The sequence below is a fragment of the Planctomycetota bacterium genome (assembly GCA_035384565.1).
In the GTDB taxonomy this organism is placed as follows: domain Bacteria; phylum Planctomycetota; class PUPC01; order DSUN01; family DSUN01; genus DAOOIT01.
This window is the reverse complement of record DAOOIT010000046.1, coordinates 1-47,602: the sequence shown is the minus strand read 5'-3', so window position 1 is coordinate 47,602 and position 47,602 is coordinate 1. Positions and strand designations below refer to the sequence as shown.

The following is a 47,602-nucleotide window of genomic DNA, read 5'->3' as shown; positions in this document are numbered from 1 at the left end:
TCGAAGCCCGGACATCCTGACGAGCCTTCAAGGGCCGTCCAATAAAGGAGAGGAGCATGGGGGTGACAGGACCCGTAGGGTTCGCCTTCGTCGGCTGCGGGAACATTGCCGGGCCGTATGCCGACTCGATGCAGAAGCACCCCGACAGGCTGGCAATCGTCGGGGCTTATGACCTCAACACCGAGGCCGCCAGAGCCTTCGCTTCAAAGTACGCGTGCAAACTCTACGCCAGCCTCGACGAACTGATCGCTGATCCTCAGGTCGAGGCGGGCCTCAACCTGACAGTGCACCTTGCCCACCCTGAGGTTACGCAGCGCCTCCTACGGGGCGGCAAGCACGTGCACAGCGAGAAGCCCCTCGCCGCCACCCGCGAGGACGGGCAGGCCTGCGTGCAACTCGCCGCACAGCAAGGACTTCTGCTGAGCTGCTCTCCGTTTGTCATCCTCGGCGAGGCCCAGCAGACCCTCAAGAAGGTTGTGCAGGAGGGCCTCGTCGGCGATGTGAAGGAGGTCTACGCCGAGATGAACTGGAGCCGTATCGAGGCTTGGCACCCCGCACCCGCGGCCTTCTATGGTCGCGGAGCGGGGCCGCTCTTCGACGTTGGTTGCTACCCTCTCAGTGTGCTCATACAAGTCTTCGGCTCGGCGACCGCCGTCCGGGCTATGGGGGGCATTCGGCTCCGCGAACGCACGATCGCCTCAGGGCCGGACGCCGGCAAGTCGTTTACGGTAACCAATCCGGATCACACATGTACTCTTATTGAGTTCGACTCTGGCATTCACTGCCGTCTCACTGCCAGCTTCTTCGCTGTCAAGAGCGCGCAGGCGGGCATCGAAGTCCACGGCACGGACGGCTCACTGCGGCTCGACTCGGTCGTCGGCTTCAATTCTCGGCTAGACCTGTGCAAGCCGGGCGAGCGCGAGTGGAGATCGCTGCCCCTTCTTGGCAATCCCTATCCCGGTGTCGAATGGGCGCGGGGGCCGCTCGATCTTGCGGCGGGCATCCGTAAGGGGAAGCCCCTCACCTGTCCCGGCGACGCAGCCTACCACGTCCTCGACATTACCCTGGCTGCCCTTGAGGCCTCGGGGTCGGGCACTACCGTGCCTGTGCGCTCACGGTTTCGGCCAACACCATGAGACTTCGTAACTAGTGATTTGCATCTGCCTTACGTTTCTTCAGGTCACATAGGTGCGCCGTCAAGCGAATGTCACAGAGGGGCGCGCGGCAAGGATGCCAGGGGCAGCTACTGGTGCGTCCAGTATCCGCCGTCACCCTTGCGCGGCCTCGGGGCCTTCGACCCCGTGATCCCGCGAGGGTTTGCGCCTCGGTCGCTGGTCAGCGCGCGTTCCGAACCTGACAGGTCCCTCGGTGGGACATGTTTTTCGCAGTCAGTGCCTTAGATACTGGGTAGGGAGAATGGCAGCAGCCACGCGACAGAGGATACTGGGTCTCACCATCGGCTCGCTTGCCTTCGCGGTGGCCGAGTGGGTGTGGCTCGCGCCCGTGCTCAAGCCCGGTTTGCGCTCAGCCACGGTCTATGTTTTCCTCCTCTCTGCCAACGTCTTCTACCTCTATAACCTACTATTTCATATCAGCTTACGCTCGCGATGGATGCAGGGCGGATACATCGCATGGTATGCGGTCCTGTTTTCGCTATTCGCCGCTGTGGCCCCCGCTTCCCCGTGGACCTTTGGTGGCACACACCGCCTCTTGCTCTTCGGTCTCTTCTTGATGATCACAAGCAGCCTGTTCCACATGCCCAAGGCATTCGGCTTCATGGTCGTGCTGCTCGTGGCCTACCTGGTGTTCCCGTTCTTCGCCGAGGCGACCCTGGTGTTGCTCACGATCTTCTATCTCGTTATCCTGGCGGAACTTAGACTGGCAAAGGAGACACACAGCTATCTCGTGGTGGCGTGCTTCGCCCTGGGCTTCATGCTTGTGCTTGCGGTGCTGTTTCCCCTCGTGAATCTGGGCGTGAGCCGCTCGCCACAGGACCTTCGCACTGCGCTCCTCGGCTCCGACGCTGCTGCGGCCGAGACCCGCCGGGCGATGTGGACGAGTGTGCAAACAGCCACCATCACGACACTTGTGGTGCTGGCGCTGGGCGTGCCGCTCGCCTACTTCCTGGTGCGGAGCGACTTCCCAGGCCGCCGGGTGCTCGACGCGCTGGTGGACCTGCCGATCATTCTCCCGCCCCCCGTAGCGGGCATCGCCCTCATCGCATTGCTGGGGCCACGTCAGCCGCTGGGCGACTGGCTTCGTTCGAACTTCGGCATCGTGCTAGCCAACGATTGGAAGGGCATCGTCGCCGCCCAGACCTTCGTGAGCAGCCCCTTCCTCATTCGCTCCGCGATGGCGGCGTTCCAGGGGGTTGATCTGAGGCTAGAGCACGTTTCACGCACCCTTGGGGCCCGCCCGATGGCAACCTTCTTCCGCGTGACGCTGCCGCTGGCCGCGCGCGGCATCTTCATGGGCTGCATCCTCACCTGGGGGCGGGCCATTGGCGAGTTCGCCTCGGTGAGCGTGGTGGCCGAGCACCCCGAGACGATGCCCGTGCGCATCTACAAGCAGTTCATCGAGGCCGGCGAGAGGGGCCAGCACGCTTCGCTCGCCATCCTCATGATTGTCCTGTGCGTCACTGTGTTCGCGGGCCTGCACCTTCTGGCCTCGCGCACCCTGTGGCGGAACATCCGCACCATCTGGGGCCACGGTTGTGGTTCGAGTCGTCGGACTGACTAAGCGTTTGGGCGCCTTCCAGTTGCAGGGGATCAGCTTCGAGCTGGCCACCGGCGACTACGGTGTTCTGCTTGGCCCCACCGGTTGCGGCAAGACGGTGCTGCTGGAGACCATCGTGGGCATCAACCGCCCCGAGGCTGGCGAGGTGTGGCTCGACGGGCAGAACGTGACACTCCTGCCGCCCGAGCGGAGGGGCATCGGCTTCGTCTACCAGCGCTCAATGCTCTTTCCGCATCTCTCGGTGCGGGCGAACATCGCCTATGGGTTGCGCTACCACGGCGTCGAGCGCTCCGAGCGGGCGAAGCGGGTCGAGCGCGTGGCCGACCTGTTGGCGATCTCAGCACTGCTGGACCGGGACACTGCCGCACTCTCGGGCGGGGAGATGCAGAAGGTGGCGGTCGCCCGGGCGCTGGCCATCGAGCCACGCGTGCTGCTGCTCGACGAGCCGCTCGCTGCCCTGGACCCCCTGGCTAAGGAGGCCCTTCGCGCCGAGATCGCCGCGCTCCATCACCAGCTCGGCACCACGATCCTGCACGTGACCCACGATCAGGAGGAGGCCCGCATCCTCGGCCACACTCTGGGCATCCTGCGCAGCGGCCGCCTGCTTCAATTCGGCCCGAAGGACGACGTTTTCGAGCGCCCCAACAGCCCCTTTGTTGCGCGCTTCGTGGGCACCGAGAATGTCTTCGAAGGCACGGCGGTCCGCGAGGGCAGCGGCGTCCGCATCGCGCTCGCCTGCGGCTCTTTGCTGGCGCGCGGTGCGGTGGCCGGCCGCGTGGGCCTCTGCGTGCGGCCCGAACGGGTGCTGATCGGCCCGGCCAATGCGCCGGCGGCCCTGCAAAACCGGCTGGAAGGCACGGTGGCGGAGATCTCAGACCGTGGCCCGGTCGTCCGCTATGAGGTCGCCACGCGCGGTAACCGCTTCGTAGTGCTCCAGACCAAGCGCGATTATGCGGCGTCTGGACTCAGCATCGGCCAGGCGGTGGCCTTGGGCTTCGAACCCGAGGCTGTCCACGTCTTCCCCTGGCGCGACGAGGAAAGATGAGCCTCCCGCAGGGTCGAAGCCTGCGGTGGGTTGAAGAGGTTGGCGATGGAACTGCCCTTCGGCTGGGAAAGCAATCGGCTGGTCATCCGCAAGGTCATCGAGAGGGCCTTGCTGCCGTTGGGGAACACGGCCCTGGACCTCACGCCGTTCCTGATGATGGCCGGGTTGTCCGTCGTCGGTGCGCTGCTGATGCGCTGGAAGTTCCCTCACCGCCAGTGGGCGCGGCGCCTCGTCCAGACGCTCTCCGCCATCGCCCTGATCCTGGGCGTCCACCCCTGCGCCTGCATGACCCGCGACATCGTCCTGGGCGCCAACGTGTTGGGCCGCGACGACCTTGGAGCGTTCAAGTACCTGGTCGTCTTCGCCACGGTGGCCGCCTTCACCATGCTCTTCGGGCGCATCTTCTGCGGCTGGCTGTGCCCGCTCGGCTTTGCGCAGGAGCTGCTGGCCAAGGCCACATCGTGGCTGAGGCGCTACGCCGACCGCGCCGCCTTCATCTACATCAAGTATGCCATGGGCGTGGCCTTCCTGGGCGTGCTCTTCTACAGCTCGTACCGCACGAAGCCGGCCACGTTCTCGTTCATCGAGCACGCCATGGTCTTCTACACCATCGGCCTCTCGCTCATCGCGCTCACGGTGCTCACTGATCGGTCGAAGGACTGGTTTTTCAAGGAGCGGGTGCGCTACGCAATCCTCGTCTCGATCTTCGCCGTGTTCATCTACGGCGTGTACGCCAACGGGCCCTTCTGCGTGTTCTTCACGGCCTACGTCGAATGGGCCTCGCTCATCTCGTGCTTCGGCGTGCTGCTGCTCTCGATGGTGCTGATGAACGCCTGGTGCCGCTACATGTGCCCCGAGGGCGCCATGCTGGGCCTCCTGGCCAAGAATGCGGCCTGGCAGATCAACCGCGACGACGACCTCTGCCAACGCGACGGCTGCTGCGAACCCGTGTGCCCCGTGGACTGCATCGTGATGGGCATCCGGGATCGGAAGACGTGCCTCTATTGCATGAAGTGCGTGGATGCCTGCCCCTATGGAGCGCTCCAGATCGTCAACGAGCTGGCGCCGGGCAAGAGGCAGGTCACCCCCTTCGAGCCCCGGCCAACGGAGTACTTCTGAGCGGCCGCGGTGCGCGGAGGGGCCTATCGGTCCTGTATGCCCCATCCGTGCTATAGGACCGATGGGGCAGATGGGACGAATAGGACAGAGAGGACCCGATGAAGCCTGCGATTCCGCTCCTCGCCCTCTGCGCATCGGCAGCCGTCGCCGCCGAGGTGGTGGACTGGCCGATGTACGGCTTCGGCCCGCAGCGTCAGAGCCTCAGCCCCACCCGCTTCGCCTCGGCCACGCTCGAGCACGTCTGGAGCACGGCCGAGCCGCGCACGCTCTACGCCTACGTCGAGGGCATCCCCTACTGGTCGAGCCCGTGCCTCGCCACCGTGGAGGGCCAGCCGCGCGTCTTCATCGGCTGCTACGACAACACGGTCTACGCCTTCGACGGCCACACGGGGAAGCAGGACTGGGCCTTCATCACCGGCTCGGCGGTGAGCGCGGCCCCCGTCTATGCCATCGTCGGCGGGCGGCCGATGCTCTTCGTGGCGTCCAGCGACCGCTCGATCTTCGCCCTCGACCCCCGCCCCGGCCTCCCGAGCGACGCCAGCCGCAAGCTCTGGCAGTTCGAGACCTTCGCCTGGCGCGGCACCGTGAACCCCGCGCGCATGGCCGACCCTCTGCTCGCCGAGGTGGATGGCAGGCCCGTGCTCTTCTGCGGCGTGTGGAACAACAACCGCAGCGCCGTCGAGAACGTCCAGCGCGGCGAGGTGATCGCCCTCGAGCCGGCCACGGGCACCCCCCTGTGGCGTCGCGAGATCGGCACGGGGGCCGTCAATGCCCCGTGCCTGGGCACTGTGCGGGGCGAGCCGGCCCTTTTCGTGCCGTACGAGCCGGGCAGCGTCTTCGCCCTCTCGGCCCGCACGGGGAAGGACCTGTGGCCCAAGCCCTACGCCAGCGGCGATGAGATCCACAGCGGCGTCTCGGTGGCCACGGTGAACGGCCGCCAGCTCCTCTTCCTCGGTGGCCGCACGGCCTGGGCCTATTGTGTGGACGCCGAGACCGGCCAGCAGGTGTGGGCCAGCCCCATCAACACGTGGGTGGACAGCACGCCCGCCTTCGCGGTGATAGACGGGCGGCCGACGGTGTTCGTGGGCAGCTACACCTACTTCCTCTTCGCCCTCGACGCCGCCACCGGCACGGAGCTCTGGCGTTATCGCACCCGCAACATCGTGCAGGGCTCGCCCGCCCTCGCTACGATGGGCGACGAACTCGTCGTGTGCGTGAACTCACTCGACGACCACGTCTACGTCGTCACGGCGCGCGAGGGCCGCTTCCTCTTCCGCTACGATCTGGGCCGCTTCCCCTGGAGCCACTATCGCAAGGGCAAGACGATCTGGGGCTCGTGCGTCGTGGGCACCCTGGCCGGCAGGCCCATGCTCATCGCCCCGTCGTACAGCGGAGTCGTCCACGGCTTCGCCGTGGGCACCCGCGACGACAACGCCGGCCCCCCGGCCGACACGTTCTGGGACGCGCTGGGCGAGGCATACACCGTCCCCGTCGTGCTCGTCGTAGCCGCCGTGCTCGCCGTCACGCTGGCGCGGCTGGCCAGGATACGGCGTCCGCACTGACACCGCCGGGCGGCCCCCGGCGCACGAGCTACGACGCCCTCACAGCATCGAGACGGGGTCCACATCCAGGGTCACCTGGAGCTTGCCGGCGACGCCAGCATGCGGGCGCAGGGCGCGCGTGGCGAGTCGTACGCCGCGCCGCTCGGGCGCCTTGACGAGAAGCTGCCAGCGGCTCTTGCCCTGGAGGCTGGCCAGGGGGCACTCGACGGGGCCGAGCACCTCGAACGCTGCCGCCGCCTCGGGCAGCGCGTGCAGGCGCTCGGCCAACTCGCGGCAGCGGCCGGCAGCCGCGTCGCGGCTGGGGCCGGCCACGACCACTCGCAGCAGATGGCCGAAGGGCGGATAGCCGAGTTCGCGGCGGAGGTCCAGCTCCGTCTCGGCGAAGAGCCTGTAGTCGTGGCGCGCGGCGCACACGATGCTCAGGTGATGGGGGTTGGTGGTCTGGACGACCACGCGGCCGCCGAGCAGGCCGCGGCCCGCGCGGCCCGCCACCTGCTCGACGAGCTGAAACGTGCGCTCGGCCGCCCGGAAGTCAGGCAGGTACAGCGCCGTGTCGGCCGAGATCACCCCCACGAGCGTCACCTGCGGGAAGTCCAGTCCCTTCGCGATCATCTGCGTGCCGATGAGGATGCGGGCCTCGCCCGAGCGGAAGCGGTCGAGGAGGCGCTGGTGCGTGGCCCGGCCGCGCGTCGTATCGGTGTCCATTCGCGCGAGCGGGTAGTTGGGGAACTTGCGCGCGATCTCGTCCTCCACCCGCTCGGTGCCCACGCCGAAGTGGCGCATCTGGCCCACCTTGCAGGCGGGGCAGATGCCGGCAGGCGGCTGGTGCTCGCCGCAGTAGTGGCACAGGGCGATGCCGCGCCGGCGATGGTAGACCATGGGCACCTGGCACTGGGGGCAGCGGAGCGCGTGCTGGCAGCGCGGGCAGAAGACCAGGGTGGAGAAGCCGCGCCGGTTGAGGAACAGCATCACCTGGGCGCCGCTCTCGAGCGTCTGGCGCGTCAGGGCCTCCAGGCGGCGCGAGAGGAAGCACCAGCGTTTCGCCTCCTGGAGTTCCTCGGTCATGTCCACCACTTCCACGGGGGGCATGCGCAGGCCGAGCACGCGGTGGGCGAGGACCACGTAGGCGTACTTGCCGCGCCGCGCGTTGTGGAAGCTCTCGAGCGAGGGGGTGGCCGAGCCGAGCACCACGAGCGCGCCGGCCCGCTGCGCGCGCACGATGGCCACGTCGCGCGCGTGGTAGCGCGGCGCGGGCTCCTCCTGCTTGTAGGTGTTCTCGTGCTCCTCGTCCACCACCACGATGCCGAGGTCCTGCACGGGGGCGAAGACGGCGGCGCGTGGGCCGATGACCACCTGGGCCTCGCCGCGCTGGATGGCCCGCCACTGCTCGGTGCGCTGGCCGGGCGTGAGGTGGCTGTGGAGCACGGCGATGCGCGGGAACCGCGCCTTGAAGCGGCGGATGGTCTGCGGCGTGAGCGAGATTTCGGGCACGAGGACGAGCGCCCGCTTGCCCTCGGCCAGCGCGTCGGCGATGGCGCGCAGGTAGACCTCGGTCTTGCCGCTGCCGGTGACGCCGTGGAGGAGCACCACGCCGAAGCCGGCGCGCCGGCGCTCGCCGATGAGGGCGAGGGCGTGCTGCTGCTCGTCGGTGAGCTCGATCTCCTTGGGCGCCTCGGGCAGCACGTCGTCCACGGGATGCTCGGTGACCGTCTTCGAGCGGTAGCGGATCTGGCCCGCCTTGCGGGCGGCGTGGACGACGCTGAGCGAGCAGCCGGCCAGCTCGGCAAGCTGGCTGGGGGTGAGTTCCTCGTTGGGGCAGGAGGCCAGGGTGTCGAGCAGCGCGGCCCGCTTGCGTAGCCGCGGCGGCAGCCCAGCGATGGCGGCGCGCAGCGCGGCCCCCTCGAGGGCCGGCTCGACGATCTGGATCGTGCGCGAGGTGGTCTGGCGGCGCACGCCGCCGGGCAGCGCCGCCTCCAGCGCCTCGCCCCAGGCGCAGCCGTAGTAGTCGGCCACCCAGCGGGTCAGCTCCAGCATTGCCGCATCTACCAGCGGCTCGGCGTCCACGAGATCCACGATCGGCTTCACCCGCGCCGCCTCGATGCTGGGCGCGTCGAGCAGCCGCACGCAGTAGCCGACGAGGTGTCGGTTGCGGAAGGGCACGCGGACGCGCAGGCCGGGCCGCAGGCGGCTGCGCAGCTCGGGCGGCACGGCGTAGTCGAACGCGTCGCCGACCGGGAGGTTCAGCGCCACTTGTGCGAAGGCGGGAGGGCTCATGGGGCGGAGCTTCGCGTGACGAGGAAGGCGAGCTGCTCGAGCTCGACGGCGAGGTCTACCGAGCGGACGGCGACGCCGCTGGGCACCGTGACGTGCGTGGGGGCGAAGTTGAGGACTCCTTTGACGCCGGCGGCGACGAGCTGGTCGGCCACGTTCTGCGCGGCCTCGACCGGAACGGCGATGATCCCCAGCTCGATGCCCAGCTCGGCCACGGTGCGGCGCAGGGAGCTCATGGGCAGCACCTTGAGGCGCGCCCAGGTGCAGCCCTCCTTGCGCGGGTCGCTGTCGAAGAGCGCGACGATCTGGAAGCCGCGCTCGCGGAAGGTGCGGTAGGTGCACAGGGCCCGTCCGATGTTGCCGGCGCCCACGAGGGCCACCTTCCACTCGCGGTCGAGCGCGAGCAGCGGCCGCAGCGCGCGCTCGAGGTTCTGCACGGGGTAACCCAGGCCGCGCTGGCCGAACTGGCCGAAGAACGAGAGGTCCTTGCGCACCTGGGCCGAGCTGGCGCCGATGGCCTCGCCCAGCTCGGTGGACGACACCGTGTCAATCCCCTCGCGCTCGAGGCGCTGGCACTGCCGCAGGTAGAGCACCATGCGTTCGATGACGGGTCGCGGGATGGCGTGGAGTGTGGACATGGCCGGATGCTCCAGTCTCGGGGGCCGCCGCAGGTACAGGGTCTCAACGGGGCGGTTCGGGAGCCGGGGGCTCGTGGGACGGCGGTGCCGGCGCGTTCTCCTTTTCGGGCTCCTCGCGCGCGTCCTCGGGCCGCCGCTTGGCGCCGCCTGGGTCCATGGCATCGAGCAGGTAGAGGCGGTGGTCGGCCCGCAGGCCCCAGGGGGTGTCGGCGAATACCTGGCGCACCATGCGGTAGATCTGTCGGGCGTGCTCGATGTCGCCGGCGGCGACGGCCTTCTCGGCGCGGCTGCAATGGATGGCCGCAATCTGCGCGCGAATGGCGAGCGTGTGCCCCGAGGCCCCGAAGAGGCCGGGCGCGCTGCCGCCCGGCCGCCGGCGTTCTTCCTCCTGAAGGGCGCGGATGCGTTCGCGGGCCGTGCCCGCCTCGGGCGCGTCGGGGTAGCGGCCGACCAGGGCCTCGTAGCGGCGGAGGGCGTCGGCCGCATCGCGGGCCTCCGCCGCCTCGGCGTCGCGCAGGTAGTCGGCCGGTCCGCGTGTGAGATGCGAGATCACGCGGTAGCCGCCGTAGGCAAGCGCCGCCAGGGCGACCACCGCGGCCGCGGCCTTGGCCCAGCGGATGACGCAGGCGGCGATGCGCTCGTAGCGCTCCGTTTGCTCGGACGACGAGAGCTCGGGGCTCGCCTCGTCGCGCGGCATTCCGCGCCGCTCCAGGTTCCGCTCGATATGATCGAGGGCGTCGGCCACCAGGGCCATGGAGTCGGGCCGCTGCTTAGGCGACTTGGCCAGCATGCTCAGGACCAGGTGGGCCAGGGCGCTGGGCACCTGCGGCCGGAAGCTCTTGGGAGACTCGGGGAGCGTGTAGCGGTGCTTGCGCAGGATCTCGAGGGTGGTGCGGCCGTCGAAGGGGGGGCGGCCGACGAGCATCTCGTAGAGCACGACGCCCAGCGAGTAGATGTCGGCCCGCGGGTCCAGCGCCTGGCTGTCCACCTGCTCGGGAGCCATGTACGACGGGGTGCCCACGATCACGCCGGTCTGGGTCATGCGGGTGGCGTCGCTGATCTTCGCGATGCCGAAGTCGGCGATCTTGGCGTTGCCTTCGGCGTCGAAGAGGATGTTGCTGGGCTTCACATCGCGGTGGCGGACTCCGGCATCGTGCACGGCCATCAGGCCGCGCGCCACCTGGCTGGCGATGCGCACGGCGCGCTCGATGGGCACGGGGCCCTCGCGCAGAACCTCTGCGAGCGACTTCTCGAGGTGCTCCATCGCATAGTACTGCACCCCGTCGTCCGCCCCTACGTCGTAGATGCGGACGACGTTGGGGTGTTGAATCCCGCTGAGAACATGGACTTCGCGGCGGAAGCGCTGGAGGAATGAGCGGTCGGCCGCAAGAGACGGCTGGAGAACCTTGAGTGCGACCACCTGGCCGGTTTCGACGTCGGTGCCGCGGTAGATGGTGCCCATGCCGCCGGAGCTGATCTGGGCCTCGATGCGGAACCTGCCGAGCGTGGTGCCGATCATGTCGCGTCGCCTTGGTCGGCCTGCCCCTCCGGCGGTTCGATGGGCAGGGCGACGGTGAAGATGGCCCCTCGGCCGGCCTCCGACTCCACCGCGATGCGGCCGCCGAGTTCGCCGATGACCTTGCGGGAGACGGCGAGGCCGAGGCCCGAGCCCTTCGAGCCCTTGGTGGTGTAGAAGGCCTCGAAGATCTTCTCGCGGAGCGCGGGCGGGATGCCGGGGCCGTTGTCGGCAACGGCGATCTCGATGCGACGGGCGGCGGGCACCCATCGGGAGGTGACGGTGACGGAGCCGCCGGGAGTCGCATCAATGGCATTGGTGAGCAGGTTGAGCAGGGCGCAGTGCAGCGCGCCTGCATCGAGCAGCGCCGTGGGCATGGCGTCGTCGAGAGCAAGTGTCAGCGCGACGTTCTGCGCGGCGGCGCGCTGGGCCACCAGAGTGGCCACCTCGCGCACGACGCGGTTGGGCTCGCATGGCGCGTACTGGGGGCCGGCGCGCCGCGAGTAGCTGAGCATGTTGATCGCCAGCTCGGAGATGAGCTGGATGTTGTGGTCGAGGGCGCCCCAGATTTCGCCGATCTCTGCGAGGTCCTGGTTGGCGATGGCCGAGGGGATGAGGTAGCGGGCCGCCTCCATGCTCTGGAGGATGTTCTTGATGTAATGGGAGAGGCCGGCGACGGCCTGGCCGATGGCGGCGAGCCGTTCGGCCTCGAGGTTCTTGCGGATGAGCTGGAAGTTCTCGACGGCAAGCCCGAGGTCGCTGCCCACGGCGGTGAGGAGTTCGAGGTCGCGCTCGGTGAAGCTGCGGTCCACCGAGTGGGTATCGAGGTAGATGACGCCGAAGGTCTGCCGCGGGGAGCGGATGGGCACGCACAGGGCGGAGCGGATGCCGTAGAGGTGGATGCTGGCGACGCGACGGAAGCGCTCGTCCTCGGCCGCATCGCGGGTCAGCACGCCGCGCCCGGTGGCGATGACGTCGCGGGCGATCGTTTCGCTCACGCGGATGGTCTGCTCGCGGGTGTTGCGGCGTTGGCCAGCGACCGGCTTGAGCGCCCGGGCGTCGGGCTCCACCAGCAGCACGCTGCCGTGGTCGGCGGGCAGGATGTCGAAGAGCACGTCGAGCACGTTGGCGAAGAGCCCCTCGAGCGTCACCGAGCGGCCCACCACGCTGGTGACGCGGTAGAGGGCCGACAGGATGCCGTAGAGGCGGCGCAGTTCGCCGGCCTCGAGGTTCTGGCCGGTCGCCGGCAGGACCTGGGTGGTGGCCTCGGGCGACCAGGCCACCGGGCGCTGGAGCACCGTCTTGTCGTCGGCCACGATGATGCGCACCTGGGTCGTGGGATGCTGGTCGGCCTGATGGTCGCGGTCGCCGTAGACCAGGGTGGTGTTGCCCACCTGGATGGCATCGCCCGGCCGCAGTTGAGTCGGGGCCGTCACCGCCGCCTCGTTGAGCAGCGTGCCGTTGGTGCTGCCGAGGTCAATCAGGGTGGCCGCCTCGCCAGCCACCTCGATGCGGGCATGGGAGGTCGAGACCTTGTCGTCTGACAGGGCGACTGCGCAGTCGCGTGAGCGCCCGATGATATTGGTCCCAGGCCGCAGTGCGAACACGGCGCCCGCGCTCGCGCCGCGTCGCACGCGGAGATGCATTGCCATGGGCCCGCCTCCCATCTGCTGGGTTGGTCCGCCCGCCTCCGTCATTATAGTGTCGCCTTCCGGAGGTGTCAATCGCCTTGACCCCCCGCGGCGCCGCCGCTATAATCAGCGAGCCGAACCGTGCACAGGAGCGTGTATGAAACTGCAAGGCCGAGTGGCGCTGGTGACGGGGGGCGGGCGTGGCATCGGGCGCGCCATCGCCCAGGCCCTTGCGCGCGAGGGGGCGAAGGTCGCCGTCGCCGCACGCTCGCGCGAACAGGTCGAGGAGACGGCGGGCCTGCTGGGCCGGGCGGCGCTCGGCATCGTGGCCGACGTGCGCCGCCCCGACGATGTGCGCCGCATGGCCGAGCAGGCGGTGGCGGGCCTCGGGCCGATTGACCTCCTGGTGAACAACGCCGGCGTGGCGCGCTTCGCCCCCATCCTCCAGGCCACCGTGGCCGACTGGCAGGCGATGTTCGACGTCAACGTCCTGGGCGCGCTCCTGTGCACTCAGGCGGTGCTGCCCTCGATGCTCGAGCGGCGGCGCGGCTGGATCATCAACATCGCCTCCAGCTCGTCGGTGAAGGGCTACGTGGACCAGAGCGGCTACTGCGCCTCGAAGCACGCCCTGCTCGGCTTCGCCAAGGTGCTCGCCCTCGAGACCCGCGACGCCGGCATCCGAGTCCACTGCATCTGCCCGGGCGGCGTGGATACCGAGATGGCCGGCCAGAACCCCAGCTTCGAGAGCCGCGCCGACCTGATGCGGCCCGAGGAGATCGCCGAACTGGTGGTCTTCCTCGCCTCGCTGGACGGCGTGATGATGATTGACAACGTGGTCGTGCGGCGCTACAAGGCCACACCCTGGTCCTGAGGGTCGGATGAAGCAGCCCCTTCGCTCGATCCGCGCCTTTCTCATGGACATGGACGGCACGGTGTACCTCGGCGCGCGGCTGCTGCCGGGGGCCAGGGGCTTCTTCCGGCTGCTCGACCGCCGCGGCATCCCTTACCTGTTCTTCACGAACAATTCGTCGAAGGACCGTTTCCTCTACCGCGACAAGCTGGCCGCGATGGGTTTGGCCGTCGCGCCCGATCAGATCATCACCTCAGGCGAAGCCACGGCCCTGTATCTCACCACCGCCACCCGCCACCGCCGCGTGTTCGTCCTCGGCACGCCCAGCCTCGAAGAGGAGTTGCGCCGCGCGGGACTCATCCTCGCCGAAGACGCCGTGGATGCCGTGGTGCTGGGCTTCGACACCACCCTCACGTATGCCAAGCTCGAGCGGGCCTGCCACCTGCTGCGGGGCGGCGCGGCCTTCGTGGCAACCCACCCCGACAAGGTGTGCCCCACCGAGCGCGGCCCCGTGCCCGACTGCGGCTCGATGATCGCCCTGCTGCGCCAGGCCACGGGCGTGCGGCCCGTGGTGGTGGGCAAGCCCGAACGCCGCATGGTGGCCATGGCGCTCCGCAAGCTGGGGAGCGGCTACCGCCCGCGCGACGCGGCCATTGTGGGCGACCGCCTCTACACCGACATGCGCATGGGCCGGCGCGCCGGCCTCACCACCATCCTCGTCCTCTCCGGCGAAACGAAGCGCGAGGAGCTGGCGGCCACACGAGATGTGCCCGATTACGTGTTCCCCTCGGTTCGAGAGCTGGGGCGGGAGTTGAGGCGTGACACGTGATGCGTGATACGTGAGAGGCCAGAAGACCGGAACTGGAGAAAGTGAACGCAGGCGGCCCTTGCCGCTCTTTTTCATGCCCGGCCCTCTCACGCATCACGTATCACGCATCACGCTTGCTTCGCTGCGGCAGATCAGTAATATCAGGGGCGCGAGCAGTCCCACTCTAGGAGACGCCCCGTGAAGGTCCTCATCATCGGCAGCGGCGGGCGCGAACACGCGCTGGCCTGGAAGATCGCCCAGTCGCCCAAGGTCACCCAGCTCTTCTGCGCCCCGGGCAACGCCGGCATCGCCGGCGTGGCCGAGTGCGTGAACATTCCGGCCGACGAGGTGCAGGCCCTCTTGAAGTTCGCCCGGCGCGAGAAGATCGGCCTCACGGTCGTGGGCCCCGAGGCGCCGCTGGTGGCCGGCATCGCCGACCGCTTCGAGGCGAACGGCCTGCCGATCTTCGGCCCCAGCCAGCGCGCCGCCGAGCTCGAGGGCTCCAAGGTCTTCGCCAAGCACATCCTGCGCAAGCACGCCATCCCGACGGCGCGCTACGACGTCTTCGAGACGGTGGACGCGGCGGAAGAGCACCTGCGCAAGGCCCCGCTGCCGCTGGTCGTGAAGGCGGACGGCCTGGCGGCCGGCAAGGGCGTGATCATCTGCCAGACGCGCAAGGAGGCGATGGACGCCATCTCGCTGATGATGAAGGAGCGCGTCTTCGGCAACGCGGGCAACCGCGTGGTCGTCGAGGAGTGTCTGTTCGGCGAGGAGGCCTCGATCCTCGCGCTCACCGACGGCCGGGCCATCGTGCCCCTGCCCTCCTCGCAGGACCACAAGCGCATCTTCGACCACGACGAGGGGCCCAACACCGGCGGCATGGGCGCCTATAGCCCCGCACCCGTCATCACCGCCGAGCAGTACGCGCGCATCGAGCGCGAGATCCTTATCCCCATCGTCCACGCCATGAACGCCGAAGACCGCCGCTACAAGGGGGTCATCTACGCCGGCGTGATGATGACCGACGACGGGCCCAGGGTGCTCGAGTTCAACGTCCGCTTCGGCGACCCCGAGACGCAGCCGATCCTCGCCCGCCTCCGGGGCGATCTCGTGCCCGTGCTCGCCGCCATCGCCCAGGGCAATCTCCAGGACGCCGATCTCGACTGGGACCCCCGCCCCGCCGTCTGCGTGGTCATGGCCTCCGGCGGCTACCCCGGCCACTACGAGAAGGGCAAGGTCATTCACGGCCTCGACGCCGCGGGCGCGCTGCCCGACGTCACGGTCTTCCACGCCGGCACCGAGTTGCGCGACGGCAAGGTGGTGACCGCGGGCGGGCGCGTGCTCGGCGTCACCGCCCTGGGCGATGACATCCGCGGCGCCATCGCCCGCGCCTACGAGGCCGTCAAGCGGATCCGCTTCGAGGGCGCCCACTATCGCACCGACATCGGCGCCCGGGCGCTCCAGCGGCAGGCATAGCGTGCCCGCGCTTGACGCCGCCCTGGCGATGGTACATACTGGCGCGCGATTCAGGACGCTGCGAGCGGCGCCTTGCCTCTCTGTGGCTTCTCGCGCCAGGAAGCGCATGGCTCCAGGAGATGACCGATGGCCGGGGACCGGGGGTTGTGGCGGGCCGTTTCGTTGCTCGTGTTAGCTGCTGCCCTGGCTGCGGGTGCAGGTCTTGCACACGCGGGGATCGTGTTCCAGGAGCCGTTCGACACCGACACGGCCAACACGGCCGCCACGGTGGCCGCCTACACGAACATGACCCTCCAGGGCGGCGGCACCGTGGTGGTCACCGGCGGAGTGTTGCGCATGAACGGCACTCCGCTCACCCACTCGCTGGTCACAGCGACCGGCTACCCGGGCAACCTGCTGATCACACAACTCGTGGGCAAGAACCCGGGAGGGGGTGGCAGCAATGTGGGCCTGCGGGTCGGCGCCAACCGCATCGTCTTCCACCCCGGCTACACCTCCCTGCCCGGCGCATTCCGCGTCGAAGGCCCCGGCGGCTTCGGCAACACGAGCATGGGCTTCACGCCTCCCGGGGGCGTGCTGAACACGATGGAGGTCTTCGTCCGCGGCAACACAGGGCAGTTCCTCGTCGCCGTGCCCAACTACAGCAACCCCGATCAGGTTTTCGCTGCGCGCTTCACGAATGCAGGGTACCAGCCGGGTGTGGACCTCATCGGCCCCACCCGCAACGCGGGCTCGGACGACCAGGGCCTCTTCGACAACCTGATCGTCAATCAGATCACCTCCCCCGGGCCGCCCACACAGTGGACCAATCTCGTCCTCGCCAGCGCGCCGCTGCACTGGTACCGCCTCAACGAGTCCGGCAGCATCGCCATTGACTATGGCAGCGGCGCGCTCGACGGCGTCTACCGCAATGGCGTGGTGCGCGGGCAGGCCGGCATTCCCTTCGAGGGCGACCTGGCCGCGCGCTTCGACGGCGTGGACGACCAGGTGTGGCTGGGCGGGGGCGACCTCACCGGCCCGTGGAGCGCCGAGTTCGTGCTCATGCACCTGGGCATCGAGGACGCCGGCAGCCTGCTCCGCAGCGCCGCGGGGGCCTTGCGCCTCGACCAATGGCCCTCCACCGGAGCGGCGGGGTTCACCCGCTTCGGCGTGGCAGACTACCGGTTCACGCCCGACGCTCTGGTTGCCCTTCAACAGTGGGTTCATCTCACCTTCGTAGCCGACCCGGCCAACGGCATTGACCTGTACCTCAACGGCGTGCTGGCAGGCACGAACCCCAACTACATGCCCCTGCCGCGCGAGTTCCTGGGCGGCGCCGACACTGCGAACATGCTGCTGGACGAGGTCGTGATCTACGACCGGCGGCTCACGCCGCAAGAGGTTCTCACCCACGCCTCGGGGGTCGGGCTGCCCGAGCCGGCCACGCTGCTGCTCCTCGGTCTTGGCCTCCCGATCATCGCTCGCCGGCGCCGCGCGCGGGCCTGACGCGCCCCGCCTCCCTTCCCGTGGCCACCGTGGGGCCGGAGCATCGTCGCCACGCGCAGCGAGGGGACGAGCGGGTCTCGTGCCCGCCTCGCTCTTGATTTCCCGCTCGGTTTGGCATTCACTATGCCGGTAGAGATGGGGGCGACCGTCACGGCGCGAAAGGAGCTGGCCATGCGCAAACAGGCGACGTTCCTGCTCGGCTTCGCTGCAATGGCGGCATGGGCCGCGGCCGGCGAGAGGCCGACCGCGGCCGACGTGTTGGCCAAGATCGCGGCGAAACGCGGCCTCTGCGCCCTCGTGGGCGACGCCGGCGCCGCCCTCGCGCTCGACCTGGCGAAGGCCAGCGAACTGACGCTCTACGTGCAACTGGCCGACTGCGACGCGATGCAGGCCGCGGCCAAGGCCGCCGACGCCGCGGGCCTGCTGGGCACCCGTCTCTTCGTCGCCGCTGTCAAACCGCCCCGCATCGGCCTGGCCGACAATGTGGCCGACGCCGTCGTGGTCCTCGACGCCACGCCCAAGGCCGAAGCCCTGCGCGTGCTGCGCCCCGAGGGCCAGGCCCTCGTCGGCGGCCAGACCGCCTCCAAGCCCTTCCCGCCCGGCGTCGCCGACTGGAGCCATCACTTCCACAGCCCCGACAACAACCCGCTGTCGCGCGACGCCGTGGCCCGCGCGCCCTTCCTCACCCAGTTCGTGGCCGAGCCCCGCTACGCCCCCGCCCCGCAACAGGTCGTGGCCTCGGCCGGCCGCCTCTTCATGGCCTTCGGCCACGTCGCCTGGCACCAACGCGAGGAGGACGTGCTCGACACGCTCATGGCCGTGAACGCCTATAACGGCACCCTGCTCTGGAAGAAGCCCTTGCCCACCGGCTTCATGGTGGACCGCTCGACCCTGATCGCCACGCCCACGGCCCTCTACGTGGCCGACGACAAGGGCTGCAAGCTCCTCGACCCCGCCACGGGCGAGGTGAAGGACGAGATCGCCGTGCCCGCCGACCTCGCCGACGGCACCTTCTGGAAATGGATGGCGTTGGAGGACGGCGTGCTCTACGCCCTCGTGGGCAAGCCCGAGCCGCCCGACCCCGTGGCCCGCTGGCGCAGCACCCGCCACGGATGGCCCTGGGACGGCATCTCGAAGGGCTACAACGACCGCGACCTGCCCTGGGGCTTCGCCCGCACCGTCGTCGCCCTCGACCCCAAGACCAAGAAGGTCCTCTGGCACCGCCAGCAGGACCCGCCTGTGGATGCCCGCTCGACCTGCCTGAAGGGCGGCCGCCTCTACATCGGCCACTATGGCCGCTTCCTCGCCTGCCTCGACGCCAGGACGGGCAACGACCTCTGGCGCCGCACCGCCGAGCAGGACCCCGACCTCTTCAAGTCCATCGGCCCCTACCGCCCCGGGCAGGGCTACATTCAGGGCTGGCGCACCCAGGCCTACCTCAAGTGCACCGACCAGGCTCTCTACTTCGCCGGCCCCCAGGTGCCGTGGCTCAGCGCCGTCTCCGCCGCCGACGGCCGCTTCCTGTGGAAACACGAGGCCCAGGACCTTCACATTGTGGTCCGCGACGACGGGCTCTACGTCATCGCCGCGCAGAACAAGCCCACGGACACCAAGAAGCTGCACCCGCTCACCGGCCAGGTGCTGGCCGAATACCCAACGCGCCGCCGCGCCTGCACCCGCGCCACCGGCAGCGCCGACGGCATCTTCTTCCGCGCCCATGAGGGCTCAGGCCGCCTGGACCTCGAGTCGGGCAAGACCCAGTGGATTTCGCCCATGCGCCCCTCGTGCCACGTCGGCGTCATCATCGCCAACGGCCTCGCCACTTGGGTGCCCTGGGCGTGCGACTGCGACCTCCAACTGTTCGGCACCATCGCCCTCGGCCCCGCCGGCGATTTCGCGTTCGACCAGGCCGCCTCCACCAATGACCGCCTCGAGACCGCCCACGGCTATGCCGCCCTCCTCCCCGACACGCCGAACCCGTGGCCAACCTATCGCGCCAATAGCGCCCGCACGGCCGCCACCGAGGCCGAACTCCCTGACCCCATCCGCACCGCCTGGGAGAGCAACCTCCAGTGCGAGCCGACCGCGCCCGTCGTCGTGGGCGGCGTGGTCTTCCTGGCCGGCTCCGATGGCGTGGTGCGCGCGCTCGACGCGGCAACGGGGGAACCGAAGTGGACCGCCTACACCGGCGGCCGCGTGTTCTTCCCGCCCACCATCGCCTACGGGAAGGCGTATGTCGGCTCCGCCGACGGCTTCACCTATTGCTTCGCCGCGGCAACAGGCAAGCTGGAGTGGCGCTTCCGCGCCGCGCCCGCCGAGCGCCGAATCCCCGTCTACGGCGCCTTGTCCAGCACGTGGCCGGTGGCGAGCGGCGTGCTGGTCGAGGGCGGCACCGCCTACTTCGCCGCCGGGATGAACGACTTCGACGGCACCCACGTCTACGCCCTCGATGCAAACACGGGCGCTATCAAGTGGCAGAACAACACCTGTGGCCACCTCGACCCCTTCTCGCGCCGGGGCGTCGCCTGCCAGGGCGAGCTGCTGCTCAAGGACGCCACCCTCTACCTCGCCAGCGGCAACTACGTGTCGCCGGCGGCCTTCGACGCCGCAACCGGCAAGTGCCACAACACCCCGCCCGACACGATGGGCACCACCGCCGTCCGCGGCCGCGAGCTGGCCCTGGCGGGCAACGCCGTCAGGGTCTCGGGGCAGCCGCTCTACTCGAAGCCCGGCTACCTGGTCTTCGACAAGTCGTGCGAGTGGCAGCCGATGGCGGTGACGGCGGGGAATGGCAAGGTGGCTCTGGCCCAACGCAAGGGCTCGGCGGGCGAAGCGTGGTCGGTTGTCGCCACAAAGCCCGATGGCACAGAGCTTTGGACGCATCCGCTGCCCGGCGAGCCAGTCCGCTGGGGCATTGCGCTCGACGGCCAGGGCCGCATCGTGGTCACGCTCCGCAGTGGCCGGCTCCTCTGCCTCGGCAAGAAGCAGTAGCCTCGCCCGGCCCCCATACTTGTTCAATCTTTTCCCCCTCAGGAATGAGCAAGCATGGCGCTTTGGCGATCCGGGCGGCTCCACGGCCTTTCCCGCCATACTTGCTCAATTTCCTCCCCCCCAGGGGTGAGCAAGTATGGCGCATCGGCGATCCGTCCTGAAGAGGGCCTCGCGCCCTTGCCGCGGAGCCGCCCTGCGATGCCCCCAGCCAGCGCTTGACGGACGGGATAGCCCGTGATATTCTATGATAGTTAACAAGATGCAGAACTCTGCACTCCTCTGAATAAGGATGCCTGAGGTGGACGAATCAAGGCCAGTGGATGGCGCTGTAAGTGCAGGCGCAGCAAAGCGTTGGTACACGGTGCCCGAGGCGGCGGAGTACCTCGGCATCAGCGTGCCCACCATCTTCCGCTGGATGCGCGAAGGGCGCCTGTCGTTCGTGAAGATCGGCGGCGCGACGCGCTTCACACGAGAGGGCCTGGAGGCCCTCATCGAGAAGACCACCGGCTCAGCCGAGGCCGAGGCCGCGGCCGGGCGCTGCGCCGCCTGCGGCCACAGCGTGCTCGTCGAGGGCAACGTGCAGGGCACGGGGCGCCTCTACTTCCACCCCGAGAAGACTCGCTTCTGGGTCTTCGCCGAGTCGCTGGTGCCCATCCGCGCCCGCGTGTGCACCGCCTGCGGCCACATCCAGCTTCAGGCCGACACGGCGAAGCTCAACCGTCTCGTGCCCAAGAGCTCCGAGACGCCTGAGACCCCGTGAGCCTGGGGAGGAACCTTTCTGAGGAAGAAGGAAGGTCCTCCCCAGCCCCTCTTCCAAGGACTTCCGCACTGGGGCGCGGCGGGGCGGTTCGCCCCGCTGCGCCCCGATGCGGAAGTTCTTGAAGGGGGGGACGGGGGGAAACTCTCTTTCAGGAAGTTTCCCCCCATTCCTGCCATCCAATGACGGCACTCACGACCCGCAGTTGCAGCTCTTGGCCCGCTTGTCGAGGCCCAGGGCGTCCCAGATGTCGGGGGTCTCCTCGCACAGGCCGATGGGGCAGGTGTCGCGGAGGGCCTCCACGGCCTGTCGGTAGAGCGCGAGGCGCGTATCCTTGGGGTAGCGGGAAAGGCCCTTGCGGGCCGTGGGCGATGCCGGCGGGGGCGCGGGCTCCAAAGCGTCGAACAGGCCGTTCTCCACGAACTTCGGCAGGTTCGCCTCGGCCCGCAGCGTGCCCAGGGTCACGCGCTCGGGGCCGAACGCCCGCACCTGCTCGATCGTCCAGGCATAGTCGTAACCGAGGATCATGGGGTCAATGCGCAGCCGCACGCGCCAGCCCATGGCCTTGAGCCGGCGAGCCGCGTCGAAGCGGTCCTCGACCGGCGCGGCCCCCCGCTCGTGGTCGCGGGCCGCCTCGGGGCTGTTCACCGAGAACGACACGATGACGTTGCGGCAAGGGGCCGTCTCGAGCAGCGGGGCGCACTCGCGCGTGCCGCCCTTCGTCACGAGCAGCAGCGAGTGCCTGCGGCCCTTCGCCTCGGCCTCGGCACGGAACAGCCCGACGAGATGCCCGATGAGCGGCCGCGCCTCCTCGAACACCAGGCTGTCCGACAGATTGCCCATGTTGAGCACGTAGGACTCCAGTTCGTCCCGGGCGAGCCAGGCCTTGATCTCGGCGGTCATCTTGTCGAAGTTCGTGAACACCTCGGGCGACCGGAGGAACCAGAACGACGACTTGAGATAGCAATACGAGCACTGGGGCGCGAAGCTGCACCCGTCGGCGTGGGCGAGCACGTAGAAGTTCGGGCAGACGGTATTCGCCGGCGTCGTGCGGAAGATATCCACGAACTTCGACTTCCGCTCGCGGCGCTGGCACGGGAGGCGGCGGTGGTGCGGCATCACGTGTCCTCAGGATGACGGCCCCGCGGCCATTATCCCGCATCGGGCGTCTGCGATCAAGGGCGGGTGTGATGCGCGGCATCCACGGGCACTCGCCCCCGCTACCAGAGGCTGGGCACGTGAGGGTAGCCGCGGATTCGCATGTCCCGCGCCAGCACCGTCGCACCCTCCTCTCGCGCAGTCGCCACGATGGTCTGGTCGGCCGGGTCACCGCGGAATGGCTGAGGCAGGGATGTGGAACGGCAGGCAATCCGCGGGGTGAGCGGCACGACGCGTAGTTTGGCCATCCGGAGCGCCTGTTGCACCCACTCCTCTGGCCCGCAGGACACGGCCAGCCTGCCCTTCTCGATGAGCTTGGCGAACTCCCAGGGGGAGATGGCAGACAGCAGCAGTTCCTCGTAGGCGCCTGGGCGGCCGATCAACTCCCGAACCCGCCGCGAGAGCCGTCGCGGGCTCGCGTGCCACCACACCCAGGCGTGGGTGTCGGGGAGGCACTTCACCGGCAGGCGTCCCAGTCCTCGTCGCCCAAGGGCGAAACAATGTCCCCCTCGAAGATCAGCGTGTGGGCGAGCTTTCCGGGCGCGTGGTCCTGGGACGGCTCCTCGACCGGGCTCACGCGCACCAGGGGCTTGCCCCGCTTGGTCACGATCACGCTCTCCCGCGTGGCGGCTACCTCGGCGATGGTGGCGAGGGCGTGAGCCTTGAACTGGCTGGCCGCGATTGTCTTCAACGTGCTTCTCCTCATCCCCATGCCAATATGGTCATTTCACATGGCCATGTCAAGGCATCCCCGGCCGGCCTATCGGGTCTTGAGCAGGCGGTCAATCAGGCCGCCGGGGGCGCAGGCGGCGCGGATGTCGTGCCCCGCGAAGGTCAGGGGATAGCTCCACACGACCATGTGGTCGTAGTAGTCGTGGCCGTGGCAGGTGCCGCCGGTCGAACCGCTGAGGCCGCAGGGCTGGCTCCAGGGCATCGGGTGCGGGCCGCGGAAGATGGTGTCGAGCATGGCCCTCGCCGCCTTCTCGCCCGTCTCGCGCTGCCCATAGTATAGGTAGACCATCGCGGCCGTGGCGTTGCATTGGATGAAGACGTCGTCGGACCACCGCGCCTCCTTGCACACCTTGCCGTCGGGATAGACGGCGTTCACCATGCCGAAGGGCGAGGCGGAGATGTTGAGCTTCGCGATAGTCTCGAGGGCCTTCTCGATGCGGTCCCTGGGCAGCGGGTCGTCGAGGCCGAGGGTGCGGGTGCACCACACGCTGCTCAATTGGGCCGAGAAGCAGGCGTCGTTGGCCTTGTGCGCCGCGTCGCCTGCATAGGTGCGGTAGTAGCTGCCGGTCCAGAGCCTCAGGTCGTAGACGGTCTGGCCTTTGGCGAGCGCGGCGCGCCAAGCGGCGGCCTGCTCCGCAATCCTCGGCGGCGTGTCCCCGATTGTGGGCGGGGCCTCCGTGCCCCGCGATTCGCGGGACGGGGACGTCCCGCCCACAATCTCGGCCATCCTGATGCCGCAGGCGAGCGCGCCCAGGGCCTTGCCGGCGGTGTAGCTGCTGGGGCCGTACCAGGGCCACTGGTCGAGGGGGTTGTTGCCGGGGAAACCCTCCTGGCCGAAGACGTGCGGGTGGTCCTCGACGAGGCCATCGCCATCGCGGTCGAGCCAGAGCATGAAGTTCAGCGAATCGCGGGCCGATCCCCAGAAGTCCTTGAGGAACGCCGCGTCGCCCGTGCGCAGGTAGTAGCGGTAGATCATCTGGGCGTATTCGCCGGCGCCGCAGGTGTGCTGGCAGTGGTAGCGCGGGTCGCGGATGGCGAAGCCCAGGCCGAAGCAGAACGGCGGCTGGCCCCCGCGCAGTTGGAAGGTGCGGATGGCCTTGAGCGTGATCAGCTCCAGCTCGGGGAAGAAGAAGAGCGTGGGCCAGTGGCCGAAGAAGCGGCAGGGCATGGTCTCGGTGAGGGGACAGGTCGAGAAGCTCTCGTTCACGAGGAACAGCCCTTCGTCGCCCCACCAGTCGTCGGGGCGGGTCTTGGCGAGCCAGGTGGAGTTCTTCGCCAGCGTGTAGGGCACGTTGACCAGTTCCTCCTTCAGCCAGTCGGGCAGGTCGCTGCCGTAGAGCACGTCCTGTTGGGCGAGGATGCGGCGGAGCCACTCCTCGCGCTTCCCGATGGCGTGGGCGGCCACGGCGGCCGCGTTGGCGAAGCGCTTCGTATACTGATGCGTCTCGACCCGCCCCGATGCCTCCCGAAGGTGCGGCTGGTGCCAGGCGAGGACGAAGCGTTGCGCGGCTTGCTCACCCGGCTTCAGTTCACACGTGACAGAGAGGCCCCAGTTCCCTCCCGAAGGTTCCAATACCTTCGGGAGGGTATTCGTGGCCTTGGGCTCGTCGGCGGCCTTACCCTCCCGAAGGTATTGGAACCTTCGGGAGGGGAGGGTTTCGGCGGCGAGGGCGTAGGTGTGCTGCACCCCGGCCGGCAGGTTCTCGACGGGCTTGTGCTTCACCTGAATGCCTTTCCACCCGCCTGCCTCGACTGCCTCGACTGCCTCGGCGTCGCCCTTCGGGAAGCCGCCGGGGGCAAGAGTGACGGTCACGCTCTGCGGCTGGTCCGAGGCACTGGTCAGCCGCACCTCGAAGACGGCGGCGGGCGTGTTGCACTCGGCCGAATCGCCCAGAATGAAGGGACTGAACGCCCGCAGTTCCACCTTCACGGGCGCATCGAGTTCGTAGACGACGTCGGCCACGGGGAAGTGGCCGAAGTAGCGCACCGCCCTCACATCGCCGATGCCGTCCTTCGGCGTCGCAAGCGTGAGCCGCCTGTCGCCGAAGGCGAGGAAGAGGAACGGCTGGTTGAGCACGATGGGCGCGGGGAAGCGGTTGAAGATCGAAGTCTTCCCCAGCCGCCCGCTGGGGTCGAGACAGATGTAGCCCGTGCCGAGTCCTCCGAGCGGCATGCCGCCCTGCTCGAGCACGCCGTCGGGGTAGACCGTGCCGACGGCGGGGTTCCTCAGCCCCTCGACGCGGAGCGACTGAAGCTTTCTTGCATCGGCGGGCGCATCGAACAGCGTTCCGGCGGTCCCCACGATTGCTCCTCCTGGCGGACACAGTGCAAGGACACACACGAGCGCACGTGAGAGCATGGACATCCTCCGATCCTCGGGGTTCTGCGGTCTCACTATGGCCCAAAGCCCCGCCCGTTTCAACCGCCAGTGCCGCTTGCATCCGCTCCCGCCGCCGATATACTGCTGGCGAGGAGGAGAATGCATGGCCAAGACACCCCGGTCTCACCGCTCGAAGGTTCTCGGTAAGACCAAAGCCGCCGCCCCCACGGGGCAGCAGCTCCTCGGCGACATCCGCTCCCTCATCGAATCCGCCCGCGAGCGCACGGCCCGAGCGGTCAATGCCGGGCTGGTCACGCTCTACTGGAGCATCGGCGCTCGGATTCGCCAGGACATATTGAGGGAGAGGCGAGCGGGCTACGGTGAGCAGATTGTCTCCGCGCTGTCGAGACAATTGGTGGCTGAGTATGGCTCTGGCTTCAGCGCAAAGTCTTTACATCACATGGTTCGGTTCGCTGAGGCATTCCCCGACGAGAGGATTGTCTCCGCGCTGCGGAGACAATTGAGCTGGACCCACTTCAAACAGATTATCTACCTCGACGACCCGCTCAAGCGCGACTTCTACGCCGAGATGTGCCGCATCGAGCGCTGGAGCACCCGCACGCTCCAGCGGAAGATCGGCACGATGCTCTTCGAGCGCACGGCGCTCGCGAAGAGGCCCGAAGAGGTGGTGAAGCGCGAACTGGCCGCGCTGCGCGACGCGGACAAGCTGACGCCCGACCTGGTGTTCCGCGATCCCTACATCCTCGACTTCCTCGGCCTGAAGGACAGCTACGGCGAGAAGGACGTCGAATCGGCGATTCTCCGCGAGCTGGAGAGCTTCATCCTGGAGATGGGCGTCGGCTTCACGTTCGCCGCCCGCCAGAAGCGCATCTCGGTAGACCACCGCGACTACTACCTCGACCTGCTGTTCTACCACCGCACGCTGCGGCGGCTCGTGGCAATTGACCTCAAGCTCGACCGCTTCCAGGCCGAGCACAAGGGGCAGATGGAGCTGTACCTCCGCTGGCTCGACCGCTACGAGCGTCAGCCGGGCGAGGAGCCGCCCATCGGCCTCATCCTGTGCGCTGGCAAGACCGCTGAGCACGTCGAACTGCTCCAACTCGCCCCCAGCGGCATCCGCATCGCCGAGTACCTCACCGAACTCCCGCCCCGCGGACTCCTTGAGCGCAAGCTCCACGAAGCCCTCCGCAACGCCCGCGCCGCGCTGGCCGCGCGGTGCCTGCCGAAGCGATTGGCGGGGAAAACGGGGGAGAAGGCGTGAGCACTCCCCACGCGCACCTCGTCGGCGTGGCGGGCGTGGGGATGAACCCCCTCGCCCAGGCCCTGCTCGCCGCAGGGTGGCAGGTGAGCGGCTCGGACCGGTATCTCGACTCGGGGCAGGACGTCGAAGTGCTGCCCAAGCTGCGGCGGGCCGGCGTGCGCCTGGTGCCGCAGGACGGTTCGGGCGTGACGCCCGACACGGCCGCCGTCGTGGCCAGCACGGCCATCGAGGCCGACAACGCCGACCTCGCGGCCGCCGCCCGCCTCCGCGTGCCCGTCGTCCACCGCTCCGCGATGCTCGCGCGCCTGTGCGAGGGCAAAGAGGTCATCGCCGTCACCGGCACCAGCGGCAAGACCACCGTGACCGGCATGGTCGGCTTCCTGCTCGAACAGCTCGGCGACGACCCCACCGTCGTCAACGGCGGCGTGGTGGTGAACTGGGAGACTGACACGGCGATCGGCAACGTGCGCGCCGGCCGCTCGAGCCGCTGGGTGATCGAGGCCGACGAGAGCGACCGCTCGTGCCTGAACTTCGCGCCCGACTGGGCGATCCTCACGAACATCTCGGCCGACCACTTCGCGCTCGATGAGACGCGGAGGCTCTTCGCGGCCTTTGCGGCGAAGGTGAAGAAGGGGCTGGTCGTGCCGAAGAAGGAAGCGGATGAATGGATGGGTGGATGGATGGATGAAGGCAAGACCGGTCTGTCACTCATCCACTCATCCATTCCTCCAATCATCCCGTCTCTCGAGCTCTCTGCCACCGGCTCGCGCTTCGCCTATGGCGGCCAGGAGTTCTGCGTGCCCCTTCTCGGCGCGCACAACGCCGAGAACGCCCTCCAGGCCGTCCTCCTGTGCGAACGGCTGGGCCACCCGCTCGACCGTATCGCCGCGGCGCTGGCGAAGTTCCGCGGCATACGCCGGCGACTCGACGTGGCCGGCACGGCCGGTGGCGTGACGGTGATTGACGATTACGCGCACAATCCCGCGAAGATCCGCGCCGCCTGGCAGGCTGTGGCGCCCCACTACGGCCGCGTGCTCGCCGCCTGGCGGCCCCATGGCTTCGGGCCGCTCGCCAAGATGTACGACGACCTCAGGACCTTGTTCACCGAGATGGGCGCGACGTGCGAGCGCCTCTACCTCCTGCCCGTGTACTATGCCGGCGGCACAGCCGCGGGCACGGTCACCTCCGACGCCCTCGCCGCCGACCTCGCGCGCGAGGGTGTGCCCATCGAGCTTGCCGCCGACGCCGACGACCTGGTGTGCCGCGTCGCCGCCTGCGCCCGCCCTGGCGACGTCGTGCTCAGCATGGGCGCCCGCGACCCCGGCCTGCCCGCCATGGCCCGCCGCCTGGTCGAGGCCATCGCGAGCGAGGGGCGAAGATCCCCGGCGAAATGAAGGCGCTTCGCAACTCGGGAATCCTGAGACCGAATCGCCGTGGCGCCTGTGTCGTCTCACGGGCATCGCGCATCTTGCTCCGACTGCATGTGGGCACGTGGCCCCGAGGACTCAGGGCAGGGGCCCTCCTCAGCGAACAGAAGATGCTCGGCCCTGTGGCGCGCCAAGGTTGCAGTTGAGTGAGTTCGGGCCGTCTTGTGGGTAGGCGCATGGATTGCATAGTTGTTCAAGTATGCAATTTGCTGCCGCGGGCGGGCGAGAGCACCACGTGCCTCGCATGGCTGCGCGATGGCCGAGGGACAAGGGACCAGGGGACCCGGGCAGCGAGAAGGCGTGGTGGCAGCCAATAGGCGGCGGCAGGTCTTGCATAGTTGTTCAAGTATGCAAGGCCTTTGCCCGTCCCACAGGCGGCTCAGGGCGCCTCGCTTCGGCGGTACGAGATCGCGGAACCCTGATGACCAAAGACGGCGGGCGGGAAGCTCCGGTCCCAACTCCGCTTCTACTACTCCGCCCGCGAACGCGAGCGACCGGGCCGTAGCCCAGGGCGACCGAAGGAGCCCTGGGACCGCCGGGCGTCCCTGTCCGTCCAAGCCCCCGAAGGGGGTGTTTCAGGCCTTGAATCGCCCCCTTTCGGGGGCTCCCCCGTCGGGCTGCCTCTACCCAGGGCTCCCTTTGGTCGCCCTGGGCTACGGCTCAAACGCCCCCCTTCGGGGGCTAAACACCAGCCCCTGCAAGATGCGGGCAAGAGTCAGGGCAACGCCCTGGGCTATCCCATGCGAGCCCTTCAGGCTCCAGAGAGAACCACCCTGCCTACGATTCCGGCCCACACCTTGGCCTCGCTTCGCTGCTTGACCCGTCTCGGCCACGTTGGATACAATGATGGGGCCTCATGTGGGGCCCTCCAGAACCCTATGCGAAAGGACGAGACGTGAACATCAGCTTCACCGGAAGGACGGCCATCGTGACCGGCAGCGGCGGCGGCATTGGCCGCACCATCGCCCGCACCCTCGCTCAAGCGGGCGCCAACGTGGTGATCGCCGATATCAAGCTCGACCTCGCCCAGCAGACCGCCGCTGAGATCGAGAAGGAGTTCCCGCCCGCCGGCGCCCTCGCGGTGCAGGTGGACATCTCGAAGGAAGACCAGGTGAACGCCATGGTGGCTGCGGCCGTGGCTCGCTTCGGCAGCGTGGACATCCTGGTGAATAATGCCGGCCTGTCGTATCCCGTGAAACTCGTGAACATGACGGCGCGCGACTGGGACCGCATGATCGCGGTGAACCTCACGGGCACCATGTGGTGCGGCAAGGCGGCCATCGCCCAGATGCTCAAGCAGGGCAAGGGGGGCGTCGTCATCAACATCAGCTCGAAGAGCGGCGTGCGCGGCTCGGCCGAGCTCTCCCACTACTGCGCCACCAAGTTCGGCGTCATCGGCCTCGCCCAGTCGTGGGCGCGCGAATACGCCAAGCAGGGCATCCGCTGCTGCTCCATCCTCCCGGGCAACGTCTTCGAGGGCAGCGCCATCTGGAACGAGGAGTTCATCGCCAAACAGGCGGCCAAGCTGGGCATCCGGCCCGACCAGGTGCGCGCCCACTACGACTCGCTCGTGCCGCTCGGCCGCTCGTGCGAGCCGCAGGACATCGCCAACGCGGTGCTCTTCCTCGCCTCAAACCTCGCTTCGTACATCACGGGCGTCTCGCTGCTCGTGGACGGCGGGCAGGAGATGAGGGCGTAGGGATTTCGGGCTGTTCGGGGCTTGGCGCACCTGGCTCGGCTGGCCTGGGGCAGGGTGTGGGCATGCCTGCTCCTGCCGGACCTGGCGGTTCCTCGGGAGGGCTCTGCCGGGTGGTCGGCGGACGCAGCCCGCCCATGCTGTATCAACCCTGTGAGGGGGAGAGTGATACAGCATGGGTAGATGGGCGAGAATGGGCGATTCTCGCGGCTCCGGCCATGCTGGCTCATCTGCGGGATGAGCCAGCATGCGGGGGGAATGCCTGGGGAATGTAAAGCGTTGCGGCATATAGGGCTATGGAGTGATGCCCACCGACGCGGCACACCCTGCCCATGCTCCCCAACGGCGGCCACGTCAGGATCGCCAAACCCAGGCGAGCCGGATTTCGGATGGCGAACTGCGGATCGCGGATTGCGCCCCGACTGCTCATTGCTCCCTTGCCGGTGTCTGCTCGTCCCTTGAGCCCCCTGGACCCGCTGGGTCTCTGTGCGGTTGGCTTGCGCCCGAGGAGCGATGGATCCGAGGGGCCGAAGGGACATAAGGGACAGGCGGCGCCAGGGCGCTTCTGCGGGGAAAGATGACCTGGATGCCCGTGCTCATCCGGCCTTGGGCGCGGGCACAAGGTCCTTGGGAGCCGGCGCGGGAGCGGGCACAGGGGGGGCCGGCAGGGCCTTGGGGGCCGGAGCCTTTGGGGCGACGCCGGGGTCCTCTGGCTCGGCCGGGTCCTTGGGGGCTGGACGCACGGGCCGAGGCTTGGGAGCCGGAACTGGGGCAGGCGCCGGCGCGGGGGCAGGCGCTGGTGCCGGCGCGGGGCCAACAGCGGGGGGCGTCGCGGGAGGCGCCGCGGGAGGCGCCACAGGCACTCGGGGCAACGGGCGCGGCTTGCGCGGGATGGCGGGCCGCGGCGGCTTGGGAACGAGCGCGCCGGGCAGGTCGAGGACGACCTCGGCGATGGCGTTGAGGGTCTTGGCCCGCAGGTTATGCTCCTCGGCAGCGCGCCGGTCGTTGTTATAGCGCTGGACGTCGGCCTCGTTGTCGCGGCGGATGTTGTCGAGCTGCTGCTGGTAGCGGCGCTGGAGGTCGGCGTTGCGTTGGCGCAGGGTGGCGAGGGCCTCGTCGTTGTACTTCCTGCGGGCCTCCTCCTGGGCGACCCATTCGGCGAGCAGTTTCTCGTTGGCCTTGGCGGCCTCGTCGTAGCGCTGGGCGTAGGCGCGGTAGGTGCTGGCCTTGGCCCACGGGGTGGCGAAGGTGAAGGGCCACGAGCGCGCGTTGGGAAAGAGCGACCAGGGCTGGGCGGTGGAGAGCGAGCCGAAGGTCAGAAGGCCCCGCGGGGATGCGGGGGCGATCTGGGCGCGATAGGTGTCGCGGTCGTCGGGCACCGAACGCCAGGCGTAGTTGAGCGGGAGGGTGACGGGGGTGGCCACGGCGCCCACGAGCGGCATGCGGTCGAGGGTCGAGTAGGTGGCGTCGAGCAGGTCGAAGATGCTGAGGGTGCCGAGCGAGAGCTGAAGGATGTAGTTCGACCCGCCCCTGGGGTTGCTGCGTGCGGAGGTGATGAGCGGGAAGAAGGTGGGGAACGGGTCGGCCGAGGCGAGCTGGCCTTGGGTGAGGGCGCGGCCGGTGGCAATGTCCTCGACGAAGTGCTCGTGGGCCCCGAGGCGGCAGAGCCAGGCGAGGCCGGTGCCGCGGTAGAGGGCCGTGGTGGGCGCGCCGAGCAGCGGCACGCGGTCGAGGGTGATGAAGACGCCGTCCACGGCGTCGCGGGGCAGGCCGGCGACGCCGTAGAACAGCACGGCCAGTGGGTTGGGGAGCTGGGGCGGGGTGGGGATCTCGGGCAGTGCGACCAGGTCGGGCTGCGGGATGGGCGGCTTGAGGGGCCGCTCGATCTCTTCGAGGGTCAGGGGCACGGGCGCCTTGGGCTCGTCGCGCGGGACCGGCGGCTCGGGCAGGGGCTTGGGCTCGATGTGGAGGTAGGTATCGGTGCCGGTGAACTTGCCGGCCCAGGCCTCGGAGCCGTCGCGTAGGTTGACGAGGCGGATCGAGAGCTCGATGGAGCGGTCGGCGGCGCTGCGGATTTCACCAAACAAATAGCCGTCGAGGGCGAAGGCCTGGGCGAGCGCCGCCTTGTTGGCGGCGGCTGTGGCTTCGCTGTCGCGGGTCCAGGCGGCCACGAGCCGGGCGATGTGCGAGGGGTCCACATAGGCGTAGTGGCCGGTCCTGGCCAGGGCGACGAGCAGTTCGTCCTGGAACGCCTTGAGGTCGAAGGGGGCGTTCAGGGGGTTCTGGATGCCGATGCCGGCGGCGCCGTCCTTGGTGGGGTTGGAGAGGGTGATGACTTTGGGCTTGGCGCCGGCCGCCGCGGCGGGGGCGGCGGGATTGGGGTCGGCGCCGGCGGCCGCCGCAGGTTGCGGGTCCAGAGGGTTCGTCTTGCTGAGGCTGTCGGCGATGGCGGCGGCGAGCTGGCGGTAGCGGGTGCTGCCCGCCTCGGGCTTGGCGTCGCCGAGCAGGGCTTTGAGGGCGACGGGGTTGGCGCCTTCGATGAAGGCGGCCCACGCGATGGCGGCGGTCTTGGCGTCGGTGAGTTTGGCCAGGATCACGCAATAGGCGTCCTGCTCCTTGAAGTCGGGATGGGCGAAGGAGGTGTCGAGCACCTCGATGGAGAGGAAGCCGTCAATGCCGGCGGCGGCGAAGGCCTTCATGGCGGCGGGGTCGGTGAGCTGGGCGAGGGTGATCTGGTGCTCGCGCAGGATCTGGCGGAAGCGGTCGCGATTGAAGTACTGGAAGCGGGGGGAGTTGATGAGGGCGATCTCGAGGTCGTCGCGGAAGGCGCGGCGCACGGGCTCGGGCAGCTTGTCGTCGAGCCAGAGCCAGATGGCGATGCCATTGATCGTCTGCTCGGGCGCGCCGTCCTCCAGTTGCGCGACGAGTTGCTGGATCGCTTGGTCCACGCAGGCGGCGGCGCGGACGGGTGCCGACGGGGCCAGCAGGCAGAGGGCGGCGAGTAGGGCTCGTGGGACTCTCATGAGGCAACTCCTCCGGGCGCAAGGGCGGCAGGATGACGGGGGCCGACGGCGTTCCGTAACACTCCCATAGACTACACGTCTCGGGCAGGGAATTCAACTGGGGCGTTCGCGGAGGAACTTGGTGAGCGTCACGATGTTGCCGGCGCCATTGTAGCGGACCTGGTCGGTGCAGCGGACAAGCATGAGGAGCCCGAGGCCGCCTTTGCCGCCCTGGCGATGGCGGTCGCGCGCGGCGTCGGCGGCGTTGCCCTCGATGGCCTGCCGCAGGAGGCGCTGGGCGTCGAAGCCGGCGCCCTGGTCGCGCACGGTGATGGTCACGGTGGCGGGGTTCTGGCGGTACTCGACCTGCACGTACTTGGACGGGTCGCCCTGGTTGCCGTGCTGGATCGCATTGGCCACGGCCTCGCGGATGGCGGCGACGAGCGACGTGCGGGCCGCTTCGGCGAGGCCCGTGGCCTGGGCGAGCGTGGAGGCCATCTGGACGCAGCGCTCCAGGTCGGCCCTGCGGCTCGGCAGGAGCAGGCAGACTTTGCGGGTGGAGACCGGCTCGGTGGAGCGGATGGCCTTGCTTTCGGCGGCGGCGATGAGGTGCTGAATCGCCACCGGCTCCACGAGTTCGACGTCGGCGCGCACGCGCAGTTCCGCGGGCCGCAGCAGACGGCTTCCGCGCGGGAAGAGCGCGACCACGGGGACCCAGTTCGTCGCGGGGTCCATCTTCAGCGCCTCGAGGGCCTCGCGGGCGCCGGGCAGCGCCATGTCGAGGACCACCAGGCCGGCCAACTGCTCGGCCACCGCCTGGGCGAGCTGGGCGACGGTTTCGATGGACCGCGTCGGCCAGCCGGCGGCGGCGAAGCCTGACTCGATGATCGGTGCAACCTGATCGCCCCCGGGAACAGCCAGGAGTATGCAGCGGCTCGCGGCACCTTCAGAGGCCATTTTCCCCTTCTACTCCGCTCGGCATCGGCGCCCGCGCGGCCGCCTTCCGCGCGAGGCCCGTCTCAGGCGATTCGCAGCGCGCGCAGCGGCCCCGCGGTCGCGTGGATGCTCTCCCAGCGCTCCTCGGCGGGCCGCATGGCCTCCTGGTACTCGGCTTCGCTGATGGGCACCGCCTGGGCCACTTGCGAGACCGCGGCCTCGTGCAGCAGCTTGCCCAGAAGGATGTCAATGTACTGCGGCGGGCAACGGAAGGCCTTGACCCGCAGCCCGGTGGCTCGGCGCACCGCCTCGGTCGCCTTGGGGTTCACCTCGCCGGCGAAGGCCACGCACAGCAGGTCGCCCACGCGGTCGATCGGGATCATCTTGTAGCGTCGCACGAGGTCGGGCGATACGGAGCGTGCCACGGAGAGCGGCACCCGGCACTGCTTGAGGTCCACGGCGGGCACGTCGTAGCCGGCCGCCAGGATGCGAAAGAGCTGCTGTTCGGCCGGCGCGCGCACCTTGCCGAGGAGGCGGCACAGATAGCTGTCCGCCTTGCCGCTCACGGCGATCTGCTGCTGGATGAACTCGCGCGTGATGGGGCCCTCGGCAAGCAGGTGGCGCGCCAGGTTGGCGTCCACGGGCATCTCCAGCACCTCTTCGGGGGCCGGCGCGGCGGCCGGCCGCTTGCCCAGCGAGTGGTCGAGTTCGGCCAGCACGTCGTCGGCCGTGCGCAGCGAGCGCGGTTCGTCGGCCGGGGGCCGGCGCACGGGCTCGGGGCGCGGCGTGACCGCGGGCACCGGGCCACGCGGCGTCGCCGTCTTGGCGCCCGGCGATGGCGCCGGCTTGCGTTCCGCCGCGGCCCGCGTCTGCTTCTTCGTCTTCTTCTTGCCGAAGAGCCAGTCGAACATGGACAGCACTCCAGAGCCTTCGGGTCAGTGGCCGCGCGGGGCTTTGGCCAGGGCCTTCTCGAGGGTGTGAACGAGCTCGGCTTGTCTCCGCACCTCGGCCTCGAGTTCGGTGATGCGCTCGCGCGCCTGCTGGAGCTGGTGCCGCAGGACCGCCAGGGTCTCGTCGCTGGCAGGGTCGGCGGCATTCGCCGCCTCGGTGTCGTCGAGGCACACGTCGTCGGAGGGGGCTTCGGCGGGAGAGGGGCTGCCGAGAAGCTCCTCTTCTGCCGCCTCCTCGGCGGCTTCGGCGGCGGTGCGTTCGAGTTCCTCGATCGCCGCGCGCGCCTGGGCCTGGGTGTCGGCATCGCCGAGCCGGGCGGCCAGGGCCGCCGCCTGGTCGAGCGCGCGGCGCGCGTCGGCGGGCCGGCCGGCGGAGCGTTCGGCTTGGGCCAGGGCCAGCAGCCCCGCCGCCTCGCTGCCGGGGTCACCGAACGAATGGGCCAGGGCCACCGCCTGCTCGAGGCATCGCCGCGCGGCGCCGGGATCGCGCGCCTTGAGGTGCATGGCGGCGAGCGTGCGCAGGTGGTCGGCCTCCTCGTGCCGGCTGCCCAGGGTGCGGTCGAGGTCGCTCGCCTGCTGGTAGCAGGTGATGGCCTTCTCGAGGTCGCCGAGCTGGTCGAACACGAGGCCGAGCTGGCACAGGCAGGCGACCTCGGCGCGGGTGGCGCCGTTGCGGTTGTTGAGGCGCCACGCCTCCTGGTAGCGGCTCACGGCGTCCTTCAGCTCGCCCAGCTTGCGGTGCAGGGCGGCCAGGTGGGTGAGCTGGACGGCGGCATCGGGCTCGTTCTTGAGCTCGCGGTAGGCATCGAGGGCGCGCGCGTGCGAGAGCAGGGCCTCGCGGGGCCGGCCGAGCCGGTCCTGCAACACGCCCAGGTTGGCCAGGTCGGCGGCGAGCGCGGCCTTGCCGCCCGACGCCTCGTTGATCGCCATGGCCTGCTGGAGCGACTTGATGGCTTCCTCGTGGTGCCCCAGGTCCGAGAGCACCGAGGCGATGGCGGAGAGCTGCGCGGCCATGCCGCTCTGGTCGCGCTCGCGCTGGTAGATGTCGAAGGCGTCCTTGTGGTAGCGCAGGGCCTCCTCGGGCTGGCTGAGCTGCTGGTAGATGCGCGCCAGGTTGGCCATGCACAGGGGGCGGTTGATCGGGGCCTCGCCGCCCCGCGCCCACATCAGCAGCAGCCGGTACTCGCCGGCCAGGAGGTGCAGGAGGCCCAGGTTCTGCTTGATCCGCAGCGTGCGCGGGAACTCCTGCATGAACTGCACCCGGTCCGCCGCCAGGCGGATGTGGAACGAGTGGGCGCCCAGGGCCTCGACGTCCTGCGAATCCTTCTGCACGAGGGACAGGAAGTGGGCGGCCGCGCGCTTATGGAAGTCCAGGACCTCGGGCCCCTTCTCGCCGAAGAACAGGTCGGCGAAGGCCTCGTGGAACACGTAGGCGTGCGGCCCGCGGGCCGTCGGCTGCGTCACCACGACATTGCAGGTGCCATCCTGGAGGAACACGTCTTGGACCTCGGCGGCCTGCGCGCCCAGGAGGGCGCACACCGAGGGGGTGTCGAGGCCCGACGGCACGCGGGCGAGGCATTCGACCACGGACCGTTCCTGGGGGCTGAGGCGAGCCAGGAGCTGCTGGCAGATGCCCGCCGTGGCAGTCGGCAGGTCGGCCAGGGCCGCGGCCGGGTCCCCGGCGCCCGCGATGAGCTTCGCGGCCGCATCGCTGAGCAGCGGACTGCCGCCGAACTTAGCGAGCAGCGCCCCGGCCAGCGCGCCCATGTCCCCACCGCGGGGGTGGTGGAATTCGAGGAGTCGCGTGACCTCGGCGATGCCGAACGCGGGCAGGTCGCGGATCACGGACACGCGCGGCTGCCCCTCCAGCCCCTGCGGCGCCTCGGCCGTGGCGACCACCACCTTCACGCCCTGCGGCAGGCGGCGCGTCAGCGCGTCGAGTGGGAAGGCGTCCTGGCCGCCGGCGCGGCCCAGGTCGAGCAGCAGCACCAGGCGCGCGCCGTCTGGCAGGCTGCCCGAGGCCACGGCCAGCAGGCCGATCAGCTTCTCCGTGACGGGGCGACGGTCCTCGCCAAGAAGGTGGGCGAAGAACTCGCGCGGACTCGGCACCAGGCGCAGCGTCAGGCTGCCGGGGAGCTCGCGGTCTCCGCTGCGCGAGGCCCGCACCCCGTGCGCAACCGCCAGCCCGCTGAGGATGGCGTATTGCCGCAGGTCCGCATCCAGCAGGTGCCCGAGGGGGAAGTGCTGAACGATGTGGGGGCCCTGGCTGGCGGCCTCGTGGCGGAACTGGCGCAGGAGGTGGGACTTGCCGGAGCCCTCGGGGCCGGTCACCAGCAGCAGCTCGCCCTCGGGGCGTTCGAGCAGTTGCCGGAAGGCGGCGAGTTCCGCTTCCCGGCCGACGAACGTGAATCCGGCCAAGGTGGTGGCTCCTGCCCTCGGGGGTGAGCTCTGCCGATGCCCGCCGAGGCACGATTATAGCGAGGGCGCACCCTGTTTGCAACCCTTGTCCAACGCACAGCAGCGTGCCGTGAGCCGTGCGGTGTTCACGCGCCGCGCGACCTCTGTGGAGCGCGGACGAACGAAGAGGGTCACAGCCCGCTGTCGCGGCGTTTCCTGTCGCGTTTGCCACCTCGCTCGGGCAGTGGCCGGGCCATCTCGTCGAGCCACTCGCGCAGACTGTGGCGCGCGTAGGGCTGGTCGCACGCGGGGGACGCGCCCCGGGCGTTGGCCACGTGGAACTCGAGGTCCTGGGGCACGAAGAGCACGTTGTGGAGGTTCGACCGCATGGCGACGGGGCGCTTCATCAGGTCGAGCGCGGCCTGCACGTCGAGCCGGCCGTACTTCGCCTTCACGCCCTCGACGAGGTGCTGGTAGCGGTCGCCGGCCGAGAGCAGCACCGCGTCGTCGAGCGGCGTGGGCAGCTTGGGGTGTGCGGCGCCGGGCTGGACGAACTCGATGGCCTCGGGCGTGGCGCCCACGCCGATGGCGCTCGGCCCCTTGCCGTCCGAGATGACGTAGTAGTATTCGCATGTGCGCCTGGTGTCGCGGAAGAGGGCGACGGCGTCGGCGAGAGTCTTCGCGCGTTCGAGGCCCATGCGCATCAGGATCGCCATGGGCGTGCCGTCCCACTGGCCCTCGCCTCGGCCGCCCATTTCGCCGAAGGCGACCTGTTCGGCGTTCATGCCCGACACGCTGCCGATGAAGCCGGCATAGCCGATGTTGGCGAAGGGGATGGCGTCGCGCTTCTTCACGATGAAGACCACCGCCTCGCGCTGGAAGCCGAGCTCGGTCATGTAGTCGAGCACGCGGCCGTGCAGCAGCTTGCCGCCGGCCGTGGCCTTGCCGAAGAGCGCGAAGCCCGAGCAATGGAACAGTTCGGGGAACATGTTCGCCAGCCGCACCTCTTCAGGCGTGAGGCCCGAGCCATTGGCCAGGCCCTGCATCTCGTCGAGGTATTCGCGCGGCACATGCGGCTCGAGCCGCGTGTAGGCGCCCCGCAGCACGTCGAGGAACCAGGTGCGTTTGGTGAGGGTGTGGTAGAGGCCGGCCACGTAGAGCACGGAGTCGGCGGTGCGCCGCGCCTCCTTGGCGAGCAGTTTGCCGTGCTGGTAGCCGATCTCGAGCGGCGTGCCCTGGAGCAGGGCGACGCGCTGCCCGTTGCGGATGAGGAGCCTGCCGCGGTCGGCCGCGCGCTCGTCGTCCTTGAGCTTGTCGCCCGAGCGCTGGGCGAGGATTTCGGCGGCGCGGCCGAGGCCGCGGCCGAGCGCGCGTTCCAGCTCGTCGCGCGCCACGCTCACCACCACGAAGTCGGCCGCGGGCGCCGCCGCGGGCAGCTTGGCTTCGTCGGCGATGGCCACGCCCACGCCCGCCTCCTGGCCCCCGGCGTCGCGCCAGAGGAACTGGCGGATCGCCCTCCCGTCTTCGGCCAGCTCGATCGAGAGCCGGCCGTCGCTCAGCTCGCGCTTCGCCACGAAATGCCCCGCCGGCGGGCCGGGCGCCCGCTCGAGCTGGAGCAGGGCCTGGAGGATCACGGCCACGGCTCCCGGGTCGGCCGTCTGCATCACGCTCAGCGCGGTGAGCGCGGCGGGCCACAGCCCGGCCACGCGGTCGAAGAGTCGCGCGGGTTGGAGCTCCGACTCTGCCGGCAGCGGGCCCTTGCCCACCACCGCCACCTTCATCAGGGGCACGACGAGCGACGTCTCCTCCGTCGTGCGCTGGAGGGTGAAGCTGAGCAGGTCGCTCTTGAGGGCCAGGCGGAACTGCTCGGCATCGAGGCGCGCGATGGCCAGCTCGCCCGTCTGCTCCAGGGGGCCGTCCTTGTACCGCCCCGACAGCGTCACGGTGTAGGCGGGCACCTTGCCCTGGAGGATGGCGACGATCTTCTCCAGGGACTTCGAGAGCGCCTCCACGTCGGCCGCGGCCAGCGGCGGCGCGGGCGCCTCCCCCGCCGCGCCAGCGGCGAGCAGGACGAGTAGTCCGCCCAGGAACCAGGCCATGCGACGTCTCAAGGTTGGGTCTCCGCGGGTGCCACAGGGTAGGTGCGTCGTTGCCCAGTATACTGCCGCGCGCGCCGGCGGTCAACCGCTCCGCGATCTTCCGGTGCGGGCAGGAATTGCAGGCAGGGTGGTTCTTTCTGGAGCCTGAAGGGCTCGAATGGGATAGCCCAGGGCAACGCCCCTGCTCTTTGCCCACATCTTCCGGGGGCTGGGGTTTAGCCCCCGAATGGGGGCGTTTGAGGGTAGCCCAGGGCGACCGAAGGGAGCCCTGGGTAGAGGCGGCCCCCCGAGGGAGCCCCCGAAGGGGGGCGATTCAGCCCACGAGAGGCGCCCCCTTTGGGGGCTTCGATGGGGAGGATGCGATGGTCCCAGGGCTCCCTTCGGTCGCCCTGGGCTACGACCCGGTCGCCCGCGTTTGCGGGCTACGAGGCCCTGCCATGTGGGCAAAGATGAGGGCGTTGCCTGGGTTATCCCATTGCGCTCCTTCGGAACTCCCGCCGCCACCTGCAATTCCGGCCCGCACCCGCGATCCTCCACAGTTTCCCGCAGTTCCGAGAGAGCGGGGCCTTGGTAGCAGGGGCCTGCTCCGCTGGCCGCGAGCTGTGTGGTTCGTCGTCAACGGCGCCCTCCGCTGCGTCGCCTCCTCGTCGCTCCTTGCTCGCGGTCAGAGCCAGCGGAGTCGCAGTCCCGTGTGGGTTTCCGCGCAACTCGAGACTTGCTGTATCACCTGCGTGTGGGAGAAAGTGATACAGCAGGGGCAGGATGGCGAGAATGGGCGGTTCTCACGCTTCCAGCAACCTGTATCATCTGCCTGGCAGCCGCGGGGTGATCCAGGTAGGGCGGCAGGGGCTCAGTCGAGGTAGAAGGCGTAGAGGTGGGTCTCGTCGGCGCCCCAGGTGGCGAGGAGGGTGAAGCGGACGGCGTCGAGGGTGCGGCCGATGGGGATGCGGACGAGACGGGAGCGGTTGTCGGCAGTCTCGAACAGGGGGGCCCAGAGGCCCTCGTGGCGGCCTTCGAGGCGGAAGGCGCGGGGCAGTTCGTCGGGGAGGCGGGTGAGCTGGTCGTCGCGCTGGTGGTAGCTCATCTGGATGTTGCGGTGGAGGGCGCTGTCGAGGATGAGCGTGGCTGATTCGATGTGGGCGGGTGCGCGAAGCTCAAGGGTCACCCAGTCGCCCGGGCGGCAGGGCCAGCGGTGCGTCTCGTCGCCGACGGGGCGGTTGATGCCGTCGCGAAGGGGCGCGGGGTCGCCCTGGGAGGCGGAGAGCTTCGCCTGCGTCGTCAACGGGCCGAAGCGCTGGGAGACGCCGGGGAGGTAGGCGTCGTCGCGCAGGAGGAGCTGCTGGAGGATGCCGATGTGGTGGGCGACGCCGGCGGGCTCGGTGCCGAGGCGGACGGCGAGGGCGGCGGCGGTGCCGGCGGCCTGGCCCATCGAGCAGCCGGTGCCCATGACACGGGTGGAGCTCATGGCGGCGTGGGTGCAGGAGGCGTTGCGGCCGGCGAACATGAGGTTGGCGACGTTGGCCGAGACGAGGCAGCCGTAGGGGATGCCGTAGGGCGAGGGGGCGTGGTGGAAGATGGTGGCGGGCGCGCCGAGGCGCGCGGCGCGGAAGCCGGCGGGGTGATGGTCGTCCATGCTCCAGCCGCCGTAGGCCACGGTGTCGGGGAAGCGGCCGCCGCTCTCGATGTCGCCCTGGGTGAGCACGTGGCGGCCGAGGTAGCGGCGGCTCTCGCGCTTGGCGGGGAGGAACTGGAGCCATTCGAGCGCCCAGTGGTCGGCGCCGTGGTCGCCGCGGTTCTTGATGTGGTCCCACACGCCGAGGGCGGTCTTGAGCAGCTCGTCGCGCAGCATCTCGGTGTCGTGAATCGAGTCAATGTCGCCGCCCAGCTCGACCCACCAGTAGCCCATGGTCCACCAGCGGTGGCCTTTGGCGCCGTAGGGCAGGTCGTCTTCGCGGTCATAGCGATAGGCCCAGTCGGGCGGGGTGAAGGGCTGGGGGGTGGGGTATTCGCGCGACTGGAAGAGGCAGGTCATGCCCATGGTCTTACGGTCGGCGATTTCGGGGGCGATGGATTCGCCGTACTCGTGGCGGGCCTCGCGGCCGATGCGGTGCTCGGCGCCGGAGAGGGGCGCGAGGATGCCGTCGCCGGAGCAGTCCATGTAGATGCCCGCGCGCACGGTGTGGGCGGTCTCTGTGGTGAGCTGCCAGCCGGTGACGCTCGCGATGCGGTCGCCGTCCATTTCGGCGGCGTGACACGAGCAGTTGAGCAGGAGCGTGAGGCCCTGCTGGAAGCGGGCCTTCTCGTAGAGAAGGGCGTCCCAGACCGAGAAGTTGCGGTTGGGGTTTCGGGCGAGGTTTTCGAGGCGGATTTCCTCGAGGATGCCGGTCTCGCGCATGTTCTTGATGCCGTTGTGGCGGTCGGCGCCGCAGATGTGCACGCGGCACTCGCTGGAGGCGTTGCCGCCGAGGACGGGGCGGTCGTGCATGAGGACGACGGAGGCGCCGTGGCGCGCCGCGGCGAGCGCGGCGCACAGCCCCGCCATTCCCCCGCCGACGACGCAGATGTCTACGCGATGGGACTGTTCTCTCATCTGACTGCTCCTTGTGATCCCAAGAGCGCTCCCTGGCTACAATGAGGGGGGATGACTGCATGGATGGAGGATTGGATGATTGTCGGACACACGTCTATCCATTCATCCATTCATCCTCTCATCCTTTCCCGGCGCGCGGGCCACGGTCCAAGAGTCTAGCGTGTGGCAGAATGGGCTGCAAGACCGGGCTATGGCTGGAGGAGGATGACCGTGACCTCGGGCGGGCTGAAGACGCGCAATGGCACGCCGTAGGTGCCGACGCCCCGGGTGACGTAGAGCTCCGCGCCGCCGCCCAACTCGTAGCGGCCGCGCGTGTAGCGGTAGAAGAAGCGCAGCGGCCACAGGCCGGGGAACACCTGGCCTCCGTGCGTGTGCCCTGAGAGCTGAAGGTCGAAGCGCCCCGCGGCTCCCGGCTCGACGTGTGGGCGGTGCTTGAGCAGGATGGCGAACTCGGCCCGGTCGGGCGGCGGGAGCGCGCGGTCCTCCTGGTCGGCCTCGACGATGCCGAGGCGCTCGGCCGCATAGTCGTCCACCCCCGCCACGAGCACGCCGGGGGCTACGCGCAGCCGCTCGCCGCGCAGCAGGCGGAAGCCCGCCTGGTCGAAGAGGGGCGCGGTGCGGGCGAGGCCCCGATAGAACTCGTGATTGCCGGTGACCGCGAGCTTGCCGAGGGGGGCCTCGAGTGCGGCGAGCCTCACGGCGAGGCGTTCGACGTGGGGGCTCGACTCGTCGGCCAAGTCGCCCGTGAAAACCAGCAGGTCGGGCCGCGCCTCGCGAATGGCGGCGAGGATGCGCTCGAGGCGGGAGCGGCTCATCAGCGAGTTGAGGTGCAGATCGGAGAACTGCACGACGCGGATCGGGCGCGAGCCGGCCGGCAGGCGCGCCGTGGGTACGGCGAGCGTCTCGATGCGCACGGCGTGCATCTCGACGACGCCCCAGGCGGTGAGCCCCGCCACCATCGCGGCGGCGGCGACGGCCTGCACGCGGAGGCGGATGCGCAGACGTCGGAGCGGCGGCAGGCATCGGGGGACGAGGTTCCAGACTTCGCACGCCACGCCGAACAGGATCACCCACATCGAGGCCACGACCCACCAGTGGCCGGCCACGCCGGCCGCGTTCGCCGCGACATGCCAGCCGAGGCTCTCGAAGGGCCGCGCCAGGAAGAGCGCCGCGCCCATGAGCGCGAACCACCCCACCACGGCGGCCCGTCCTGCCCTGCCCGCGGGCAACGCGCGCCGCAGCCGCCAGTAGATGAGCAGTTGCATGGCCACGTAGGCGGCCAGCACGAGGAGCACGAATGCGTTCATCGGCCTTCCTGGGACTTCGGCTCCTGCGGCTGGCCGCGGCGCTGCTGGAGGAGCCAGGCATAGAGTTCGTCGTTCGCGTAGGCGGCCGTCCACGAGTCGTGCCCGGCCTCGGGATAGACTGTGAAGCGCACGCGACCGCCGACCTTGCGCAGCGCCTCCACCATGGCCTGGCTGAGTTCCAGCGGCACCGCGGTGTCCTTGGCGCCGTGGAACACCCAGACGGGCAGGTCCTTGATGCGTTCGACATCGAGCGGGTCGCCGCCGCCGCAGATGGGCGCGACGGCCGCGAAGCGCTCGGGGCATTGGATGGCGAGCGCCCAACTGCCGAAGCCGCCCATGCTCAGGCCCGTGAGGTAGATGCGATCGGGGTCCACGGGGTATTTCGCGATGGCCTCGTTCAACAGGTCCTCGAGCGCGGGCAGGCTCCACCAGGCGCCGGCGGGGCATTGGGGCGAGAGGACGATGAAGGGGAAGTCGGGGCGGGTCTTGACGAGCTTGGGCGGGCCGTGGACCTCGACGAGCTTGAGGTTGTCGCCGCGCTCGCCGGCGCCGTGGAGGAACAGGATGGTGGGCCAGCGCTTCGACGGGTCGGCGGCGGCGCCGGGCGGCAAGTGGACGAGGTACTTCAGCGGCACGAGGTCGCCCGTGTGCCGCTTGAGCTCGTGCCACCAGCGGGCATCGGCGGCCCAGGGGCCGTTGCGCTCGGTGTCGGGCGTGCCGGGCGGCGTGTCGGAGAGGCCGGCGAGCAGGACGGCGGCGTCGGAAGAGTGGTCGAGGCTATGGCGCAGGGCGCGCGCGAAGAACTCGCCCACGGCGCGCGACCGCTCGCGCGCGGCCGCGGGGTCAAAGCCCAGGCCGGTAGGGAACTCGGCGGCGACGGGGATTCGGGCCCGCCGCCAGTTCACGCCGCCCGGCGCGCGGAAGAGGGTGAAGAAGCGTTTCGACACCGGGCCGGCTTTCGGGCGAATCTCCACGATGGCGCCGTAGCGGCCCGGCGTTTCGGCCTTCGTGACCTCCTGGAGGTTGGCGTCGAAGAACCGGGCGTTCAGCGTGTAGGGGCCGATCAGCTCTTCCACCCGCGCCGGGTCGTCGAAGGCCACCTTGGGGAACTGCTCGCCGCTGAACACGCACGGGCGGAAGGCCAGCTCGGCGCGCTCGAATGCCTGCTGCCGCCGGCGAAGGGCGTCGGGCGAGGGGCTCAGGCGGGCGCAGCCGCACACCAGGCCGACCGCAAGGGTCATGGCGAGGCAATGGATGGCGAGGCGCATGTCAGTTCCCTTGGCGAATGGCGGAACGGGTTCGAGACGAGCCGGCAACGGCGAACGGCGGGACTCTACCACCAATTGGCCACGCCTGCAACTGCGGCGCGAGACGGGGCGCGGGCAGGAATCTCCCTCGCCCCACGCTCCGCATGGGGGCGGCGATGGGGACGCTCCGCATCCGTGCCCGTCCGTGCCTGTCCGTGTGAGTCCGTGTGAGTCCGTCTGGCCCCATCACAGGCTCAGAGCCTGGCGACCAGGGGACGTGATGCAAGGCAGCCGGGGCGCTATCGCTGCGCCAAGGCATGCGCCACGAAGTCGCGGAACAGCGGATGCGGGCGGAGGGGCTTGGATTGGAACTCGGGGTGGAACTGGACGGCGACGAACCAGGGGTGGTCGTGGACTTCGATGATCTCGACGAGGGCGCCGTCGGGGCTCACGCCGCTGAAGACCATGCCTTTGCGGCGCATTTTCTCGCGGTAGGCGTTGTTGAACTCGTAGCGGTGGCGATGCCGCTCGCAGACCGTGGCGGCACCGTAGGCGGCGTGGGCCCTGGTGTCGGGCAGCAGTTCGCAGGGGTACGAGCCGAGCCGCATGGTGCCGCCCAGGCCGGCCACGCGCTTCTGCTGCTCCATGAGGTCAATCACGGGATGCTTGGTCTTGGGGTCGAACTCGGTGGAGTTGGCGCCGGCGTAGCTGCACACCGTGCGGGCGAACTCGATGACGGCGCACTGCATGCCCAGGCAGATGCCGAAGAAGGGGACCTTGGCCTCGCGGGCGTAGCGGATGGCGGCGACCTTGCCCTCGATGCCGCGGTAGCCGAAGCCGCCGGGCACGAGCACGCCCCCCACGCCGCCCAGGGCCGCCTCGGCCCCCTGGTGCTCGACGTCCTCGGACTCGACCATGCGCACGTTCACGCGGGCGTCGTTGGCGATGCCGGCGTGGGTGAGGGCCTCGTAGATGCTCTTGTAGGCGTCCTTGAGCTGGATGTACTTGCCGACGACGGCGATCTCGACGGACCTGGCGGGCTTGCGGAGGGTTTCGACCATCCTCGCCCAGTCGTCGAGCCGGGCCTCGCCGCAGTTCAGGCCCAGCTTGCGGATGATCATCTCGTCGAGGCCCTGGCGGGCGAACACCAGCGGCAGCTCGTAGACGAGGTAGCTCGCCTCGAGGTCCAGCTCTTCATAGACGGCCTCTTTCTCGACATTGCAGAAGAGGGCGATCTTGGCGCGCACGTCGTCGCCCAGCGGCCGCTCGCTGCGGCAGATCAGGATGTCGGGCTGGATGCCGATCTCGCGGAGCTTGTTGACCGAGTGCTGGGTGGGCTTGGTCTTGATCTCGCCGGCGGCGCGCAGGTAGGGGATAAGGGTGAGGTGAACGTAGAGGACGTTCTCGCGCCCGACGTCGAGGCGGAACTGTCGGATCGCCTCGAGGAAGGGCAGGCCCTCGATGTCGCCCACGGTGCCGCCGATCTCGGTGATCACCAGGTCCACGTCGCGGGTGGCGATCTGGCGGACGGCGCCCTTGATCTCGTCGGTGACGTGGGGCACGACCTGCACGGTCTTGCCCAGGTAGTCGCCGCGGCGCTCCTTGTCAATGATGCTCTTGTAGATGGAGCCGGTGGTGAAGTTCGACAGGCGGCAGATGGGCGAGCTGGTGAACCGCTCGTAGTGGCCGAGGTCGAGGTCGGTCTCGGCCCCGTCGGGCGTCACGTAGACCTCGCCATGCTGGTACGGGCTCATGGTGCCGGGGTCCACGTTGATGTAGGGGTCGAACTTCTGGATGGCCACTCGCAGGCCGCGGCGTTCGAGCACGAGGCCGAGTGCGGCCGAGGTGAGGCCCTTGCCGAGGCTGGAGACGACCCCGCCGGTCACGAAGATGTGTTTGGCCATTATCGCGAACTCCCGTAAGGAACAGGTGGTCTTGCTTCGATCGGTTTCGCCTGCCAATCCGTGGACTTGACCCGTGATGCGTGAGAGGGAAGAGGAACCGACACACTGCGGCGTGGCTTCTCACGGATCACGTTTCACACATCAACTCCTCGTTCCATGCCAGCTTTGCAGCGGCCGGACGCCAAAGGCTCCGGCGCGAAGGGCTTCGATGGCGCTGGCGGCGGCCGCGGCGCCGGGCACGGTGGTGATGAGCGGCACGCCGCGCAGCACCGCCGTGGTGCGGATGGAGACCTCGTCGTGCCGCGGCGTCTTGCCGCTCGGCGTGTTGATGATCAGATGCACGGCCCGGTTCTTCATCCAGTCCACCACGTTGGGCCGGCCCTCGCTGACCTTGAGGATGTGCTGGGCGGGGAGGCCGACGCCCTGGAGGGCGCGGCACGTGCCGCCCGTGGCGATGAGCTGGAAGCCCATCTTGTGGAAGCGGCCGGCGATGCCCACGATGATCGGCTTGTCCTGGTCGCGCACGCTGAGGAAGACCGTGCCCTGGAGGGGCAACTCGGTGCCGGCGGCGCTTTCGGCCTTGGCGAACGCGACGCCGAACGAGTCGGCGATGCCCATGACCTCGCCGGTGGACTTCATCTCGGGGCCGAGCACGGCGTCCACGCCGGGGAAGCGGTTGAACGGGTACACGGGCGCCTTCACGGCCACGCCGAACCGGGGCGGGTCGCCGCGGATGCCCAGTTCGGCCAGGGTCTTGCCCAGCATCACCTTGGTGGCCACCTTGGCGAGCGGCACGTTGGTGGCCTTGCTCACGAAGGGCACGGTGCGCGAGGCGCGGGGGTTCACCTCGAGGATGAACACCTTGCCATCCTGCACGGCGAACTGCACGTTGAGGAGGCCCCGCACGCGGAACTCGAGGGCCAGGGCGATGGTCTCGCGGCGGATCTCGTCCAGGATGTGCCAAGGCAGCGTGTGGGGGGGCAGCACGCACGAGCTGTCGCCCGAGTGCACGCCGGCCTCCTCAATGTGCTCCATCAGGCCGCCGATGTAGACGTCGGTGCCGTCCGACACGGCGTCCACGTCCACCTCGATGGCGTTGTCGAGGAACTTGTCCACCAGCACGGGGAAGTCGGGCGCGGCCTCGAAGGCGCGGAGCACGAAGCGCTCGAGTTCGCCGGGGTTCAGCACGATCTCCATCGCCCGGCCGCCGAGCACATAGGAGGGGCGGACGAGGACGGGATAGCCCAGCTCGTCGGCGGCGACGCGGGCTTCGTCGAGCGAGAGGACCGAGCGGTTGGCGGGCTGGCGGAAGCCGAGGTGGTCGAGGGCGGCGGCGAACCGCTGGCGGTCCTCGGCGCGGTCAATCTGGTCGGGCGGCGTGCCCAGGATCGGCACCCCGGCCCGCTCCAGCGGCACGGCCAGGCTCAGCGGTGTCTGCCCGCCGAGTTGGACGACGACGCCGATGGGCTTCTCCGTCTCGACCACGTTCAGCACGTTCTCCAGCGTCACCGGCTCGAAGTAGAGCTTGTCGGCCGTGTCGTAGTCGGTCGAGACGGTTTCGGGGTTGGAGTTGACCATGAGGGCTTCGTAGCCCAGCTCCTGGGCGGCGAAGACGGCGTGGACGCAGCAGTAGTCGAACTCGATGCCCTGGCCGATGCGGTTGGGGCCGC

The 47,602-nt window shown here is 69.4% G+C and carries 32 protein-coding genes; 14 read left to right on the top strand and 18 right to left on the bottom strand.

Annotation, left to right across the window (positions count from 1 at the left end; all coding sequences use genetic code 11):
- Window positions 1-56: 56 nt before the first annotated feature.
- From PLE19_16510 to PLE19_16490, 5 genes are all read left to right on the top strand, one after another.
- Window positions 57-1,136, top strand: a complete 1,080-nt coding sequence (locus tag PLE19_16510) for a Gfo/Idh/MocA family oxidoreductase (GenBank protein HPD16557.1) — start codon at window positions 57-59, stop codon at window positions 1,134-1,136.
- Window positions 1,137-1,731: 595 nt separating this feature from the next.
- Window positions 1,732-2,739 (top strand): ABC transporter permease, encoded by a 1,008-nt coding sequence (locus PLE19_16505; protein ID HPD16556.1) that lies wholly within the window; start codon window positions 1,732-1,734, stop codon window positions 2,737-2,739.
- Window positions 2,714-3,781 (top strand): ABC transporter ATP-binding protein, encoded by a 1,068-nt coding sequence (locus PLE19_16500; protein ID HPD16555.1) that lies wholly within the window; start codon window positions 2,714-2,716, stop codon window positions 3,779-3,781. The genes PLE19_16505 and PLE19_16500 overlap by 26 nt, the downstream gene beginning before the upstream one ends.
- Window positions 3,782-3,826: 45 nt before the next feature.
- Window positions 3,827-4,900, top strand: a complete 1,074-nt coding sequence (locus tag PLE19_16495) for a 4Fe-4S binding protein (protein HPD16554.1) — start codon at window positions 3,827-3,829, stop codon at window positions 4,898-4,900.
- A 98-nt stretch (window positions 4,901-4,998) separates the two neighbouring features.
- Window positions 4,999-6,462, top strand: coding sequence for a PQQ-binding-like beta-propeller repeat protein (locus PLE19_16490; GenBank protein ID HPD16553.1), 1,464 nt, complete (start codon window positions 4,999-5,001; stop codon window positions 6,460-6,462).
- A 39-nt stretch (window positions 6,463-6,501) separates the two neighbouring features.
- Here PLE19_16490 and priA read toward each other — a convergent pair whose 3' ends face one another.
- From priA to PLE19_16470, 4 genes are read right to left on the bottom strand one after another with little or no spacing between them, the layout of a single operon-like run.
- Complete coding sequence (gene priA, locus PLE19_16485) at window positions 6,502-8,736, bottom strand: primosomal protein N' (protein HPD16552.1); 2,235 nt, start codon at window positions 8,734-8,736, stop codon at window positions 6,502-6,504.
- Window positions 8,733-9,371 carry a redox-sensing transcriptional repressor Rex gene (locus PLE19_16480; protein ID HPD16551.1) on the bottom strand — a complete coding sequence of 213 codons (639 nt, stop codon included), beginning with the start codon at window positions 9,369-9,371 and terminating at the stop codon, window positions 8,733-8,735. Before PLE19_16480 ends, priA begins: the two co-directional genes overlap by 4 nt.
- A 43-nt stretch (window positions 9,372-9,414) precedes the next feature.
- The gene (locus PLE19_16475) at window positions 9,415-10,890 is read right to left on the bottom strand and encodes a serine/threonine-protein kinase (protein ID HPD16550.1); all 1,476 of its coding nucleotides are present in this window, start codon (window positions 10,888-10,890) and stop codon (window positions 9,415-9,417) included.
- Window positions 10,887-12,539, bottom strand: a complete 1,653-nt coding sequence (locus PLE19_16470) for an ATP-binding protein (protein ID HPD16549.1) — start codon at window positions 12,537-12,539, stop codon at window positions 10,887-10,889. Before PLE19_16470 ends, PLE19_16475 begins: the two co-directional genes overlap by 4 nt.
- Before the next feature lie 136 nt (window positions 12,540-12,675).
- Here PLE19_16470 and PLE19_16465 point away from each other — a divergent pair, with 136 nt between their 5' ends.
- The 6 genes from PLE19_16465 to PLE19_16440 all read left to right on the top strand — a co-directional run bounded on the left by PLE19_16465 (window position 12,676) and on the right by PLE19_16440 (window position 20,888).
- Window positions 12,676-13,389 (top strand): SDR family oxidoreductase, encoded by a 714-nt coding sequence (locus tag PLE19_16465; protein HPD16548.1) that lies wholly within the window; start codon window positions 12,676-12,678, stop codon window positions 13,387-13,389.
- Between the two features lie 7 nt (window positions 13,390-13,396).
- Entirely contained in the window at window positions 13,397-14,197 is an 801-nt protein-coding gene (locus tag PLE19_16460) for an HAD-IIA family hydrolase (GenBank protein HPD16547.1), read from the top strand.
- Between the two features lie 177 nt (window positions 14,198-14,374).
- Entirely contained in the window at window positions 14,375-15,652 is a 1,278-nt protein-coding gene (purD, locus tag PLE19_16455) for a phosphoribosylamine--glycine ligase (protein HPD16546.1), read from the top strand.
- 126 nt (window positions 15,653-15,778) lie between these two features.
- Window positions 15,779-17,137: a PEP-CTERM sorting domain-containing protein gene (locus PLE19_16450; protein ID HPD16545.1), complete on the top strand. Its 1,359-nt coding sequence runs from the start codon at window positions 15,779-15,781 to the stop codon at window positions 17,135-17,137.
- A 171-nt stretch (window positions 17,138-17,308) separates the two neighbouring features.
- Entirely contained in the window at window positions 17,309-20,128 is a 2,820-nt protein-coding gene (locus PLE19_16445) for a PQQ-binding-like beta-propeller repeat protein (GenBank protein ID HPD16544.1), read from the top strand.
- A 298-nt stretch (window positions 20,129-20,426) separates the two neighbouring features.
- Window positions 20,427-20,888, top strand: coding sequence for a helix-turn-helix domain-containing protein (locus tag PLE19_16440; GenBank protein ID HPD16543.1), 462 nt, complete (start codon window positions 20,427-20,429; stop codon window positions 20,886-20,888).
- 189 nt (window positions 20,889-21,077) lie between these two features.
- On the opposite strand, the gene PLE19_16435 is transcribed toward PLE19_16440, so the two are convergent.
- The 4 genes from PLE19_16435 to PLE19_16420 form a co-directional block, all read right to left on the bottom strand.
- Complete coding sequence (locus tag PLE19_16435) at window positions 21,078-22,004, bottom strand: radical SAM protein (GenBank protein HPD16542.1); 927 nt, start codon at window positions 22,002-22,004, stop codon at window positions 21,078-21,080.
- A 101-nt stretch (window positions 22,005-22,105) separates the two neighbouring features.
- Window positions 22,106-22,504 (bottom strand): type II toxin-antitoxin system VapC family toxin, encoded by a 399-nt coding sequence (locus tag PLE19_16430; protein HPD16541.1) that lies wholly within the window; start codon window positions 22,502-22,504, stop codon window positions 22,106-22,108.
- On the bottom strand, window positions 22,501-22,734 hold the full coding sequence (locus tag PLE19_16425; GenBank protein ID HPD16540.1) for a type II toxin-antitoxin system Phd/YefM family antitoxin: 234 nt from the start codon (window positions 22,732-22,734) through the stop codon (window positions 22,501-22,503). Before PLE19_16425 ends, PLE19_16430 begins: the two co-directional genes overlap by 4 nt.
- A 69-nt stretch (window positions 22,735-22,803) precedes the next feature.
- Window positions 22,804-25,077 (bottom strand): GH116 family glycosyl hydrolase, encoded by a 2,274-nt coding sequence (locus PLE19_16420; protein HPD16539.1) that lies wholly within the window; start codon window positions 25,075-25,077, stop codon window positions 22,804-22,806.
- Between the two features lie 181 nt (window positions 25,078-25,258).
- Between PLE19_16420 and PLE19_16415 the strand changes: the two genes are divergently transcribed.
- The 3 genes from PLE19_16415 (at window position 25,259) to PLE19_16405 (ending at window position 29,503) form a co-directional block, all read left to right on the top strand.
- Complete coding sequence (locus tag PLE19_16415; GenBank protein HPD16538.1) at window positions 25,259-26,377, top strand: PDDEXK nuclease domain-containing protein; 1,119 nt, start codon at window positions 25,259-25,261, stop codon at window positions 26,375-26,377.
- Window positions 26,374-27,771, top strand: coding sequence for a Mur ligase domain-containing protein (locus PLE19_16410; GenBank protein ID HPD16537.1), 1,398 nt, complete (start codon window positions 26,374-26,376; stop codon window positions 27,769-27,771). Before PLE19_16415 ends, PLE19_16410 begins: the two co-directional genes overlap by 4 nt.
- Before the next feature lie 928 nt (window positions 27,772-28,699).
- Window positions 28,700-29,503 (top strand): glucose 1-dehydrogenase, encoded by an 804-nt coding sequence (locus tag PLE19_16405; protein ID HPD16536.1) that lies wholly within the window; start codon window positions 28,700-28,702, stop codon window positions 29,501-29,503.
- Between the two features lie 593 nt (window positions 29,504-30,096).
- Here the strand turns inward: PLE19_16405 and PLE19_16400 are convergent.
- The 10 genes from PLE19_16400 to carB form a co-directional block, all read right to left on the bottom strand.
- Window positions 30,097-32,523: a hypothetical protein gene (locus PLE19_16400; protein HPD16535.1), complete on the bottom strand. Its 2,427-nt coding sequence runs from the start codon at window positions 32,521-32,523 to the stop codon at window positions 30,097-30,099.
- A gap of 93 nt (window positions 32,524-32,616) precedes the next feature.
- Window positions 32,617-33,459, bottom strand: a complete 843-nt coding sequence (locus PLE19_16395; GenBank protein HPD16534.1) for an ATP-binding protein — start codon at window positions 33,457-33,459, stop codon at window positions 32,617-32,619.
- A gap of 62 nt (window positions 33,460-33,521) precedes the next feature.
- Window positions 33,522-34,349, bottom strand: coding sequence for a hypothetical protein (locus tag PLE19_16390; GenBank protein ID HPD16533.1), 828 nt, complete (start codon window positions 34,347-34,349; stop codon window positions 33,522-33,524).
- Window positions 34,350-34,373: 24 nt separating this feature from the next.
- The gene (locus PLE19_16385; GenBank protein ID HPD16532.1) at window positions 34,374-36,806 is read right to left on the bottom strand and encodes a tetratricopeptide repeat protein; all 2,433 of its coding nucleotides are present in this window, start codon (window positions 36,804-36,806) and stop codon (window positions 34,374-34,376) included.
- A gap of 170 nt (window positions 36,807-36,976) precedes the next feature.
- A complete protein-coding gene (locus PLE19_16380) occupies window positions 36,977-38,896 on the bottom strand; it encodes a C45 family autoproteolytic acyltransferase/hydrolase (GenBank protein HPD16531.1) in 1,920 nt (639 codons plus the stop codon).
- Window positions 38,897-39,734: 838 nt separating this feature from the next.
- Window positions 39,735-41,474 carry an FAD-dependent oxidoreductase gene (locus PLE19_16375; GenBank protein ID HPD16530.1) on the bottom strand — a complete coding sequence of 580 codons (1,740 nt, stop codon included), beginning with the start codon at window positions 41,472-41,474 and terminating at the stop codon, window positions 39,735-39,737.
- Window positions 41,475-41,662: 188 nt separating this feature from the next.
- The gene (locus PLE19_16370) at window positions 41,663-42,781 is read right to left on the bottom strand and encodes a metallophosphoesterase (protein HPD16529.1); all 1,119 of its coding nucleotides are present in this window, start codon (window positions 42,779-42,781) and stop codon (window positions 41,663-41,665) included.
- Window positions 42,778-44,049 carry a prolyl oligopeptidase family serine peptidase gene (locus PLE19_16365; GenBank protein ID HPD16528.1) on the bottom strand — a complete coding sequence of 424 codons (1,272 nt, stop codon included), beginning with the start codon at window positions 44,047-44,049 and terminating at the stop codon, window positions 42,778-42,780. Before PLE19_16365 ends, PLE19_16370 begins: the two co-directional genes overlap by 4 nt.
- A 278-nt stretch (window positions 44,050-44,327) precedes the next feature.
- A complete protein-coding gene (locus tag PLE19_16360) occupies window positions 44,328-45,932 on the bottom strand; it encodes a CTP synthase (protein ID HPD16527.1) in 1,605 nt (534 codons plus the stop codon).
- 141 nt (window positions 45,933-46,073) lie between these two features.
- Window positions 46,074-47,602: carbamoyl-phosphate synthase large subunit (gene carB / locus PLE19_16355; protein ID HPD16526.1), on the bottom strand; the 1,529-nt coding region annotated here is incomplete at its 5' end.

Bases quoted from the DNA above. Each gene is read 5' to 3' on its own strand.
- PLE19_16510 (HPD16557.1), top strand. From the start codon at position 57: ATGGGGGTGACAGGACCCGTAGGGTTCGCCTTCGTCGGCTGCGGGAAC.
- PLE19_16505 (HPD16556.1), top strand. From the start codon at position 1,732: ATGATCACAAGCAGCCTGTTCCACATGCCCAAGGCATTCGGCTTCATG.
- PLE19_16495 (HPD16554.1), top strand. From the start codon at position 3,827: ATGGAACTGCCCTTCGGCTGGGAAAGCAATCGGCTGGTCATCCGCAAG.
- PLE19_16490 (HPD16553.1), top strand. From the start codon at position 4,999: ATGAAGCCTGCGATTCCGCTCCTCGCCCTCTGCGCATCGGCAGCCGTC.
- priA (HPD16552.1), bottom strand. From the start codon at position 8,736: ATGAGCCCTCCCGCCTTCGCACAAGTGGCGCTGAACCTCCCGGTCGGC.
- PLE19_16480 (HPD16551.1), bottom strand. From the start codon at position 9,371: ATGTCCACACTCCACGCCATCCCGCGACCCGTCATCGAACGCATGGTG.
- PLE19_16475 (HPD16550.1), bottom strand. From the start codon at position 10,890: ATGATCGGCACCACGCTCGGCAGGTTCCGCATCGAGGCCCAGATCAGC.
- PLE19_16470 (HPD16549.1), bottom strand. From the start codon at position 12,539: ATGGCAATGCATCTCCGCGTGCGACGCGGCGCGAGCGCGGGCGCCGTG.
- PLE19_16465 (HPD16548.1), top strand. From the start codon at position 12,676: ATGAAACTGCAAGGCCGAGTGGCGCTGGTGACGGGGGGCGGGCGTGGC.
- PLE19_16460 (HPD16547.1), top strand. From the start codon at position 13,397: ATGAAGCAGCCCCTTCGCTCGATCCGCGCCTTTCTCATGGACATGGAC.
- PLE19_16450 (HPD16545.1), top strand. From the start codon at position 15,779: ATGGCCGGGGACCGGGGGTTGTGGCGGGCCGTTTCGTTGCTCGTGTTA.
- PLE19_16445 (HPD16544.1), top strand. From the start codon at position 17,309: ATGCGCAAACAGGCGACGTTCCTGCTCGGCTTCGCTGCAATGGCGGCA.
- PLE19_16435 (HPD16542.1), bottom strand. From the start codon at position 22,004: ATGCCGCACCACCGCCGCCTCCCGTGCCAGCGCCGCGAGCGGAAGTCG.
- PLE19_16415 (HPD16538.1), top strand. From the start codon at position 25,259: ATGGCCAAGACACCCCGGTCTCACCGCTCGAAGGTTCTCGGTAAGACC.
- PLE19_16400 (HPD16535.1), bottom strand. From the start codon at position 32,523: ATGAGAGTCCCACGAGCCCTACTCGCCGCCCTCTGCCTGCTGGCCCCG.
- PLE19_16395 (HPD16534.1), bottom strand. From the start codon at position 33,459: ATGGCCTCTGAAGGTGCCGCGAGCCGCTGCATACTCCTGGCTGTTCCC.
- PLE19_16390 (HPD16533.1), bottom strand. From the start codon at position 34,349: ATGTTCGACTGGCTCTTCGGCAAGAAGAAGACGAAGAAGCAGACGCGG.
- PLE19_16375 (HPD16530.1), bottom strand. From the start codon at position 41,474: ATGAGAGAACAGTCCCATCGCGTAGACATCTGCGTCGTCGGCGGGGGA.
- PLE19_16370 (HPD16529.1), bottom strand. From the start codon at position 42,781: ATGAACGCATTCGTGCTCCTCGTGCTGGCCGCCTACGTGGCCATGCAA.
- PLE19_16365 (HPD16528.1), bottom strand. From the start codon at position 44,049: ATGCGCCTCGCCATCCATTGCCTCGCCATGACCCTTGCGGTCGGCCTG.
- PLE19_16360 (HPD16527.1), bottom strand. From the start codon at position 45,932: ATGGCCAAACACATCTTCGTGACCGGCGGGGTCGTCTCCAGCCTCGGC.